Source organism: Synechococcus sp. N32, from assembly GCF_900473895.1.
Lineage (GTDB): Bacteria > Cyanobacteriota > Cyanobacteriia > PCC-6307 > Cyanobiaceae > Parasynechococcus.
Window position 1 is genome coordinate 1 of sequence record NZ_UCND01000008.1, and the last position, 56,492, is coordinate 56,492.

60 protein-coding genes and 1 pseudogene (1 of these 61 running past the window's edge) are annotated in these 56,492 nt (G+C 62.3%); 28 read left to right on the forward strand and 33 right to left on the reverse strand.

What is annotated here, in order from left to right; all coding sequences use genetic code 11:
* From DXY35_RS13280 to cysK, 5 genes and pseudogenes are all read left to right on the forward strand, one after another.
* Positions 1-71: pseudogene (locus DXY35_RS13280) on the forward strand (photosystem II protein D2); the annotation flags it as partial.
* Complete coding sequence (gene psbC / locus DXY35_RS02285) at positions 55-1,443, forward strand: photosystem II reaction center protein CP43 (RefSeq protein ID WP_115081056.1); 1,389 nt, start codon at positions 55-57, stop codon at positions 1,441-1,443. The pseudogene DXY35_RS13280 and the gene psbC, both read left to right, overlap by 17 nt.
* A 109-nt stretch (positions 1,444-1,552) precedes the next feature.
* Positions 1,553-2,695, forward strand: coding sequence for a PLP-dependent aspartate aminotransferase family protein (locus DXY35_RS02290; protein ID WP_115080808.1), 1,143 nt, complete (start codon positions 1,553-1,555; stop codon positions 2,693-2,695).
* Positions 2,692-4,149: a PLP-dependent transferase gene (locus DXY35_RS02295; protein WP_115080811.1), complete on the forward strand. Its 1,458-nt coding sequence runs from the start codon at positions 2,692-2,694 to the stop codon at positions 4,147-4,149. Before DXY35_RS02290 ends, DXY35_RS02295 begins: the two co-directional genes overlap by 4 nt.
* A gap of 93 nt (positions 4,150-4,242) precedes the next feature.
* Positions 4,243-5,229 (forward strand): cysteine synthase A, encoded by a 987-nt coding sequence (gene cysK, locus DXY35_RS02300; protein ID WP_006850945.1) that lies wholly within the window; start codon positions 4,243-4,245, stop codon positions 5,227-5,229.
* Positions 5,230-5,304: 75 nt separating this feature from the next.
* Here cysK and queA read toward each other — a convergent pair whose 3' ends face one another.
* From queA to lipB, 5 genes are all read right to left on the reverse strand, one after another.
* The gene (queA, locus tag DXY35_RS02305) at positions 5,305-6,405 is read right to left on the reverse strand and encodes a tRNA preQ1(34) S-adenosylmethionine ribosyltransferase-isomerase QueA (RefSeq protein WP_115080813.1); all 1,101 of its coding nucleotides are present in this window, start codon (positions 6,403-6,405) and stop codon (positions 5,305-5,307) included.
* Positions 6,406-6,417: 12 nt separating this feature from the next.
* The gene (locus tag DXY35_RS02310) at positions 6,418-7,743 is read right to left on the reverse strand and encodes a dihydrolipoamide acetyltransferase family protein (protein WP_115080814.1); all 1,326 of its coding nucleotides are present in this window, start codon (positions 7,741-7,743) and stop codon (positions 6,418-6,420) included.
* A gap of 56 nt (positions 7,744-7,799) precedes the next feature.
* The gene (locus DXY35_RS02315) at positions 7,800-8,243 is read right to left on the reverse strand and encodes a YlqD family protein (protein WP_114989554.1); all 444 of its coding nucleotides are present in this window, start codon (positions 8,241-8,243) and stop codon (positions 7,800-7,802) included.
* Between the two features lie 92 nt (positions 8,244-8,335).
* Positions 8,336-10,249, reverse strand: coding sequence for an AMP-binding protein (locus tag DXY35_RS02320; RefSeq protein WP_115080816.1), 1,914 nt, complete (start codon positions 10,247-10,249; stop codon positions 8,336-8,338).
* A gap of 28 nt (positions 10,250-10,277) precedes the next feature.
* Complete coding sequence (lipB, locus tag DXY35_RS02325; RefSeq protein ID WP_115080818.1) at positions 10,278-10,976, reverse strand: lipoyl(octanoyl) transferase LipB; 699 nt, start codon at positions 10,974-10,976, stop codon at positions 10,278-10,280.
* Between the two features lie 11 nt (positions 10,977-10,987).
* Between lipB and hpf the strand changes: the two genes are divergently transcribed.
* The 5 genes from hpf to DXY35_RS02350 are packed head-to-tail and all read left to right on the forward strand — an operon-like array spanning position 10,988 to position 15,642.
* Positions 10,988-11,563 carry a ribosome hibernation-promoting factor, HPF/YfiA family gene (gene hpf, locus DXY35_RS02330; protein WP_115080820.1) on the forward strand — a complete coding sequence of 192 codons (576 nt, stop codon included), beginning with the start codon at positions 10,988-10,990 and terminating at the stop codon, positions 11,561-11,563.
* 14 nt (positions 11,564-11,577) lie between these two features.
* Positions 11,578-12,258 carry a deoxyribose-phosphate aldolase gene (gene deoC / locus DXY35_RS02335; RefSeq protein WP_115081057.1) on the forward strand — a complete coding sequence of 227 codons (681 nt, stop codon included), beginning with the start codon at positions 11,578-11,580 and terminating at the stop codon, positions 12,256-12,258.
* The gene (gene recO / locus DXY35_RS02340) at positions 12,259-13,032 is read left to right on the forward strand and encodes a DNA repair protein RecO (RefSeq protein ID WP_115080822.1); all 774 of its coding nucleotides are present in this window, start codon (positions 12,259-12,261) and stop codon (positions 13,030-13,032) included.
* Positions 13,033-13,060: 28 nt separating this feature from the next.
* Entirely contained in the window at positions 13,061-14,440 is a 1,380-nt protein-coding gene (locus DXY35_RS02345; protein ID WP_115080824.1) for an MFS transporter, read from the forward strand.
* 32 nt (positions 14,441-14,472) lie between these two features.
* A complete protein-coding gene (locus DXY35_RS02350; protein ID WP_115080826.1) occupies positions 14,473-15,642 on the forward strand; it encodes a glycosyltransferase family 4 protein in 1,170 nt (389 codons plus the stop codon).
* 9 nt (positions 15,643-15,651) lie between these two features.
* Here the strand turns inward: DXY35_RS02350 and DXY35_RS02355 are convergent, their stop codons facing one another.
* The 4 genes from DXY35_RS02355 to DXY35_RS02370 all read right to left on the reverse strand — a co-directional run bounded on the left by DXY35_RS02355 (position 15,652) and on the right by DXY35_RS02370 (position 17,810).
* On the reverse strand, positions 15,652-16,170 hold the full coding sequence (locus tag DXY35_RS02355) for an isoprenylcysteine carboxylmethyltransferase family protein (RefSeq protein WP_115080828.1): 519 nt from the start codon (positions 16,168-16,170) through the stop codon (positions 15,652-15,654).
* The gene (locus DXY35_RS02360; RefSeq protein WP_244272871.1) at positions 16,171-16,668 is read right to left on the reverse strand and encodes a L,D-transpeptidase; all 498 of its coding nucleotides are present in this window, start codon (positions 16,666-16,668) and stop codon (positions 16,171-16,173) included. It lies immediately after the preceding gene.
* Between the two features lie 176 nt (positions 16,669-16,844).
* Complete coding sequence (locus DXY35_RS02365) at positions 16,845-17,228, reverse strand: hypothetical protein (RefSeq protein ID WP_115080830.1); 384 nt, start codon at positions 17,226-17,228, stop codon at positions 16,845-16,847.
* Between the two features lie 21 nt (positions 17,229-17,249).
* The gene (locus tag DXY35_RS02370; RefSeq protein ID WP_115080831.1) at positions 17,250-17,810 is read right to left on the reverse strand and encodes an acireductone dioxygenase; all 561 of its coding nucleotides are present in this window, start codon (positions 17,808-17,810) and stop codon (positions 17,250-17,252) included.
* A gap of 68 nt (positions 17,811-17,878) precedes the next feature.
* Here DXY35_RS02370 and cobI point away from each other — a divergent pair, with 68 nt between their 5' ends.
* Positions 17,879-18,589, forward strand: a complete 711-nt coding sequence (gene cobI / locus DXY35_RS02375) for a precorrin-2 C(20)-methyltransferase (protein WP_115080833.1) — start codon at positions 17,879-17,881, stop codon at positions 18,587-18,589.
* Here the strand turns inward: cobI and proC are convergent.
* The 6 genes from proC to der form a co-directional block, all read right to left on the reverse strand.
* Positions 18,586-19,362: a pyrroline-5-carboxylate reductase gene (proC, locus tag DXY35_RS02380; protein ID WP_371681726.1), complete on the reverse strand. Its 777-nt coding sequence runs from the start codon at positions 19,360-19,362 to the stop codon at positions 18,586-18,588. The genes cobI and proC overlap by 4 nt on opposite strands.
* A 44-nt stretch (positions 19,363-19,406) precedes the next feature.
* Entirely contained in the window at positions 19,407-19,973 is a 567-nt protein-coding gene (locus DXY35_RS02385; RefSeq protein WP_115080837.1) for a cell division protein SepF, read from the reverse strand.
* A gap of 75 nt (positions 19,974-20,048) precedes the next feature.
* Positions 20,049-20,711, reverse strand: coding sequence for a YggS family pyridoxal phosphate-dependent enzyme (locus tag DXY35_RS02390; RefSeq protein ID WP_115080839.1), 663 nt, complete (start codon positions 20,709-20,711; stop codon positions 20,049-20,051).
* A gap of 4 nt (positions 20,712-20,715) precedes the next feature.
* The gene (locus tag DXY35_RS02395) at positions 20,716-20,982 is read right to left on the reverse strand and encodes a PipX family protein (RefSeq protein WP_025362464.1); all 267 of its coding nucleotides are present in this window, start codon (positions 20,980-20,982) and stop codon (positions 20,716-20,718) included.
* Positions 20,983-20,996: 14 nt separating this feature from the next.
* A complete protein-coding gene (locus DXY35_RS02400) occupies positions 20,997-21,905 on the reverse strand; it encodes an energy-coupling factor transporter transmembrane protein EcfT (RefSeq protein ID WP_115080840.1) in 909 nt (302 codons plus the stop codon).
* A gap of 3 nt (positions 21,906-21,908) precedes the next feature.
* On the reverse strand, positions 21,909-23,276 hold the full coding sequence (der, locus tag DXY35_RS02405) for a ribosome biogenesis GTPase Der (protein ID WP_115080842.1): 1,368 nt from the start codon (positions 23,274-23,276) through the stop codon (positions 21,909-21,911).
* A gap of 129 nt (positions 23,277-23,405) precedes the next feature.
* Here der and DXY35_RS02410 point away from each other — a divergent pair, with 129 nt between their 5' ends.
* Entirely contained in the window at positions 23,406-23,789 is a 384-nt protein-coding gene (locus tag DXY35_RS02410) for a L,D-transpeptidase (RefSeq protein WP_115080844.1), read from the forward strand.
* Between the two features lie 14 nt (positions 23,790-23,803).
* Here DXY35_RS02410 and DXY35_RS02415 read toward each other — a convergent pair whose 3' ends face one another.
* Positions 23,804-24,271: a DUF1823 family protein gene (locus tag DXY35_RS02415; RefSeq protein WP_115080845.1), complete on the reverse strand. Its 468-nt coding sequence runs from the start codon at positions 24,269-24,271 to the stop codon at positions 23,804-23,806.
* Positions 24,272-24,277: 6 nt separating this feature from the next.
* Between DXY35_RS02415 and dusB the strand changes: the two genes are divergently transcribed.
* Genes dusB through DXY35_RS02450 form a run of 7 tightly spaced genes read left to right on the forward strand, consistent with a single transcriptional unit; the run spans position 24,278 to position 35,377 of the window.
* On the forward strand, positions 24,278-25,279 hold the full coding sequence (gene dusB, locus DXY35_RS02420; protein WP_115080847.1) for a tRNA dihydrouridine synthase DusB: 1,002 nt from the start codon (positions 24,278-24,280) through the stop codon (positions 25,277-25,279).
* Between the two features lie 23 nt (positions 25,280-25,302).
* Positions 25,303-28,299 carry a rhamnan synthesis F family protein gene (locus tag DXY35_RS02425; RefSeq protein ID WP_244272873.1) on the forward strand — a complete coding sequence of 999 codons (2,997 nt, stop codon included), beginning with the start codon at positions 25,303-25,305 and terminating at the stop codon, positions 28,297-28,299.
* Positions 28,300-28,307: 8 nt separating this feature from the next.
* Entirely contained in the window at positions 28,308-29,246 is a 939-nt protein-coding gene (gene rfbA / locus DXY35_RS02430; protein WP_115080851.1) for a glucose-1-phosphate thymidylyltransferase RfbA, read from the forward strand.
* A complete protein-coding gene (rfbC, locus tag DXY35_RS02435; protein ID WP_115080853.1) occupies positions 29,236-29,826 on the forward strand; it encodes a dTDP-4-dehydrorhamnose 3,5-epimerase in 591 nt (196 codons plus the stop codon). The genes rfbA and rfbC overlap by 11 nt, the downstream gene beginning before the upstream one ends.
* Positions 29,823-30,707, forward strand: a complete 885-nt coding sequence (rfbD, locus tag DXY35_RS02440) for a dTDP-4-dehydrorhamnose reductase (protein ID WP_115080855.1) — start codon at positions 29,823-29,825, stop codon at positions 30,705-30,707. The genes rfbC and rfbD overlap by 4 nt, the downstream gene beginning before the upstream one ends.
* 56 nt (positions 30,708-30,763) lie before the next feature.
* Positions 30,764-31,891 (forward strand): dTDP-glucose 4,6-dehydratase, encoded by a 1,128-nt coding sequence (rfbB, locus tag DXY35_RS02445; RefSeq protein WP_115080856.1) that lies wholly within the window; start codon positions 30,764-30,766, stop codon positions 31,889-31,891.
* Between the two features lie 9 nt (positions 31,892-31,900).
* Entirely contained in the window at positions 31,901-35,377 is a 3,477-nt protein-coding gene (locus tag DXY35_RS02450) for a rhamnan synthesis F family protein (protein ID WP_115080858.1), read from the forward strand.
* 30 nt (positions 35,378-35,407) lie between these two features.
* Here the strand turns inward: DXY35_RS02450 and DXY35_RS02455 are convergent, their stop codons facing one another.
* The 4 genes from DXY35_RS02455 to DXY35_RS02470 form a co-directional block, all read right to left on the reverse strand.
* On the reverse strand, positions 35,408-36,616 hold the full coding sequence (locus tag DXY35_RS02455) for a sugar ABC transporter (protein WP_244272875.1): 1,209 nt from the start codon (positions 36,614-36,616) through the stop codon (positions 35,408-35,410).
* Positions 36,617-36,664: 48 nt separating this feature from the next.
* Complete coding sequence (locus tag DXY35_RS02460; protein ID WP_244272877.1) at positions 36,665-37,366, reverse strand: sugar ABC transporter; 702 nt, start codon at positions 37,364-37,366, stop codon at positions 36,665-36,667.
* Positions 37,367-37,513: 147 nt separating this feature from the next.
* The gene (locus DXY35_RS02465; protein WP_137006693.1) at positions 37,514-38,302 is read right to left on the reverse strand and encodes a hypothetical protein; all 789 of its coding nucleotides are present in this window, start codon (positions 38,300-38,302) and stop codon (positions 37,514-37,516) included.
* 57 nt (positions 38,303-38,359) lie between these two features.
* The gene (locus DXY35_RS02470; RefSeq protein WP_115080862.1) at positions 38,360-38,875 is read right to left on the reverse strand and encodes a DUF1997 domain-containing protein; all 516 of its coding nucleotides are present in this window, start codon (positions 38,873-38,875) and stop codon (positions 38,360-38,362) included.
* 72 nt (positions 38,876-38,947) lie between these two features.
* Between DXY35_RS02470 and DXY35_RS02475 the strand changes: the two genes are divergently transcribed.
* Positions 38,948-40,381, forward strand: a complete 1,434-nt coding sequence (locus DXY35_RS02475; protein ID WP_115080864.1) for a class II fumarate hydratase — start codon at positions 38,948-38,950, stop codon at positions 40,379-40,381.
* A 2-nt stretch (positions 40,382-40,383) separates the two neighbouring features.
* Here DXY35_RS02475 and DXY35_RS02480 read toward each other — a convergent pair whose 3' ends face one another.
* Complete coding sequence (locus tag DXY35_RS02480; protein WP_371681727.1) at positions 40,384-43,044, reverse strand: DEAD/DEAH box helicase; 2,661 nt, start codon at positions 43,042-43,044, stop codon at positions 40,384-40,386.
* 359 nt (positions 43,045-43,403) lie between these two features.
* Between DXY35_RS02480 and DXY35_RS02485 the strand changes: the two genes are divergently transcribed.
* The gene (locus tag DXY35_RS02485; protein ID WP_115080867.1) at positions 43,404-43,634 is read left to right on the forward strand and encodes a hypothetical protein; all 231 of its coding nucleotides are present in this window, start codon (positions 43,404-43,406) and stop codon (positions 43,632-43,634) included.
* A gap of 22 nt (positions 43,635-43,656) precedes the next feature.
* Here the strand turns inward: DXY35_RS02485 and DXY35_RS02490 are convergent, their stop codons facing one another.
* Entirely contained in the window at positions 43,657-44,577 is a 921-nt protein-coding gene (locus tag DXY35_RS02490) for a bile acid:sodium symporter family protein (protein ID WP_115081063.1), read from the reverse strand.
* Between the two features lie 54 nt (positions 44,578-44,631).
* Between DXY35_RS02490 and DXY35_RS02495 the strand changes: the two genes are divergently transcribed.
* The 5 genes from DXY35_RS02495 to DXY35_RS12575 are packed head-to-tail and all read left to right on the forward strand — an operon-like array spanning position 44,632 to position 48,011.
* Positions 44,632-45,771: an 8-amino-7-oxononanoate synthase gene (locus DXY35_RS02495; protein WP_115080870.1), complete on the forward strand. Its 1,140-nt coding sequence runs from the start codon at positions 44,632-44,634 to the stop codon at positions 45,769-45,771.
* Positions 45,771-46,457, forward strand: a complete 687-nt coding sequence (locus DXY35_RS02500) for a serine aminopeptidase domain-containing protein (RefSeq protein WP_244272879.1) — start codon at positions 45,771-45,773, stop codon at positions 46,455-46,457. Before DXY35_RS02495 ends, DXY35_RS02500 begins: the two co-directional genes overlap by 1 nt.
* Entirely contained in the window at positions 46,439-47,203 is a 765-nt protein-coding gene (locus tag DXY35_RS02505) for a methyltransferase (protein WP_115080873.1), read from the forward strand. The genes DXY35_RS02500 and DXY35_RS02505 overlap by 19 nt, the downstream gene beginning before the upstream one ends.
* The gene (gene bioD, locus DXY35_RS02510; RefSeq protein WP_115081065.1) at positions 47,200-47,859 is read left to right on the forward strand and encodes a dethiobiotin synthase; all 660 of its coding nucleotides are present in this window, start codon (positions 47,200-47,202) and stop codon (positions 47,857-47,859) included. The genes DXY35_RS02505 and bioD overlap by 4 nt, the downstream gene beginning before the upstream one ends.
* Complete coding sequence (locus DXY35_RS12575; RefSeq protein ID WP_170950487.1) at positions 47,856-48,011, forward strand: hypothetical protein; 156 nt, start codon at positions 47,856-47,858, stop codon at positions 48,009-48,011. Before bioD ends, DXY35_RS12575 begins: the two co-directional genes overlap by 4 nt.
* Before the next feature lie 4 nt (positions 48,012-48,015).
* On the opposite strand, the gene DXY35_RS02515 is transcribed toward DXY35_RS12575, so the two are convergent.
* Positions 48,016-48,291 (reverse strand): hypothetical protein, encoded by a 276-nt coding sequence (locus tag DXY35_RS02515; RefSeq protein ID WP_371681723.1) that lies wholly within the window; start codon positions 48,289-48,291, stop codon positions 48,016-48,018.
* 16 nt (positions 48,292-48,307) lie between these two features.
* Here DXY35_RS02515 and bioA point away from each other — a divergent pair, with 16 nt between their 5' ends.
* Positions 48,308-49,606 (forward strand): adenosylmethionine--8-amino-7-oxononanoate transaminase, encoded by a 1,299-nt coding sequence (bioA, locus tag DXY35_RS02520; protein ID WP_115080875.1) that lies wholly within the window; start codon positions 48,308-48,310, stop codon positions 49,604-49,606.
* 11 nt (positions 49,607-49,617) lie between these two features.
* Here the strand turns inward: bioA and DXY35_RS02525 are convergent, their stop codons facing one another.
* Complete coding sequence (locus DXY35_RS02525) at positions 49,618-49,890, reverse strand: DUF3143 domain-containing protein (RefSeq protein ID WP_244272881.1); 273 nt, start codon at positions 49,888-49,890, stop codon at positions 49,618-49,620.
* The gene (locus DXY35_RS02530; RefSeq protein WP_115080877.1) at positions 49,832-50,371 is read right to left on the reverse strand and encodes a J domain-containing protein; all 540 of its coding nucleotides are present in this window, start codon (positions 50,369-50,371) and stop codon (positions 49,832-49,834) included. Before DXY35_RS02530 ends, DXY35_RS02525 begins: the two co-directional genes overlap by 59 nt.
* Before the next feature lie 25 nt (positions 50,372-50,396).
* Here DXY35_RS02530 and rsmG point away from each other — a divergent pair, with 25 nt between their 5' ends.
* Positions 50,397-51,128: a 16S rRNA (guanine(527)-N(7))-methyltransferase RsmG gene (gene rsmG / locus DXY35_RS02535; RefSeq protein WP_115080878.1), complete on the forward strand. Its 732-nt coding sequence runs from the start codon at positions 50,397-50,399 to the stop codon at positions 51,126-51,128.
* Between the two features lie 9 nt (positions 51,129-51,137).
* Here rsmG and DXY35_RS02540 read toward each other — a convergent pair whose 3' ends face one another.
* The 8 genes from DXY35_RS02540 to rlmN form a co-directional block, all read right to left on the reverse strand.
* A complete protein-coding gene (locus DXY35_RS02540; protein ID WP_115080880.1) occupies positions 51,138-52,337 on the reverse strand; it encodes an aldo/keto reductase in 1,200 nt (399 codons plus the stop codon).
* The gene (locus DXY35_RS02545) at positions 52,337-52,687 is read right to left on the reverse strand and encodes a ferredoxin (RefSeq protein WP_244272378.1); all 351 of its coding nucleotides are present in this window, start codon (positions 52,685-52,687) and stop codon (positions 52,337-52,339) included. Before DXY35_RS02545 ends, DXY35_RS02540 begins: the two co-directional genes overlap by 1 nt.
* Before the next feature lie 3 nt (positions 52,688-52,690).
* The gene (locus DXY35_RS02550) at positions 52,691-53,083 is read right to left on the reverse strand and encodes a DUF1257 domain-containing protein (RefSeq protein ID WP_115080882.1); all 393 of its coding nucleotides are present in this window, start codon (positions 53,081-53,083) and stop codon (positions 52,691-52,693) included.
* On the reverse strand, positions 53,083-53,286 hold the full coding sequence (locus tag DXY35_RS02555; RefSeq protein WP_115080884.1) for a DUF2997 domain-containing protein: 204 nt from the start codon (positions 53,284-53,286) through the stop codon (positions 53,083-53,085). The genes DXY35_RS02550 and DXY35_RS02555 overlap by 1 nt, the downstream gene beginning before the upstream one ends.
* Positions 53,287-53,360: 74 nt before the next feature.
* Positions 53,361-54,173, reverse strand: a complete 813-nt coding sequence (locus DXY35_RS02560) for a HEAT repeat domain-containing protein (RefSeq protein ID WP_115080885.1) — start codon at positions 54,171-54,173, stop codon at positions 53,361-53,363.
* Between the two features lie 30 nt (positions 54,174-54,203).
* Positions 54,204-54,329 (reverse strand): hypothetical protein, encoded by a 126-nt coding sequence (locus DXY35_RS13155; protein ID WP_006850786.1) that lies wholly within the window; start codon positions 54,327-54,329, stop codon positions 54,204-54,206.
* A gap of 30 nt (positions 54,330-54,359) precedes the next feature.
* Entirely contained in the window at positions 54,360-56,114 is a 1,755-nt protein-coding gene (locus tag DXY35_RS02565) for a sodium:solute symporter family protein (protein ID WP_115080887.1), read from the reverse strand.
* Positions 56,115-56,168: 54 nt separating this feature from the next.
* A protein-coding gene (gene rlmN / locus DXY35_RS02570; protein ID WP_115080889.1) for a 23S rRNA (adenine(2503)-C(2))-methyltransferase RlmN crosses the window boundary here: on the reverse strand, positions 56,169-56,492 show its end. The gene runs 735 nt beyond the window's last position; the window shows 324 of its 1,059 coding nt (coding positions 736-1,059); the start codon falls outside the window, past its right edge; it ends in the stop codon at positions 56,169-56,171.

Here is a 56,492-nt window from a genome sequence, read left to right on the forward strand (position 1 = left end):
CACCGGCTGACCAGCCGCACGAAAACTTCGTCTTCCCTGAAGAGGTTCTGCCCCGTGGTAACGCTCTCTAATCCCGGTCTTGGCGCCACTGGCGGCAAAGACCTTCCCTCCACCGGGTATGCCTGGTGGTCCGGCAACGCCCGCCTGATCAACCTGTCTGGCCGTCTGCTTGGTGCCCACGTGGCCCACGCTGGTCTGATGGTCTTCTGGGCCGGCGCCATGATGCTGTTCGAGGTGAGCCACTTCACCTTCGACAAGCCCATGTACGAGCAGGGCTTCATCTGCATGCCCCACGTCGCCACCCTTGGCTACGGCGTGGGCCCCGGCGGTGAGGTCACTGATCTTTTCCCCTTCTTCGTGGTCGGTGTTCTGCACCTGATCAGCTCCGCCGTGCTCGGCCTCGGCGGCCTTTATCACGCCCTGCGTGGTCCGGAGATCCTGGAGAACTACTCCTCCTTCTTCTCCCAGGACTGGCGTGACAAGAACCAGATGACCAACATCATTGGTTATCACCTCATCCTTCTGGGCGTCGGCTGCCTGCTGCTGGTCTTCAAGGCCATGTTCTTCGGCGGCGTCTACGACACCTGGGCCCCCGGCGGCGGCGACGTCCGCCTGATCACCAACCCGACCCTCGATCCGGGCGTGATCTTCGGTTACCTGTTCCGCGCTCCCTTCGGTGGCGAAGGCTGGATCATCGGTGTGAACTCCATGGAGGACATCATCGGTGGCCACATCTGGCTGGGTCTGACCCTGATCTTCGGTGGCATCTGGCACGCGATCACCAAGCCCTTCGGCTGGGTGCGTCGCGCCTTCATCTGGAACGGTGAGGCCTACCTGAGCTACAGCCTTGGCGCTCTGAGCTTCATGAGCTTCATCGCTTCGGCCTACATCTGGTTCAACAACACCGCTTATCCCTCCGAGTTCTGGGGCCCCACCAACGCTGAGGCATCCCAGGCTCAGAGCTTCACCTTCCTGGTGCGTGACCAGCGCCTCGGCGCCAACATCGGTTCCGCCATGGGCCCCACCGGCCTTGGTAAGTACCTGATGCGCTCACCTACCGGTGAAATCATCTTCGGCGGTGAAACCATGCGCTTCTGGGACTTCCGTGGTCCCTGGCTGGAGCCCCTGCGTGGCCCCAACGGTCTCAGCCTCGACAAGCTGCAGAACGACATTCAGCCCTGGCAAGTGCGCCGTGCGGCTGAGTACATGACCCACGCTCCCAACGCCTCGATCAACTCTGTGGGCGGCATCATCACCGAGCCCAACTCGGTGAACTACGTGAACCTCCGCCAGTGGCTGGGTGCAACGCAGTTCGTGCTCGCCTTCTTCTTCCTGGTTGGTCACCTCTGGCACGCCGGCCGCGCTCGCGCTGCTGCTGCTGGCTTCGAGAAAGGCATCGACCGCAAGGCTGAGCCTGTGCTCGGCATGCCCGACCTCGACTGATCCACCGGTTCAATCCAAACGATCGTCATCAACCCTCGCCACACGGCGGGGGTTTTTTATAGGGATGGGAGAGGCGATTTCTTAGCCTGTCCGAATCGATGGATCGTCCGTGAACACAGGCCTGAACACCCGGGTGATCCACCACGGCGACAGCTTTGCGGGAGACACCGGCACGGTGATGCCGCCGATCTTCCCCACCAGCACCTTTGCCCATGGCAACGCTGGCGGATTTGATTACACCCGTTCCGGCAACCCCAACTTCCGCATCCTTGATGGGGTGCTCGCTTCGGTTGAAGGTTGCGCCCACGCCACCGTGTTCGCCTCCGGCGTCAGCGCTATCACCGCCGTGGTCTCCCAGCTGAAGCAGGGCGATCTGGTGCTCTGCGAAGAGAACCTCTACGGCTGCACCGTGCGGCTGTTCGAGCAGGTGTTTGCCAAGTTCGGCCTGAAAACCGCGTGGGTGGACTTCACCCAACCGGCCGCACTGGAGCAGATCAAATCCCAGAAGCCGGCGATGGTGTGGCTAGAGAGCCCGACCAACCCTCTGCTCAAGGTGATCGACCTGGAGGCGGTCTGCGCCATCACCCAACCCCTCGGCATCCCCGTGGTGGTGGACAACACCTTCGCCACCGCCCTGGTGCAGCGCCCCCTGGAGCTGGGCGCCACCCTCTCGCTCACCAGCACGACCAAGTACATCAACGGCCACTCCGATGCCCTCGGGGGAGCCGTGTGCACCAACGATCCTGAGTGGCACCAAAAAATGGTGTTCTCCCAGAAGGCCCTGGGCCTGCAGCCCTCCCCCTTTGATTGCTGGCTGATCACGCGGGGCATCAAGACCCTGCCGCTGCGGCTCAAGCAGCAGATGGCCAATGCCGCGGCCCTGGCCGATCAGCTGGCGGGGCACGCCAAGGTGAACTGGGTGCGTTACCCACACCGCAGTGATCACCCTCAGCATCAGGTGGCAACCCGTCAGATGCGTGCCGGTGGCGCCATCGTGACGGCGAGCTTCAACGCCAGCCAGGAGCAGACCTATGCCCTCTGCAAACAACTGCGCTGGTTCACCATGGCCGAAAGCCTGGGCGGCATCGAAAGCCTGATCTGCCATCCCGCCACCATGACCCACGCGGCGGTGTCGGCTGAGGTGAAGGCCAAGCTGGGCATCGACGATGGCCTGGTGCGCTTCTCGGTGGGCTGCGAAGACCTCGCCGATCTGCAGGCCGATCTGGACCAGGCCCTGGAGCTGCTGGCGTGAGTCCTCGCAATCTGCTCAGCGATCCGGCCTGGCAGGGCTCTGATCTCGGCCATCCCCTGCCCGACTCCCCCCATGCGGTGTCTGTGGCGCTGCCGCGCTGGCGCGATGTGGTCGCCTACGAGGAGAAGGATCCGGCCTGCCGAGATGCCCTGCAGACGATCTATCCCCGCTTCGGCCTGCATCCGCTGATCCGAGCACTGGTTCAGCCTTCGGAACTTGCAGGCACCACGGTCTGGCCCTACCCCACCGGAGCGGCAGCCCAGGCAGCCCTGGCCCACTGCCAACGCAAGGCACAGGGGAGCCGCTCGGAGCTGATCACGATTGCTGGGCTGACCTGCCTGCGCAGTGATGCAGCGGCGAGCGCCCATGCCAAAGCGTTCTGGCAGCACACCGGCCTGGGCCTCTCCTCCCGCCAGGCCGCCATCGCCCTGGGGAAAGAGACATCCCCCTGCAGCACATCCGGCGATGCGGCCCGCGAGCTGATTCGAAAGCGCTTGGCTGGCATCCATGGCGTCGACGCCCAGCAGATCAGCCTGCATCCAGCGGGAATGGCCGGCCTGTACGCGGCCCTCAGCGCCATCCAGACGCTGCGGCCCGGGAAGCCCACACTGCAGCTGGGCTTCCCCTATGTGGATGTGCTGAAGCAGCCGCAGGTGGTGTTTCACGGTGGCGAGCTGTTGCAACCGCAGAGCCTCGCCGAGGTGGAAGCGGCCCTGGATCAGCTCCAGCCTGCGGCCGTGATTGTGGAGCTGCCCAGCAATCCGCTGCTGCGCTGCATGGATCTGCCGGGCGTGTCGGCCCTGGCCCGCAGCCGCGGCATTCCAGTGATTGCCGATGACACGATCGGCACCGGCATCAACCTCAATGCCCTGCCCTACGCCGATCTAATCTTCACCTCACTCACCAAGAGCTTCGCCGGCCGTGGTGATGTGATGGCTGGCAGTCTGCTGGTGAGCCCGCAGTCGCCCTGGGCGGCCTCCCTGCTGGCGGCGGTTCCAGCCATCGCCCAGCTCAGCGATGCCGATGCCATCGCCCTGGAGATCGCCAGCCGGGATGTGCTCCAGCGGGTGCCGCAACTCGATGCGAACGCCCTGCTTCTGGCGGAACGGCTCGAAGCGCATCCAGCCGTGCAACGGGTGCTGCATCCGAAGAGCTGCCCCAACTTCCGCGCCTTGATGCGCAGCGGGGCCGGCCACGGCTGCCTGCTCTCGTTGGAACTGAAGGGAGGCCAAGAGCATTCCAAGCAGGTTTACGACGCGCTTCGGATCAGCAAAGGCCCCAGCCTTGGCACCGATTTCAGCCTGGTGTGCCCCTACACCCAGCTGGCCCATTACGACGAACTGAGCTGGGCGGAGCAATGCGGTGTGCCGGCTGATCTGCTCCGGGTGTCCGTCGGTCTGGAAGACCCCAAGGCGCTGTGGATGCGATTTGAGCAAGCGTTTGCTGACCAATAGACCGGTGAGACTCTGAAAAAGCCCTTAACAACCGGGTGAGGAGAGGCTTTCGATCATTAGTTTGTTTTCTTCGGGCCCCTCTACAGCAGCTCCATGTCTCGCATTTACGACGACAACAGCCAGGCCATCGGCAACACTCCGCTGGTCAAGCTGAACAACGTCACCAAAAACTGCAAGGCCACTGTGCTGGCCAAGGTTGAGGGGCGCAACCCCGCCTACAGCGTCAAGTGCCGGATCGGCGCCAACATGATCTGGGACGCAGAAAAAAGCGGAAAGCTCACCAAGGGCAAGGTGATTGTTGAGCCCACCTCCGGCAACACAGGCATCGCTCTGGCCTTCACCGCCGCGGCCCGCGGTTACAAGCTGATCCTGACGATGCCCGAGTCGATGTCGATCGAGCGGCGTCGGGTCATGGCTGTGCTCGGGGCTGAGCTGATCCTCACCGAGGCCGCCAAAGGCATGCCCGGTGCGATCGCCAAGGCCAAGGAAATCGCTGAGAGCGATCCAGCCAAGTACTTCATGCCTGGCCAGTTCGACAATCCCGCCAACCCCGAAATCCACTTCAAGACCACCGGTCCTGAAATCTGGAACGACTGCGATGGCGCCATTGACGTGCTCGTGGCCGGCGTCGGCACCGGTGGCACCATCACCGGCGTCTCCCGCTACATCAAAAATGAAGCGGGCAAGGCGATCGAATCCGTGGCCGTTGAACCGACCAACAGCCCGGTGATCACCCAGACCATGAACGGTGAAGCCGTCAAACCCGGTCCCCACAAAATCCAGGGCATCGGCGCCGGCTTCATTCCCCAGAACCTCGACCTCTCCGTGGTCGACAAGGTGGAGCAGGTGACCAACGAGGAGTCAGTTGCCATGGCCCTGCGCCTGGCCCAGGAGGAAGGCCTGTTGGTGGGCATCTCCTGCGGTGCCGCCGCTGCTGCCGCCATTCGTCTGGCCGAGAAAGATGAGTACGCCGGCAAAACCATCGTGGTGGTGCTGCCCGACCTGGCCGAGCGTTACCTCTCCTCGGTGATGTTTGCTGAAGTGCCGACCGGCATCATCGAGCAACCGGTGGCTGTCTGAGCTGGCTCCATCAGAAGCCTTGGCCCCGTCGTTGACGGGGCTTTTTTTATGGCCTCAACGTGAACCGTTCAGGTCTCAACGTGCTGGTGGGCGGGCCTGGGGCTGCACCGCCGCTGCATCAATCCACATGGCATCGCCATAGGAGAAGAAGCGATAGCTCCTTTCAATCGCTTCGGCGTAGAGCTTCAACAGGGTTTCCCGGCCGATCAGGGCACTCACCAACAGCAGCAGAGAGCTTTTGGGCAGATGGAAGTTGGTGAACAGAGCTTGAATCACCTTGAACTGATAGCCCGGCTGAATCACCAGATCCACCGGCCCGGTGTAGGGCTTGAGAACACCGCCATGGGCTTGAGCGGCCCCCTCCAGGGCACGAACACTCGTGGTGCCCACCGCACACACCCGGCCTCGACAAGCCTGCACCGCCTCCACCACAGCAGGGCTGACATCCACCCATTCACTGTGCAACTCCAAGGCGGTGAGGTCTTCCGTTTCAACGGGGCGAAAGGTGCCGAGGCCCACATGCAGGGTGATCCGGGCCAGATCCACCCCTTTCTTCTGCAAGCCCGCCAGCAGTTCATCACTGAAATGCAACCCCGCCGTCGGGGCGGCCACCGCACCGGGACGGTCGGCGTAACGGGTCTGATAGCGCTGGCTGTCGCTGGGGTCGTGCCGTTCGATGTAAGGCGGTAGAGGCACCTCGCCCACGTCATTGAGCAAACCCTCAATGGTTTCGGCATCCCTGCAATCACTGGGGAACTGCACCACCCGTCCACCACTGGCGGGGTCTTCTGCAAGCACCGTCAGGCTGATCGAGGTGCCATCAATCGTGAGGCTGTCGCCGGGCCGCATGCGATTGGCAGGACGGGCCAGGCAAAGCCAGCGGCCCTCCCCCCGCGGCTCCAGCACCAGCAATTCGGACAGTCCGCCCCCGGAACGCCGCACCGCCAGGCGGGCCTTCAGCACCCGGGTGTCGTTCACCACCAGCAGATCACCAGGCTGCAGCTGCTCGAGCAGATCCCACACCTGGCCGTGAACGGCATCCGTTGATGGCTCCCCCTGGGGGGGAACCATCAACAAGCGAGCGCTGTGGCGGGGCTCGACCGGTGCCTGAGCGATGCGCTCAGGCGGCAGCGGATAGTCGTAGCTGCTGAGTTGCAGGTCCCTGGGGTCAGGCACGCGGGCGACCGATCAGAGCGCCAGGCTTTCTGGACGGTTCTCGATCAGATCGGCGAGGTCCTTCAGGAATGCGGCACCGTCGGCGCCGTAAATCACGCGGTGATCCGCCGTCAGGTTCACCTGCATCTGACGCTTGACGGCGATGGAGCCGTCCTTGTTCGCCACCACCGTGGGGCGTGATGCAGCGACGGCGAGAATGGCCCCGGTGCCTGGGGGAAGGATCGCGTCGAAGCGATCAACACCGAACATGCCGAGGTTGGAGAGGGTGAAGGTGCCCGTGGAATACTCCTCCGGCTGCAGCTGCTTGCTGCGGGAGCGCTTGACCAGATCACCCCACTGACGCGACATCTCGTAGAGATCGGTGCGATCGGCATTGCGCAGCACCGGCGTAATCAAGCCACCGTCTTCCATCGCCACAGCGACAGCCACGTTCACTTCGGCTGGATAGGCCATGCCAGCAGCGGTGGTGGCGGCATTCACCTGGGGGTGACGCGCCAGGGTGACGGCCACAGCCTTGGCCAGCAGCGCCGTCATCGTGACGCCCTTGGGCTTCACCTGTTTGTAGAAGGCATCCAGCTTGTCGGTGGTGATGGTGTAACCAACGCGGAAGCAGGGAACCGCCAGGCTCGCCTCCATGTTTTTGTTCACCGCACCCTGGAGGGTGTTGAAGGCCACGGTCTCGCCGGGCCGACCAAAGCTGTTGCCCGCCGGAGCCGACGGGGCCGCTGCTGCTGCTGCGCCAGCCGAGGAAGCAGCGGGGGCCGTTCCTTCCGCAACCCGGGGCACGGAGATGGGCTGACCGGAGGCTTGCTCCACGTCTTCCGCCTGAATCCGGCCGTGGGGGCCGCTGCCGCGCACGGTGGCCAGGTCCACACCCATCTGGGAGGCCAGCTTCTTGGCCCGGGGGCTGGCCACGATGCGACCGTCGTTCACCACCGGTGCCGACGGTGCAGGGGCAGCAACAGGTGCCGGTGCCGGGGCAGGTGTCGGAGCTGGGGTCTGAACCGCAGCTGGCGTGGGGGCCGGAGCCGGTGCTGGGGCGGGCGCTGCAGCCGGAGCGCTGGGGGCCTTGGCCTGCGCGTCGGCGATCTCAGCTTCGGTTTCGACAATCAAGCCGATGGTTTCGCCCACCGGTGCCGTGCTGCCAGCAGGCATCAGGACCGCTGCGAGGTAGCCGTCCTGGAACGACTCAACGTCCATGTCCGCTTTGTCGGACTCAACGACAAGAACCGACTCGCCCCGAGCAACCTTGTCTCCGGGCTGTTTCAGCCACTCCACGATCTTCCCCTCCGTCATGGTGGAGCTGAGGGCAGGCATGAAGATGTCTGTGGTCGCCAAAACCGTCTCCGGGAGGGCAGATCAGGGGAGTTTACGAGTCAGCAGAGGCAAGCCGATCAGGCTTCCTCAATCGACTGCACAACGCCATCCTTCACAACGATGGCCACCTGCATCTTCTGCACGAGGTTGTCGCCCACCTTCAGCTCACAGCTGCTCTCCAGCTGACCCTGCTCAACGATCTGGTCCATCTCCAGCTCACGCACCTGGGCCTGTTGCTGAAGCAGGTTGCGCTTCTGCTCCTCCAGCTCGGCGCGCTTGGCCGCCACCTGCTGTTGGATCTGCGCCACCTGATCCTGCACGCGGGGGTCAAGGGGGTTGGCGCTCTGACGACGCACCTGGTCCACCACGTCCTGACCTTCCTGTTCAAGCTGAGCCAGCTGTTGGTCAGCGGTGGCGATGCCATTGCTGAGCTCGCGCTCTGCTTCTTCTTTCCAGGTGGGCGTCACGACGGCGCGGACGGTGATCGGACGCTTGATCGTCAGGGAGGTGCCGTCGGACATGGGTTCTTGGGAGACGGCCAAAGCGTGTCAGCCCTTTCACGCGGGGTCAATCACCGGACAACCGACCACCCCCCAAGCCTCGTCAGGCGCGGTCAACGTCCGTAAAGGCCATCGATCAACTGCTGATCGCGGCTGGTGATGCGATCACGGCGCTGCTTCAGGGTCTGGGTCAGGAGTCCGTTCTCAATGCTAAAGGGATCCACAAGCACCACCCCGGCCAGCCGTTCATCACCCCGGGAACCCGACCGCTGCTTGAGCAAGCGGTTGCATTCGCGCATCAACAAACGAAGCAGGGCCGGATCACCGGGTTGGCCGCCCAGATCCTGCGCCACGCTCACGCCGGCTTCAGCCGCCCAGGCCACGATCGCCTCAGCACGGGGAACGATCAGGCCACCGAGCTGGCGTTCGTCCTGACCCACCAGCATCACCTGCTCGATCAGGGGGCTGGCCACCAGCGCCTCTTCCAGGGGGCCGGGCTCAATGTTCTCGCCACTGCTCAACACAATCGTGTCCTTGGCCCGTCCGGTGAGGGCCACCGAACCATCCGGCAGGAGCATGCCGAGATCGCCGGTGTCAAACCATCCCGCGGCATCGAGAACCTTGGCGCTGGCCTCGGGTTTGCCGAGGTAGCCCGCCATCACCTGGGGGCCCCGCACCATCACCCGCCCCCGTTGCCGGAAGCCCAGGGTCTGACCGTTGTCGGGATCGACGATCCGGAATTCGGTCTGGGGCATCGGCAGCCCGGAGCTGCCGCGGATGTTGCGCCAGGGCCTGCGGCAACTCACCACAGGGCTGGTTTCGGTAAGGCCATAGCCCACCAGCAGCTCAATCCCCACTGCTTCAAAAAAGGCATCGATGTGGGGCGCAATGGCACCGCCACCACTGATCGGATAGGCGAGCTGACCGCCACTGAGCTGGCGACGCAGCTTCGGCCAGATCAAGGTTGAGGCCAGGGCATGCAGGGGCCAGCGCAGGGCCGCAGAGCTGCAGGCACGTAGCCGGCCGGCCCCTGACACCGGTTCCAGCAGGAGGTTGCGCGCCGTGCGCACGGCTTTGCGCTGGGCAGCGCTGTTGGCCAATGCCGCCCGCAGCAGGCGCTGCCGGGAGGGGGGGAAGGTCTTGAGCACATCCTCAAATCCAGCCTGAACCGCCTCCCACAGCCGCGGCACGGTGGCCATCGCGATCGGCCGGACCCGCGGCAGATCCTTCTTCAGTTGCTTGATGGTTGTGTAGGTCTGCGTGCAGCCGCAGGAGAGGAAGAAGTAGCTGGCACTGCGCTCGTAGGCATGCCAGATGGGCAACACACTCAGCACCGGAGCACCGGGCTCGGGATAGGCCACACAGGCCAGTGAGCTCATCTGATGCAGCAGGTTGGCGTGGGTCAACGGGACCCCTTTGGGTTGGCCAGTCGTGCCCGAGGTGTAAAGAACAGTGGCCACGGCGTCTCGCCCTCCCGCCGGGCCAACGGGATCAAGGCCGGCCCCTGACGCCAGAAACGCCTCCCAGCCCATGGCGCCCTCGGCAGGTTCCCCTTCCAGCTGAAGCACAAAACGCAGCTGAGCCCGTTGCTCTGGGGGAAGGGCCAGACGACGCCACACATCAGCGTTCTGCACCACCAGGGCCGTCGCCCGGCAATCCGAAAGGATGTAGCGCAGCTCCTCCACCGGGGCCGAGGCACCGCGCACGGCATCAGCGGCACCGGCACGCATCAGGCCCTGATCCGCCACCAGCCAGCGGGGGCTGTTCTCAGCAAAAAGAGCCACCACATCGCCATCGTTCACGCCATGGCGCCGAAAGGCGGCGGCAGCGGTGGCGATGCGCTCCGCCAATTCGCCGAAATTGAAGCGTTCGGGATGCGCCGCATGGGGCGCATCGACGGCGGCAATCAGCCCATGGCGGTCGGCGAGCCAGGGCCACACCGCATCGACCCTCTGCAACTTCTGAACATGGGCATGACGCTGCAAAGCGTCCGTTTCGCGGGTTGTCGGGCTCCAGCTGGCCGTCATCCGAGGCAGGGGTTCAAACAGCTCAGGTTTATCTCGCTTCCTTCTCCCAGACCAGACCGAAACGACGGGCCAGGGCTAACCGCAGCAACGGCTGCACCTCAGCCGACGTCAGCCCTGGCAACCAATCCGCAAGCCGCCCGACCGCACGACCGGTGAGCCCACAGGGGGTGACTCGCTCAAACCCCTGCATCGAGCAATCAACGTTGAGGGCCAGGCCGTGCTGGGTGATCCAGCGGCGACAGCCCACACCGATGGCGGCGACCTTGCGGTTGTCCAACCAGAGGCCGGTCAACCCCGGCAGACGCTGACCCTCCAGGCCCAACTCCGCCAGAACATCCAGAACGACTTGTTCCAACTGGCGCAGATACCAGTGCAAATCGGGCGTGCGGCGCTGAAGGTCCAACACCGGGTAGGCCACCAGTTGGCCGGGCAGGTGATGGGTCACCTCCCCGCCCCGATCGATCCGATAGAGGGGTGCCGGTGGGTCAGCGGGATCGAAATGCAGGTGCTCCTCGCTGGCACCACGGCCGAGGGTGTAGCAGGTCTGGTGCTGCAGGATCCAGACCGCCTCCGGAGCAGATGGATCAGCAAGAAGAGTGCTCTGCCAGCGCTGTTGCGCCGACCAGGCGGCATCGAATCGAACCGGATCACCGGGCTCGAAAAGAAATGCACGCTGGGGGTGGGCCGAATCGTGCGCCGTATCTAATTTGCCGATAACAACCGGCACAGGAGCGAGGCATGAAGTTGCTGATCCATGGTCGCAACCTCGAGATCACGCCGGCGTTGCGGGATTACACCCAAACCAAGTTGGAGCGGGCCACATCGCACTTCGGTGATGCTGTGCGCGAGGCCGACGTCCATCTCTCGGTGGCTCGCAATCCCCGGGTGCCGCAGCAGACCGCCGAGGTGACGGTCTTTGCCAACGGCACGGTGATCCGCGCCCAGGAACGCAGTGAAAACCTGTACGCCAGCATCGATCTGGCCGCAGGAAAACTGGCTCGCCAACTGCGTCGCTGGAAGGAACGCCACAGCGATCACCACCACAGCCACGGCCACAGCGCCAGCACGGATGTGGTCAACGATGCATCCCCCGTTGAATCCTCCCTTCTGCAAGGGCGTGAGGCGGAACTGCCGGATCCGGGAGTGCGGCGCAAATATTTCGCCATGCCGCCCATGGGCCTGGAGGAGGCACGCCGCCAACTGGATCTGATCGACCACGACTTCTACCTGTTCCGGGAGAAGGAGAGCGATCAGCTGCAGGTGATCTACCGCCGCAACCACGGGGGGTATGGGGTGATTCAGGCTCGTGAGTGACCTCCCGGCCCGCCATGGCTGATCCAGCCCAAGAGCTTCCCGACCTCCCCCCCCGGCTTGATCAGGCGATCCTCGACCCCCTGTTGACCCGGGACCAGCTCCAGGCCCTCTGTGATTCCGGAATGCAGGAGGGCGTGCGGGCCATCTGCACCACACCGCGTCAGCTGCCGCTGCTGCGGGAACGCATCGGGACCACCGACGTAGGCCCTCGCCTGGTGGCGGCCATCGGCTTTCCCTTCGGAGCCATTCCCGCTGAGCTCAAGCTGGCGGAAGCGGAGTGGTGTGCCGCCCATGGCGCCCAGGAGCTCGATGTCGTTCCCGATTTCAGCGCCTTGGCGAACGGCGAGTCAGGCGCATTTGCCGAGGAACTTGCCGCCCTCTGCGAACTGGGGCTTCCCGTGCGGGCCGTCCTGGACATGGCCCGTCTGGAGAGCGAACAGCTGGAACTGGCCGTGGAGGCCGCCATTGATGCTGGCGCTGCGGGACTGCAGACCAGCAACGGCTTTGGCCCGGCCTGCCATGCCGATCAGATCCTTGCGTTGAAACAATTGATCCGCAAACGCTGCGCCATCAAGGCAGCCGGGGGCATCCACAGCCTCAGCCACGCAGGAGACCTGCTGTTGGCGGGGGCGGATCTGCTGGGCACCAGCAGCGCTCCGGCTCTTCTGCAGGCCCAGCGCCGCCCCGCGGCCTGAATGGCAGAACGACGCCTCACCGGACTCGCCCTCAAGGTGGGCCCCCTCGGCGAACACGATCGCCTGCTGAGCCTGCTCAGTGATGCGGAAGGCGTCAGTCGCTTCGCCGTTCCCGGAGCACGCCGACCCAAGAGCAGTCTGGCCGCCGCGGCCCCCCTCACCCTGCTGGAGCTGCAGGTGGGAGGACGCAGCGGCCTGGCCCGGGTGCGACAACTGCGGGTGCTGCGCAGTTTTTCCGGCCTCGGGCAACAGCTGGAAACCCTGGCTGCGGCGCAGGCGCTGTGTGATCTGTGCCTTCAACTGGCCGCCCAGGACCCCGTGGACGGGCTGCTGGACACGATGCAGCTGCACCTCGAACGCCTTGAGGAGCACCGAGCCGACCCGGAGCTGGTGCTGGCCGGCACGGTCCAGGCCTGCATCCATCTGCTCACCCTGGGCGGTTATGGACTGCCGTTGCAGACCTGCTGCATCACGGGAAATCCCCTGGACCCTCCGCTGGGGCAGTGGGACTGGCGCTGCAGCCTGCTGCCGCAGGACGGCTTTGCGATTGATGAGCAGCCCGGGGCGGCGATTCAGCTGAATCCCTCCGAACTGGCCCTGCTGCAGCGACTGACCCGGGCCGAACTGCCCCGTCGCCGGGACGGTGCGCTGATGGGCCCCCCAGCCGTGTGGCGCCGGCTGCTGCGGGTGGTTGAGATCTGGAGCCGGACGCATCTGAACCGACCCAGCAAAGCCCTGGCCATGCTGCGAGAGACGCTCCTGGCAGGCGCGTGAGCCATCATGGCCGCGATGCAATTGCCCCTTGAGCGGACCGAGCCTCACCACCCCTGAACCCGCTCTGCCCACCGGCAGCAACCCGGAGGGAAAGCGTGGCTTGGAAGCCGTGCTGCGCCTCAAGGACTTCCGCAAACTCTGGCTGGGCCAGATCTTTTCCCAGCTGGCGGACAAGTTCTACATCGTGCTGATGGTCTTCCTGATCGATCAGCACCTGCTGCTGAAGGGGCAGGGAAGTGGCGTGCTGGCGGAGATGGCCTCGGATTACGGCCTCGACATCAGCACACGCACCCAGGTGATCACCCTGCTGGCTACAGGCATTTTTGTGGCCAACACCATCCCGGCCATGCTGCTGGGAACGGTGGCTGGCGTCTGGGCGGACCGCTGGCCCAAGCGTCGGGTGATGGTGGCCAGCAATGCCATCCGAGCCCTGTTGGTGGTGTTCGCACCGCTCTGTCTGCTACCGGGGCCCGTCTGGCTTGGTCTGCCCTGGGGCTACTGGGGGCTGGTGGGCATGACCTTCCTGGAGTCGATCCTGACCCAGTTTTTCGCCCCCTCGGAACAGGCCACGATTCCTGTGGTGGTGCCGGGAGATCACCTGTTGGCGGCCAACTCCCTCTACCAAGCCACCAGCATGGGGGCAACGATCCTGGGCTTCGCGCTGGGGGAACCGATTCTTCGTGCCCTGCACAGCAGCCTGGCGATCATCGGCATCGATGGCGGCGAGTTTCTGCTGCTTCCGCTCTGTTACGGCCTCGCGGCCCTCAGCCTGTCGCGCCTGAAGCTGCAGGAAGCCCCCAAGCCCCCCTCCAATACGTCGGTGTGGACGGAGATCGGCGAAGGATTGCAGGTGCTGCGCCGGGTGCCTTCAGTGCGTGGCGCCATGATTCATCTGGTGCTGCTCTACAGCCTGTTGGCAGCGCTTTACGTGTTGGCGCTCCAGCTGGCTGCCCTGATCGAGAACCTGGGGCCCTCAGGCTTTGGTGCCCTGCTGGCCATGAGTGGACTGGGCATGGCGATCGGAGCTGTGGTGATCGCCCAGCTGGGCCATCGGTTCAGCCGCCGCCGGCTCACGGCAGCAGGCCTGGGAACCATCACCTGGACCCTGGTGCTGCTCAGCCAGCTACGGGGATCCCTGGCCTTCACCCTGAGCCTCTGCGGAATCCTGGGCATCGGCGCAGCTCTTGTGGCGATCCCCGCGCAGACCACGATTCAGGAAGAAACCCCCGAAACCGAGCGCGGCAGGGTGTTCGGCCTGCAGAACAACCTGATCAACATCGCCCTCAGCCTGCCGCTGGTGCTGGCGGGCACCCTGGTGAGCAGCATTGGTCTTCAACCGGTGCTGTGGCTGCTGGCGGGGTTGGCCCTGGTGGCGGCGTTGATCGAACGACCGTGGCAGCGCTGCTAACTTGCGTTTTCGCCTGAGGAGGCCCAACCCGCTTGGCGCAGATTGCGTGGCTCGGCAAGAAGTCTCCCTTCTGCGGGAATGTGTCCTACGGGATCAGCACCACGGAGGCCCTGCGCAAACGCGGGCATCAGGTGCACTTCATCCATTTCGATAACCCGCGCAGCCCGGAGCGCGACGACACATCGCTGCTGGCCAACGACCCGGACGTCAGCCTGCCTTATCTGGTCAAATCGCAGGTCTACACGATCCCTTCACCCGGGGCGCAGCGGGAGCTGAGGGAATCCCTGGAGCGGCTGCAGCCCGATCTCGTGCACGCCAGCCTCACCCTTTCGCCTCTGGATTTCCGCCTGCCGGAGCTGTGTCAGCAGCTGGGCGTGCCCCTGGTGGCCACCTTTCATCCCCCCTTCGATGCAGGCCTGCGCAACCTGACGGCGGGCACCCAACAGCTCACGTACCAGCTGTATGCACCGGCCCTGGCCCGCTACGACCGGGTGATCGTGTTTTCACAGCTTCAGGCGGACTTTCTCGAGCGCCTGGGCGTTCCCGCCGATCGACTGACGGTGATTCCCAATGGTGTGGACCCCGACCGCTGGTGCCCCACCAGCCCCGGCACCCTTTCGCTGATGCATCAGCAGGTGCGGCAACGGCTGGGGCGAGAACGGATTTTCCTCTACATGGGACGCCTGGCAACGGAGAAGAACGTTGAAGCCCTGCTGCGGGCCTGGCGGCTGGTTTCACCGGAGGGCTGCCGGTTGGTGATCGTCGGCGACGGGCCACTGCGCAACAGCCTGATGAACCAGTTCAACGACGATCGGATTCTCTGGTGGGGCCACGAGCCGGACCTGGACACCCGGGTTGCTCTGCTCCAGTGCGCTGAGGTCTTCATCCTGCCGAGCCTTGTGGAGGGCCTGTCGCTGGCCTTGCTGGAGGCGATGGCCAGCGGAACAGCCTGCGTGGCCACCGATGCCGGTGCCGATGGCGAGGTGCTGGAGCAAGGGGCGGGAATCGTGCTGAGCACCCAGGGCGTCACCACCCAGTTGCGCACACTGCTGCCGGTGCTCAGGGACCAGCCGGTGCTGACCGCGGAACTGGGCCGCAAAGCCCGCCTCCGCGCCTTGGAGCGATACACGATTTCCAGCAACATCGACGCCCTGGAACAGCTCTATGCCGACCTGATGCAAGCCAGCACGGTCGCCGCCTGAGCCAGGCCATCATCGCCAGTCCAAGCCAGGAACCCAGCCCACAATCGCTGGGGTGACTGCGGCGTATTGGCTGTAATCCGGATGCAGAACCCGCAACCCCTGCTCCTCGAAGCGGGCTTTGCCCCGCAGCACAGCCGCCAGGCTGACCAACAGCAACAGATGCAGCGGGCTGCCTGTGGCCAGCACCACTCCTGCGGAACACAGCAACACCGCCCGGTACAAGGGATGCCGGCAGATGGCGTAGGAACCTGTGGCGATCAACTGATTCGCCGGCTTGGGCGCCGGCAGCGGCGAAAGGCTGGCCCCGAGACAGCGAAACGCCTCAAGGGCCCGAAACAGGCCAAAAGCCAACAGCAGCAGGCCCAGCCCGAACAGGGGTTTGGGCCAAATCGCCACACCGAAGCTGGCGGGAGCTGGCCAGACCGGCAGCAGATGGGCCGTGATCAGCAGCAGCTGGGCCAGCAGCCACCACTCACCCCGGCGGTTGTCCAACCAGCCGCCCCAACTGAAGCCCCAATCGGAGAACATTCACTCGCTGACCACCAATGTTCGGACGTTACGGCGCTGCACCAAACCCGCCAGGGTCTGCATGTCGTCCCAGCGAATCAAGCCCACACAGCCGAGCGTGCCGCTGTTGGCGTTGCGGTTGGCACTGGGGTCGAGATGAATGCCCAGATGGCCTCGCCCCGTGGGGAACTGCGGTTCAATCCCAATCCAGATCGGCCCGAGCTCGCGTGGATCAGCGGGACCCAGGGGCTCCACCGGCCCAAGGACATAGCGACCGGCGGGGAGCGGCGCGCGGGTGCCGGAGCGATGGCGATCGGCGTTCTGACGGTGGGCCCGACCGCTGACGGCATCGAAGTGCTGCACGGGCTGACCTGGGGTTTCCAAACGCAGACTCCAGATGGGATCGCCCGTGCGCGGGAGCGATCGCGTGGTGCGGTTCAGCACCAAAACCGACTCGTTGGCGGAGGTGGTGATGGATGGCGACGTGGTGGGGAGCCTGGAGGCAGAGGCCAGATCCATCTCAGCGGCAGAACAGGGCACGACCAACAGCGCCAGCAGCTTCAACGCGAGACACGACCGAACGACCACAGCAGCCAGGCAAACAGGCAGGAACCCTATGGGCGGTTTTTATTCGCCGAGGAAATAAAAGCCAGCGCTCTCACTGTCCCCTTCTGAGACCCAGCTCGAGAAAAGGTTCAGAGCTCGTTTGCGGCCAGCCGCAGCGCTTCAGCCTCCTTGGTTGGATCCAAGGCGCAGCTGTCATCCAGCAGGCGCTGCAGGCGTGGGCTGACGGCGACCACCAGGGGATTGGTCAGCACGCGCCGGCTGATGCCCAACTCCTCGAGCGAAATCGCCAGGGCTTGGCTGGCCTGGCGGCGCGGCAGACGCCCCTTCTCCACCTGACAGTCGCTGCTGGCCTTGGCCATGGCGGCATAGCCGCGAATGCGGCGGGCCAGCACCACCACGGCAACCCGGCGCTGAACCTCGGGTGCCAAAGGAGCATCCTCGGCAGCAACAGGGATGGGTGTTGCCATGGGCAGACCCAGCAACAGCGCAGCAAGGAAGCGGTAGAGACGCATCAAGGTGTCTGGAACGACCCCTCAGTCAAGCCTGGGAAATCGCTGGGCGATGCTGCTGCCGGTGTACTGCGCCACCCATCCCTCGGGGTTGTTGAACCAACGCACAGCACAGAACTGAGGCTGAGAGCCCATGTCAAACCAATGACGGGTCCCAGCAGGGACCCGCATCAGGTCGCCCCGTTCGCACAGCACGCTGAGCACCTCGGAACCGATGTGCAGCACAAACAAGCCGCACCCTTCCACAAAAAAGCGCACTTCGTCTTCGGCATGGGTGTGCTCCTCAAGGAACTTGCGGCGCAAGGGCTCGCGATCGGGGTGATCCGGCGTCATCCGAATCGCGTCGACCGTGGCGTAACCGCCATCGCGTTGAACCCGGGCAATCGCATCGGCATAGGCCTGGAGGATGGTGGCCTGGTCGGCCCCCTCCGGCAGACCCTGCTCCGCCGGCCATTGCTCAAGGCCGATACCCCGGCGGCTGAGCTCCGACTGAATCACGGCCGGATCGTTGCTCTCCAGCGCAGGTATGGGCCCATTCGCAGCATGGGCTGAGCTTTCGTCTGGAAAGATGCTGAGACGACTCATCGTCTGGACCCCGGGCGCATCGACTGCTGACCATCATCGATCCCGCCACGACTGGGGGTCTCACACTGGTGGGGATCGGCCCCGGCGATCCTTCCCTGCTCACCCTGGCCGCCGTTGAAGCCATCCGCCAGGCGGAGGTGGTGGCCTACCCGATCGGACGACCGGGGGCCGACAGCATGGCCGCCAAAATCGCCGCGGCCTGGATCCGCAGCGACCATCAGCGTCTGCCCTTGTTGTTCCCCATGGTGGAAGCCGCCGAACCGCGGCGCACCGCCTGGGGAGCGGCGGCGCAGGAGCTGCAGCAGGCCATCCGTTCCGGCCAGCAGGTGGCACTGCTGTGTGAGGGAGATGCCTCGCTGTTTGCGAGTTGCAGCTACGTGCTGCTGGCCTTGCGTCAGGCGTGGCCCGACTGTCCCATCAGCGTGATTCCCGGCATCACCTCCTGCTCGGCAGCCGCGGCTGCGGGCCTCTGGCCCCTCGCTCTGCAGCAGGACCAACTGCTGTTGCGCCCCTGCCCCGACACACCCGAGGAGCTGGAGCGGGTGCTGGACACCGCCGCGGCAACGGGACAAGTTCTGGCCCTGCTCAAGCTGGGTCGGCGCTGGAGTTGGGTGCAACCCCTGCTGAGGCAGCGAGGCCTGCTGCAACAAGCACTGTTTGCCGAGCGGGTCGGCTGGCCCGACCAGCAGATCTGTTGCGCGGATGCCGTTGCGGCCGAACCTCGCCCCTACTTCTCGCTGCTGCTGATCCGGCAGGGATGGCCGGAGGTGCTGCCCTAGGCCAGCTCTCGGCTGCGTTCCGCAGCAGCGACAACCGCTTCGATCAAGGCGGAGCGCAGGCCGATGCGTTCGAGCGCGCGAACGCCGGCGATGGTGGTTCCCCCCGGGGAGGTGACCATGTCCTTGAGCTGGGCAGGGTGCAGATTGCGACGGTCCAGCAGCTCAGCCGTTCCAGCCAGGGTGCGGTGGCTCAGCCGCAGGGCCAGGTCCCTGGGAAGACCGGCGGCAACAGCCCCATCGGCCATGGCTTCCGCCACCAGGGCCACAAAGGCAGGGCCCGACGAGGTGAGGGCAAGGAACGCATCGAGCTTGGCTTCCGCCAACTCCAGAACTTCGCCCACATCGGCGAACAGCTGCCGCACCTGATCCCGTTGCCCTTGGTCGATCCCCTCCCCCCAGGCCAGAGCTGTCAAACCAGCTCCCACCAGCGCAGGGGTGTTGGGCACCGCCCGCACACAGCGATGACCGGGAAACAAATGCTGCAACCGCGCCAGAGACACCCCCGCCAACACAGAGATCAACAGCGGTTGACCCACAACAGGTCCTGCAGCTGCCGCAACAGCATCGAGTTGCTGCGGCTTCACCGCAAGCAGCTGGATCGGAGCCGTCCAGACCTGCTGAGCGGAAGGATCATCAGCCGCAACCAAACCGATGCCAGCTGGAAGGCCCCCACGTCGTTGCTCAAGGGAGCCGGATCCTCCGACCACTGCCAACAGCTGGTCGGCCGGAATCCGTCCACGCTCCAGGAGAGGAACCACAAGGGCCTGAGCCATGCGACCCAGGCCGATCACACCGAAAGCGGGCTGCACTGCGGGCTTCAGAGAGCGGCTGCCCCCCAGGCGGGCGAGGGTGCGCTGGCGGATTCGTCGAGATCCGCCACATCGGCCTCACGGCTCACCACCGTTGGAGCCGAGGCTTCGTCTTGACCGGTGTTGGTCACGGTGACGCAGCTGGGGGCGAACAGGAAGATGCTCTCGCCGACGCGCTCCTGGTGTCCATCGATCGCGAAGGTGCCACCAGCAACGAAATCAACAGCACGCTGGGCCTGGTCGGGCTCCATCATCGTGAGGTTGAGGATCACCGTCTTGCGCTCCCGCAGCGCCTGAATGGCCCGAGGCATTTCATCGAAGCTGCGGGGTTCCATCACATTCACCTCGGACACAGCATTGCTGATGCCGGGCATACCGATCACGTTGGATCCAGGCAGATCACCACCCAGGTCAAACGGGTTGGAGTCTCCAATGGTGGCCAGTGCACCACCGTCAGCCTGCAGGGCGCGCTGGTCTTGGTCATCTTGCTCGTCGTCGTAGGCGAAATCATCCAATTCGCCATCGAGATAGTCATCGCCAGCGACGACGGCACGGAGACGGGAGATCAGCGACACCTTGGGATTCCTCTCGGTCTGAATGTGGTTCGAAAACCATGTCCCTGGATACCGTTTTCGCTGCGGCGGGGCAAGTCAATTCGCAGCGTCTGTTGACACCAATCTCGGACCGAACAGGGCCGAACCAATCCTGAGCCAGGTGCTGCCCGCTTCAGCAGCCTCTTTCCAGTCCGTGCTCATCCCCATCGAGCACTCCGCCAAGGCCAGCCGATCCGCCAGGGCACGGCAGTCGGAAAACAACGCCTTGCGCTGATCTGCAGCCATCTCGAGCGGCGCCATGGTCATCAGACCCGAGATCCGCAACCCCGGCAGAGCCTGCAGATCAGACCAAATGGCACCGAGTTCATCGGCCGACAAGCCCCCTTTGCTGGGATCGGGCCGCAGTTTCACCTGCAGCAGCACTTCAGGCTGACGGCCCTCCTCAACGGCGATGCGCGACACCCGTTCGGCCAGCGCCAGAGAATCCACCGAGTGAATGACATCGAAGGCCTTCACCACCGGCCGCACCTTGTTGCTTTGCAGGCGACCAATGAAATGCCAGCGCAAGTTCAGATCGATCAGCTCCTCCTGCTTCGGCAGAGCCTCCTGAACACGGCTTTCCCCAAAATCACACTGACCAAGCTCCGCCACGCAACGCACGGACGCGGCTGGATGCCCTTTGCTCACGGCCAGAAGCCTGGATGAAGTGGGGCGGGCTGCCTGGAGCACCTGCCAACGCGCCGCGAAGGAATCGGTCAAGGGTTCAGATGAACGTTTGATCGAACAGCTGACTCCAGGACTCGAGGTCGTCCGATCCATCACGACGGCAACGGCCCAAATGCACCTCAGCGTGGTGACGCGCATCCCCGTAGGGAATCACTTCGAACTGGGCGCCACGGGGCTGCAGGGTGACCAGGAAGAACATGCGCTGGGCATACAACGTGGCGTAGACGTCGCGGCCCTCACCTGCCGGAGCCACCCGATAGAGCATCCCGAAGGTGGGGTGATTCAGATATCGCTCGGACGCCATGCCGTGATCGGAGCTCATAGAGCACCGTACTGACCACGGAGCCCAATCACCAAGACAAGAACGACCGTCGCCAGGCCATTCAGCAGGGGAGCAGCCCGATCAGGCGGCATGCGGAAGTACGACGGACCGAGAATTCGCCCCCCACGGGCGACCAGGGCATCGGCCCCCTGCTCAGCCCTGAGAAGGATGTTGGCCAGCAGTCGCTCACCGACGGCCAGCACCAGGCCGAAACCGGCCTTGAAGCCCAGCTGACGCAGGTTGACGGCACGGCTGGCGAGAGAGCGCAGCAGATTTTGGAGCTCCTCCTGCACCAGAGGCAGAAAGCGAAGTGCCAGCAGCAGTTGAAACCCCAGACGCTCTACAGGACATCCCAGCCACTTCAAGGGAGCCAGGCACCAGCTGAGGGCCCAGACCAGGTCCTCAGGCGGGGTCGTGATCAGCATCAGGTTGACGCTGTGAATCACGGTGAAGATCAAGGTGGACGTTCGCAGCCCCAACAGCGCCGAGGCCCGATCCACCACCAGCGGCCCCAGCTGGAGACCGCCCAACTGCAGGGGGCCGAGGCGCAACAGATCCCAGGAGGGGCCTTCCGTCTCGAGCCCCGGAAGCTCGGCCGGATTGCGCAGCGGGAAGGCCGCAGGGGGATCCACAGCCGGCAAGAACATCGACAGGAGGCCCACCACAACAGCCAAGGTCATCAGCAGCAGCACAGACCTCCACCACAGCGAACGAGCCAGGCCACTGCCAAGGGTGATCAGCACCAGAGCCACCACCAAGCCAACGCGCCAGAGGGGCCCCGCCAGAACAGGAGTAAGCAGAAAGACAAGGGACCAGGCCAGCTTCAGCCGAGGGTCCAAGCGCCGGAGCCAACCCGTGGACCCATCGACGTATTGACCCATCGGGACCTGGCGCAACCAGTCCATGGCTCAGCCTTTACGACTCTGCTGACGGGCCAGGTCGCGTTCGGCATCACGCTGTTGCTTGCCGCGCCAGAACAGACGCAGCGGACTGCCATCGAAACCGAGGCCCTCGCGGATCTGACGCTCCACATAGCGCCGGTAGGTCTCTCCGAACAATTTGGGGTCGTTGACGAACAGGGTGAAGCTGGGCGGCCGGCTGGCCACCTGGGTGCCGTAATACAGCTTTCCTTGGCGTCCACCGCGGGTGGTGGGGGGACTGCGCCAGCTCAGCGCTTCCTTGAGCACCTCGTTCACAACAGAGGTACTAACGCGGCGACGGTGCTGCTCAACCGCCAGGGCGGCCAAGGCAAAGATGCTCTCCACGCGCTGGCCTGTGAGCGCCGAAGTGAACAACATCGGAGCCCAGTCGAGGAAATAGAGCTTGGAGCGCAGCTCCTTTTCCATCGCCGTCATGGTGTGGCTGTCTTTTTCCACCGCGTCCCACTTGTTGACGACCACCACGCAGGCACGGCCGTCCTCTTCAATGCGACCCGCCAGGCGCTGATCCTGCTCGGTCACCCCATCGAGGGCATCGATCACCAGAACACACACATCACTGCGTTCAATAGCCTTGAAACTCCTGTTGATGCCGAAGAATTCCGGGCCGTAGTTGACGCTGCGCCGCCGGCGGATGCCCGCCGTGTCCACCAGGCGCCAGGGACGATTCTCACGAATGATGCTGGTGTCAATCGTGTCGCGGGTGGTGCCGCGGATCGGGCTGACAATCGCCCGCTGCTCTCCGCAGATGGCATTCAGCAGACTGGATTTCCCGACATTCGGCCGTCCGATGATGGCCATCTGAATCGGCTCCTCCTCGTCACCCTCCTGATCCTTCGGGGGGAAAAAGGTGAGCACCTGATCCAGCAGTTCTCCGGTGCCGGCGCCGTGGATGGCCGAGATCGGATGGGGTTCACCCAGGCCAAGGCCCCAGAATTCGCCTGCCATCGCCAGGCCCTGTTCCGGCGACTCGCACTTGTTCACCGCCAACAGCGTGGGACAGCGGTGACTGCGTAGAAATTCAGCGATGGACTCGTCAGCGGCCGTAAGCCCCTGCTGACCGTCCACGATCACCAGAGCCACACTGGCTTCCTCGAGCGCCAGAGACGCCTGCTCCCGGATCTCCGGCAGGAACTCGCTGTCGTCGTCGAACACCAGTCCACCGGTGTCGACGACCTTGAACTCCCGATCGCCCCAGTAGCCGTCCTGGTAGGTGCGATCACGCGTCACGCCAGGCTGATCGTGAACGATGGCTTCCCGGCTGCGGCACAGCCGATTCACCAAGGTCGACTTACCGACATTGGGGCGTCCGATAATTGCGACGACAGGACGCGCCAAGGGTCTGCTCAGGCCAATCTTTCACCCTACAGAGACGCCATAAAGCCCCTGGAGAACCGAAATTATTTCGGAGCGAGACTAATGAGTCTCAGCCGAGACGGCTAGGGCGAGTTCAGTTGTTCCCTCGCCATGCTCGAGCTCGTCGCCAGCCTTGTGGTCGACCTCTCCGACCAACGCCTGACCGTCTACAACAGCGATCAGGAGGTGGTTCGCGTGATTCCGGTCAGCACCGGCAAAGCCTCAACGCCAACACCGATCTTCAACAGCAAGGTTTATACGAAGTACCGATCCACCACGATGTATGGACGCACCTACACCGTTCCCGGGGTGCCGTTCACGATGTGTGTGAGCCCGAACGAGGCCATCTGCCTCCATGCCGCCCCCTGGCAGGAGAGCGCCGGGAAACCCTTCGGCGTGCCCCGCAGCCATGGCTGTGTGCGCATGCCGCTGAACCACGCCCGTTGGCTGTTCCACAACACCCCGAAAGGCACACCCATCACGATTCAGGCCTGAGTTAGGCCACCGGATCACTTCACCGGCAGATCGCCGGGGTGCCCCTGCACCGGATCGGTAGGAGGGGGAAGCTCAGGGCCCAGGGGCCCCTGCTCCAGCAGGGGCTCGCTCCGCTGGGCCAGCCAGGCCAACAGCCAGTTCACGGCGGTGGCCCGTCGGGTTCGGCGGGGGTACAACTCACCGATGCGGTACCCCGCGAAATTGAGCTGTTGTTTGAGCAGCTGTTTGTGTTCCTTGGGAACCGAGCGGGTCAAACGAACCGACGCCGGACGCTCCGCGATCAGCTCGGGAGCCTTAGGGAAAGCATCGGCCCATTCGGGGGGTGTGTCGGGACCGGCGCACCACTGCAGTTCAGCAGGCTGATAGCCCAGACGTTCCCAGATCCTTTCGCAGACAAAGCGATCGCTGCAGCGGTCCTCGAGGATCTGCAACAGCAACGAACGACTGAGCGGCCAGGGCATGTCGGTTGCGTTGTGCAGCATGGACCCATGATTGCTTCACCCCCTCTGCAGCTTCCCGGCAATGGAACCGCGCGTCAGCTGCGCTGCCGCGTGTTGCAGTCGCCGCTGGCAGGGGTGAGCGATCGAATCTTCCGCGGCCTGGTGCGGCGCTGGGCGCCCGACGCGCTGCTGTTCACCGAAATGGTGAACGCCACCAGCCTCGAGATGGGGCATGGGCTCTTGAAGGTGGAGTCGCTCGCCGAGGAATCCGGCCCCATCGGCGTGCAACTGTTCGACCATCGCCCCCAGGCCATGGCTGATGCGGCACGACGGGCTGAAGCCAGTGGTGCCTTCCTGATCGACATCAACATGGGTTGCCCTGTGCGCAAGATCGCCCGCAAGGGGGGTGGTTCCGGCTTGATCCGTGATCCCGAGCTGGCCATCAAGATCGTGGAAGCGGTGGCAGATGCCGTGGCCGTGCCCGTCACGGTGAAGACACGCCTGGGTTGGTGTGGCAGTGATGCCGATCCCGTGCACTGGTGCCAACAGCTGGAACAAGCCGGTGCACAACTGCTCACACTGCATGGACGCACCCGCGAACAGGGCTTCAAGGGCGCTGCGGACTGGAGCGCGATTACTAACGTCCGAAAAGCCCTCACGATCCCCCTGATCGCGAACGGCGACATCAACAGCCCCGATGATGCCCTGCGCTGCCTGGATCAGACCGGCGCAGCGGGAGTGATGGTGGGCCGAGGCACGATGGGAGCTCCATGGCTGGTGGGCCAGATCGACGCCGCCCTGGCCGGTCGTGCGATCCCCGCCACACCCACCCCGTCAGCACGGCTTGCACTGGCCCGCGATCAACTGGACGGTCTGGTGGAGGATCGCGGCGACCATGGTCTGCTGATCGCCCGCAAACACATGGGCTGGACCTGCACGGGCTTCCCCGGTGCCTCGCTACTGAGGCATGCCCTCATGCGAGCCCCCACGCCCGCCCAGGCCAGGGAGCTGCTGACACAGCAGATCGACGCCCTTGCCGCGTCCGCTTGACTGGATGCCCCGACGATCAGGGCGTGGAGCCTGCAAGCGGCCAAGACAACAGCAGGCTTAATGCCCAGGCCTGGCAGCGCTGGAGGTCTGGTCGCGCCGGCGCCGAAGAAATCGAGCATTGGCAGCAACAGCTCCACCAGCAGCTTCCCTGGCTCCCACAAGACCTGCTGGATCCGTCGCTGGTGCCCATCGCTCTGTTGCGCAACCCGAGCCAGTGGTCCCCTGAGGACAGCGGGCTGGATCCCATCGATCTTCTGGCCTGCCACCGGGACCTCACGGACACCAAGCAACTGCTGCGCAGCGGTCGCCTGGGCGAAATCGCCCTGGGACAGCGCAGCCTGTTCATGGATTTACCGCCGGTGCATCTCCAGGCCTACCGGGATGGGTTGAGACCAGCGGCACGTGAAGACTCCCTCAGCGCCCTGGAGCACCTCGGGGGCATCGGCCGTCAACGCTTCCAGCAGGGACAGCCCCTGGGCATGGATCTCGATCGCTACCAGCCCCCCCGACCGGACCCAGCACCAAGCGGGCCCACCCCCTCAGCGGCCTCGATCCTGGTGGTTCTCCACCCAACCACTCAAGAAGCAAAGGCCGAGTCGGCGCGCAACTCACAACCAGAAGGTTGGGGAGAAGGTTGGGGCCAGATCCGACACGCCTCCCTCGAAGATCCCTCTGGATGGATCAGAGCTCCATTCCCAGACGACGAAACCCTCGTCAGCTTCTGCCACGCCAGTGATCAGCTGGATCCCCAGGCAGCCCTGCGCATGGCCCACTGCGCAGCGCAACACCGTGAAGCGGTGTTGCTCACCAGCGATGAAACCCTGCGCTGGAGTGACGACCCAGGCATTCCTGCGGGGAACCGCCAGAACAGAACAGCCATCTCACCGTTTCGACTGCTCTGCCGGGGATGCATCGGCGGCCTGGTGACCCTGCGCTGGTCGACGCTCCAACAGCTGAAGCTGCCGGCATCCACCGGTTCGCTACATGCCCTACTGCTGGATCTGGCGCTGCAGGTTTGCCGCCGCGGCGACGCCGTGGCCCACTGCTCGGAGGTGTTGCTGCAGCGATCCATCCGGGCGAACCCGACCGTGCCCGACGTTGCCTCCCCGGCCGACCGCCACTGTTGGACCCCTGAGCTCAGCACTGAGATCCTGGCGATCAGCCAGCGACACAGCCCCGGCTTTCTCCTGCCGGGCGGGGAGCTCACACCCACTCAATCGCTGGGCGCCTGCCATCAGCTGCAGCTCCGCCCCGACCCCAGGGTTCTGGTGTCGGTTCTGATCCCATTTCGCGACCGGGTGGATCTCACCCAAAGCTGCGTCGCCTCCCTGCGCCTCTGCGCCGGAGCTGTGGCCTACGAGCTGATCCTGATCGACAACGGCAGTGAGGAGGCCGCCACCAAGGCCTGGCTGGACGCACAAGCCCAGCTCGATGACGTGTGCGTGGTGCGGGTGGACGAGCCGTTCAACTATTCGCGGCTCAACAACATCGGCCGCCGCCATGCCCAGGGCAGCCATTTGTTGCTGCTGAACAACGACATCGAATTCCGATCCGCCGAGGTGCTTCAGGCACTGCTGGACCCCTTCGCCTACCGCAGCACCAGCGCCGTGGGGGCCAGGCTGCACTACCCCGATGGGAGCATCCAGCATCAAGGAGTCGCCCTGGTGAAGGGGGAGCGCCGCTGTGTGGTGGAGCCTGGCAAACACCTGCACAGCCCCGCCGTGCTGGCCACCCTCACCCCCCTGCTGGTGCAGGAGGAATTCACCGCCGCCACCGGAGCCTGCCTGATGCTTCGCAGCAGCGATTTCGATCGCATTCAAGGCTTCGATGAAGATCTCGCCGTGGTGTTCAACGACGTGGACCTCTGCCTGCGTCTGAGGCAAAGCGAAGGTTCGGTGGTGGTGACCCCGTTTGTGGAGATCGTTCACCACGAATCAATCAGTCGCGGCAAAGACCGCGAAGGCGCTGCTCTGGCCCGGCATCAACGGGAGTCGGGCCTCCTGCGGGCCAAGCACGCCGAGCTGTTCGCCACCGGTGATCCCCTGACCAGTTCATGCATTCACCCCCACAGCAATCGCTATCAACCCCGGGAGCCCGCGCCGCGCTCGAAAGGCCCGGTGGCCGATGCCGTGCTGATGCACTGGAGGAATCCAAACTTCGAGCCCAGCCATCAACGACCGATCGTTGTGCTGGCGCATTTCTCAGCAGACAACCGATTTCGGGACGATCTCTTCCCCCTGATTGATGCCTACCAGCGCTTCGCCGACGTGATCGTTGTGTCGTCAGCCAGCGGGCTGCGCTGGCATCCACGAACCCTGCATCGGCTGCGCCAACGCTGTGCCGCGCTCGTGATCCGGCGCAACCAGGGGTACGACTTCGGCAGCTGGAAAGCAGCCCTGAAGCTGCATCGGCAAGACATTGAACAGGCGGCGTTCGTGGTGCTCACCAACGACAGCTTCTGGGGACCGATCACGCCCCTCGACGATCTGTTCCAACGCCTGCACGCCAGCACAGCGGATGTGATTGGGCTGACGGACGATCTGATGTACGAACCGCATCTATCGTCCGCCTTCACGGCTTACAAACCGAAGGCATTGCAATGCCCCGCCTTCAATCGCTTCTGGGAGTCCCTGCAGATCTGGCCCCGCAAACGGGACCTGGTCAAACAATGCGAAGTGGGCCTGCCGGTGCAGCTGAGGGCAGCGGAACTGAAGCTCGAAAGCCTCTACACCCACAACGCCAACGGCAACGTTCTGCACTACGACTGGCAGCACTTGATTGAGCAACGGGGATTCCCCTTCCTCAAGGTGAGCCTGCTGCGCGACAACCCCACCAGGCAACCCGTCGACAGCTGGCCCGAGGTGATCGGCCGACGCAACCCTCAGCTGGCGGCCAGCATCGAACGCCAACTGCGGCCGAAACCAGGGTTAAAGCGACTGCTTGATCGGCTGCGCCGTCGACTGAATGGAAGTGATCGCAAGGGGTCTCGTGCTGTAATGGCGCCGACTTCACGCCGGTGAGCCAGTCGATGAGCACCGCATCCAAGCGACGGGGAATCATCCTGGCTGGCGGGAGCGGCACGCGGCTGCATCCGATCACCCAGGCCGTCAGCAAACAGCTGCTGCCGGTTTACGACAAGCCGATGATTTATTACCCGCTCAGCACCCTGATGCTGGCGGGGATCCGCGAGATGCTGATCATCACCACCCCCCACGACAGGGATGCCTTTCAGCGCTTGCTCGGCGACGGCCGCCGCTGGGGCATGACGATCGAGTACGCCGTGCAACCGAGCCCAGACGGTTTGGCCCAGGCGTTTCTGATTGGTGCCGATTTCCTGGCAGGCCACCCCGCCGCCCTGGTGCTTGGAGACAACCTCTTCCACGGGCACGATCTGGTGCCCCAGCTGGTGAACAGCAACGCTCAAGCCCAAGGGGCGACGGTGTTTGCCTACCCCGTCAGTGATCCCGAGCGTTACGGCGTGGCCGAGTTCGATGCCAACGGCCGCGTGCTGAGCCTGGAGGAAAAACCCCAACACCCGAAGAGCCGCTATGCCGTGACGGGTTTGTACTTCTACGACGAGAGCGTCGTGGATCGAGCCCGCCAGGTGAAGCCTTCCGCACGGGGGGAGCTGGAGATCACCGATCTCAATCAGATGTACCTGGACGAAGGGCTGCTGCGGGTGGAACTGATGGGTCGTGGCATGGCCTGGCTCGACACCGGCACCTGCGACTCGCTGAACGATGCCGGCGGTTACATCCGCACCCTCGAACATCGCCAGGGGCTGAAGGTGGGATGCCCCGAAGAGGTGGCCTGGCGCCAGGGCTGGATCACAGCGGAACAACTGAATCAGCTGGCGCAACCCCTTAAGAAGAGCGGCTACGGCTCCTATCTCCTGCAAATGCTCGAGGAGAGCGTGAGCGATCACGCCGCTCTGCAAACCAGCCTCGAGGTGCGCCATGCAGCTTGAACAACTGACAACCCCATCCGGCGCGTTGATGCAGGGCCCCCTGCTGATCACGCCCCAGGCCTTCGGCGATGACCGCGGCTGGTTCTACGAAAGCTGGAACCAACGCAAATTTGATGATGCGGTCGGGGAACCCGTGCTGTTCTCTCAGGACAACCACTCCCGCTCGATCCAGGGTGTGCTGCGGGGTCTGCACTACCAGCTCGCACCGGAACCTCAGGCCAAGCTGGTGCGTGCCACGTTCGGAGCGATTTACGACGTCGCCGTCGACATCCGGCGCAACTCGCCCAGCTACGGCGCCTGGGTCGGGGCCGAACTCAGTGCCGAAAACAAATGCCAGCTTTGGATTCCCGAAGGCTTCGCCCACGGCTTTCTCACCCTCAGCAGTGTTGCGGAGGTGCAGTACAAAGCGCGGGGCTTCTGGAACAAAGCCTGCGAACGGGCCATCGTCTGGAATGATCCCGATCTGGCCATTGCCTGGCCGATCGAACAGCTGCAGGGCGCAGAGGTGAGCCTGTCGGGCAAGGATGCCGAAGCGCCGGGGTTCAAAGCGGCTGGAGCCGCGGGAGACGTTTTCCCATGAAGGTTCTGCTCACCGGAGCTGGTGGTCAGCTGGGGCAAGCTCTGATCGCCTCCGCCCCCCAGGGACTTGAACTGGTGGCCACCAGCCGTCAGGAGTTCGACCTGGCCGACGCTGAAGCCTGCCGTGCTGCCGTGAAACAGCACCAACCCGACTGGGTGCTCAATGCAGGTGCCTACACCGCAGTGGACAAGGCCGAGTCGGAACCGGAGCTGGCCCATGCGGTGAATGCCGGAGCACCCGAAGCCTTTGCTGGAGCCCTGGATCAACAGGGGGGACGCCTGCTTCAGATCAGCACCGACTTCGTCTTCAACGGGACCCAGGGCACGCCATATCAACCCGAGCAGTCTCTAGATCCTCTTGGCGTTTACGGGGCCAGCAAAGCGGCTGGAGAAGCCGCGGTCCAAAGCGTGTTTGGACCCGAAGGACGGGGCCTGATCCTGCGCACCAGCTGGGTAATCGGCCCCGTCGGGAAGAACTTCGCCCTCACCATGCTTCGGCTCCACCGCGAACGGGATCAATTGGGTGTCGTCGCAGACCAGGTGGGCTGTCCCACCAGCACCCTGAACCTGGCTCAAGCCTGTTGGCGAACCCTTGAGATCGCTGGTGAACGCGAGCTGCCAGCGGTGATGCACTGGAGTGATGCCGGTGCTGCCAGTTGGTACGACGTGGCGGTGGCCGTTGGCCAGATCGGGGCTGAATTGGGACTCATCGACACCCCCGCAGAGGTTCAACCGATCACAACAGCGGACTACCCCACCCCTGCGGAACGCCCGGCCTATTCCCTTCTTGACTGCACCGCAACCCGAGCCGCGCTGGAGCTCAACGGCGAACACTGGCAGCAAGCCCTGAAGGCCGTGTTGCAACAAGCCAAAACACCATGAAAGGCAACTGAGTTCAACGCCCCAACCCCAAACAACGTCCACCCACGCTCTCATCAATGGTTTCGTCCATGCCTTCCGCCGCCGACTTGCTGGGAGATCGCCGCAGAGTTCTGGTCACAGGAGGTGCCGGCTTCATTGGCGGCGCCGTCGTGCGAAGGCTGCTGCGGGAGACCACAGTCACCGTCTTCAATCTCGACAAGATGGGCTATGCCAGCGACCTAACCTCGATTGAGGAGGTGCTGAGCGAGCTGGGCGAATCGGCGAACGATCGACACAGGCTTCAGCAGGTGGATCTGACCGATGCCACCGCCGTTGAGGCTGCGGTGCAGGAGGCCGACCCCGATCTGGTGATGCACCTGGCAGCGGAAAGCCATGTGGATCGGTCCATTTCCGGTCCTGGTGTGTTCATCGAGAGCAACGTCACCGGCACCTACAACCTCCTGCAGGCGGTGCGGGGCCACTACGAGGACTTGAGCGGTGAACGCCGGGAGGCCTTCCGGATGCACCACATCAGCACCGACGAAGTGTTTGGTTCACTGGGCGCCGAGGGGCGCTTCTCAGAAACCACGCCCTACGATCCCCGCAGCCCTTACTCCGCCAGCAAGGCGGCCAGTGATCACCTGGTTCAGGCCTGGCACCACACCTTTGGGCTTCCTGTGGTGCTCACCAACTGCTCGAACAACTACGGTCCCTGGCAGTTCCCGGAAAAACTCATTCCCGTGGTCACCTTGAAGGCCGCTGGAGGTGAATCAATTCCTCTCTATGGCGATGGTCTGAATGTGCGGGATTGGTTGTATGTGGAAGACCACGTCGATGCATTGCTTCTGGCAGCCTGCAACGGAACATCGGGCCGCAGTTACTGCGTTGGCGGCCACGGTGAACGCACCAACAAGGAAGTCGTTCGTGCCATTTGCACACAGTTGGATCAGAGCTGCCCCGCATCAACACCCCACTCAGATTTGATTACACCGGTAACCGACCGCCCAGGCCACGATCGCCGCTATGCGATTGATCCGGCCCGTATCACTTCGGAGCTGGGCTGGCGGCCGCGCCACGATGTGCAACAAGGCCTGGCTGAAACCGTGCGCTGGTACCTGTCCCATCAGGACTGGTGTAAGAAAGTGCGTGAGCGGGCGGGATATGACGGCAGCAGGCTGGGAATCGGAACATCGAAATCAAAGTAGACGTCCGGCATGCCTAAACAACGTCATCCACTTTCCGCACTATCAAACAGAACGCGACAGCTGCTGAAGCACTCGGCCGCCGCACTCAGCAGCCGAAGGCTTCTGCCCAAAGTGCTGCGAAAACGCCTGAAACGCCTGGAGCAGCCCGCAGCCACGAGCCCTCCCGATAACAGACGTCAAAAAACGACGCCTGAACTTCAGGCTTATATCAAACAACTTCAGGAACAACAAACCGATAAAAAAATAATTCGCGACTTCCGCGAACTGGCACATTACGCCTACGTTTTTGACATAGAATTCTATAAATCCCAACTCAACCTCAAGGAAGCCGATTCACTTCACAACATCGGCGACATCATCCTTCACTACTGCATCTCAGGAAGCAGAAAAGGAATTGACCCCAGCTGCTTATTTGATACAGACAACTATTTAAGCAAATATCCCGACATCAAAACCAGTGGACTCAACCCTATGGTCCACTTTTTCAAGTTTGGCATCCACGAAAACCGCTACTCAATGGACGACATCCATTTCATGCGGAAGATGGCCGACATCAAAAGGCCAAATCCAAGCACAATTAACAATATCAAAGACGTCCTGAAAACCAAAAAAGTCGGCGTCTTTCTGCACATTTTCTATCCTGAGCTGGCCGAGACGATCGCCACCTACCTCAACAATATTCCGTGCGAGATTGATATTTTCATCTCCACAAAAGAGGAATCAGCCCAGGCACTTAAAAGCATCTTTGAACGCTGCGACAATGCGCATAAAGTTGATGTTCAACATTTCAGCAATATCGGCCGCGACGTCGCTCCATTCCTTGTGGGCTTTGGCGAGCAAATCCTCAAGTACGACCTTGTCCTCAAGCTTCACTCGAAGAAGAGCCCTCACAGCAATGCACTGAGCGGATGGTTTCTTCATTGCCTCGACAACCTGATTGGCAGCGAAGCAGTCACCGCAACAAACCTGAATGCACTGCAGTCGAAGCAGACCGCAATCATTTATCCGGTCGAGAACTATGCATTAAGCCTTGGGATCAAACATGATTCTTGCTGGGGCCATGAAGATGATAATTACAAAAAAGCTGAGCCTTTCCTGACTAAATTTGATCTCAGCCATATCAAGAGAGACAGCACTTTCCGCTTTCCTACTGGCACCATGTTTTGGTGCAAGCCAGGCATCCTGAAGCCGATTCTTGACTGGCATCTAACCTGGGAAGACTTTGACACAGAAGGGGGACAGATCGATGGGACGATTGCCCACAGCATTGAACGACTCATCGGAATCTCAACAACAGAAATATTCAAGCAGAAACTGGAAACAACTTATTGCGGATACTCTCTTTCAAAACAGCATCTAACCGACAAATCTGTCATCGAAGGTAGAAATAAACTGAAAATTGACGGATTCGAGAAGGTTATTCACTTCAAACCAAGGAAACTTGATCCGAATTGGTCACTGAGGAACAACACCAAGCGGGATGCTCTTGACATTCATTGGGTAATCCCCAATTTCACACCTGGGCTGGGCGGTCACATGACAATTTTCCGAGCCATCGATTTTCTAGAGCGAAGTGGTCACCACTGCACGATCTGGATTCATTCCGAGATGAAGGGAGACAAACCAAGTCGTCTGAGCTACCTGCACAAACGTGTCATCGATCAATACTTCCTCCCACTGAAGACAGACCAGGTTTACATGCTGGGAAACAGCCAGGATGATCTTGATCGGGTCAGTGGAGACATCGTTATTGCAACGGATCGGATGAGCACCTACCCAGTGCTTGGGATGAAGAAATTTAAAAAGAGATTTTACTTTGTTCAGGATTACGAACCTTACTTTTTTGCGCGGGGAAGTTCCAGCATTCTCGCTGAACAAACCTACGCATCACAGAATAATTTTGCCTGTATTTGCGCAAGTCCTTGGCTGAAAAAACGCATGGAAAGACTTGGCAATCCAGCCATATCATTTCCGCTTGCAGTTGATCACAGTGTTTACCACCTCCACAAGGATCAACAACGCAGCAATCATGTGATTGCTTTCTACGTCAGACGTAGCACTCCGAGACGCCTTTACGAACTTGGTCTGCTCGCACTCAGGGCCTTGTTTGATCTCGGAGACAATTTTGAGATCATTACCTTCGGCGAGAATGACCTTCCAGATCTCGGAATTCCAGTCAAGGTCAGACACGCTGGAATCCTGGATGCCGAGGCGCTGGCGGACCTTTATAACCAATGCACGATCGGTTTTGTTCTCTCAGGAACCAATTACTCCTTGGTGCCCAATGAAATGATGGCCTGTGGGTTACCCGTTGTTGATATTGATGCCGAACACACACGTCTCTCCTATCAAGCTCAGACAGCGATCTTGGCTGAACCGACCCCAGCTGGCCTGGCCGGTGCACTGAGTCGTTTACTTAATGATCCAGATTTCCGCAACATAACCGCCAAGGCTGGCCTGGCAGCCACTGAAGACCTCGTATGGGATGAGTCCAACAAGCTGATTGAAGCCTTCATGCAGCAATTGCTGCCAGCGGAGAGAGCATCATCGATGCCTGCCAAACCAGCGATCCCATTGATCACAGTGGTCATCCCTGTTTACAACGGTGGCACAATGCTGAAAACCGTTGTTGAGTCCTGTCTCGAGCAGGACATTGACCAGGAATTCGAGGTGTTGTTAATCGACAGTGCCTCGAGCGATGGATGCCTGGACGGACTGCCACAGGACGAGAGACTCCGTGTGCACCGGATTCGCAAGGAAGACTTCGGCCATGGTCGAACCCGCAATCTGGGAGCGGAGCTGGCACGAGGTGAGTATGTCGCTTTCATCACCCAAGATGCAATTCCGGCGAATCGCATGTGGCTAATGAATCTGATTGCTCCACTTCAGAAAGACCCAGCTGTTGCTGGTGTATTCGGTTGCCACATTGCCCACAGCGATCATGGGCAACTCACCGCCCATGACCTTGACCAGCACTTCAATCGTTGGATTTTTCGCAGCCACCGTCAACCGATCGAGCTAGATATTGATCGTCAGACTAGTGATGGCGACGTCAGTAACCATGAACGCTTCTACTCCGACAATAATTCCTGCCTGAGGAAATCAATCTGGCAGTTTCTGCCGCTCCCCGATGTCGTGTACGGCGAGGATCAGTTATGGGCACGCGAAATTCTCAGGCGCGGCTACAAAAAAGCATATGCCCCAACAGCAGTGGTTCGTCATTCGCATGAATACACTTTTCGTGAAACTGCCTTACGTGCCAATACCGAATGGCACTTTTACAAAAAAATGCTCAGGGAAAAATTGCCATCCAGCAAACAGGAAGTTCTCCAAATGGTAGAAATATCCTGCGCCAATGACGTCAAAGCAAAGCAGTTGTACCCAAGCATCAGCGACGAGGACCTAATTCGACGCCGTAAGCTTCACTTTGCACGAGCTTGCGGTTATTACCTAGCAGGCAAAGGGCGAGGAGATATCCACCCCTAGCTACTTGAGGCACTTGCGTGAAGATCCTTCTCAATTCGTCCGCATTGCTTTGAGAAGGAAGCCACCCACACCCCAGGCCACCACAACAACACCGATCGACGCAAGAAATCCTTGCCAACGCCAGTTTTGATCGGGTGAAATAGGCAATTGAGGTTGACTAAGAACAACCACGAATTTTTGCTGTCTTTGACTTTCGCGGCGACTGTTGTCGGCAGCCAATCGAGCCGATTGTAGAGACTGCGATGCAAAGTCGACATCTGCTCGCAATCCAGCCTCTTCAATTGCCAGCGTATTCAAATCCCGACCATTTTCACTAATGGCTCTGTCTCTCTCCGTACGAATCTGAGCTTCAAGTTCACTCACTTGGTCTGCAACAAATGAGACTTCTGGGGCATTTGGATCTCTGTATTGGCGACGCAAGGCTGCCTCCTCAACCTTCAATTCAACCAGTTGTGATTCGAGGCCAGAAATAAATGAACTTGCCGCAGCCTGTTCAGATTCAACATTCAGATTTCCATGTTTTTCCTGGAAAAGCTCAAGACTTTTTGTAGCAGCTTTCAAATTGATTTCAGCTAGTTGAACTTCTTTTTTAGCAAAGTTATTCTGATCTGAGCTGATGGTTTGATTTACTTCATTCACAAAACGGCGAGACTGATCAAGCAGCTCCTTATTGAGTTTAAAAGCTTGATCAGGAGTGAAGCCAGATGTTGTCAGTATGACAGAGCCACTCAAGGGTTGAGGAGCAACATGCAGTTGTTTTTTATAGAATGATAGCTGCGCTGGCCCTGAACTATTGGAGGGCAATCCTGCCAACACATCAGGAAATTTTACGCGATAATCCTGCTCAAGTCTCTGGGGATTCGGAAACAAGCGAGTCTTGACATCAGACGATTCAAGATAGACCTGTAAATATTGTCCATCAACTAGGGAGGTTAGGACCTGTGGAGCAGATGCTGCTCCCGCCAAAACGGAAGCCGACGATGTATTCAGAGGAGTTGCCTGCTGAATTACAAATTCAGACACAGTTGTGTATCGATCTCTTCCTATGGCAAAAAAATAGAGAGCAGATGTTGCCAAAAAAGCAGAGATCAGAACCCTTGGCTTCGCAAGACGCTTGAACCGTTCACGCCAGAGCTCAGCTGGCTGACCTTCAGCAAAAGCGCGCGGGAAAAGAAGCGAAGAAGGCCTTTCCCTGGGGAGAGAAGAGGAGGAGCTCGAAGAAGAGGTGGGCTCAGTCATAGCTAAAAATTAACTCAAGAATTCGACTAGAGCAATGACGCAGAAGAGTTAATCGTCACTGGACTCAAGAAGCCGCGATTCATTCGTTTTATACAATACCAATGAAAAGCCCAATGTAAGCATAGAACAGCAAATTAAATAACCCAATGATATATCGGGTATAGGGTAATCATTATTTAACGAATATCGGAAGAGCTCGACAGAATGAAGAACCGGATTCCAAGTTACAAACGGACGCGTAAAAGGGGGAAGTTCGAAAGTGGCAAAGAATATCCCCGATGTAAAGATAATAACCCGTTGCATAGCCCTTTTGATGATTTTAGTCACCCATTTATTGAGTCCTGCGAGGAAGATTACGCAGAGACCAAACCCTACAGCCATCACGACAGTAAGAAGATAAACCACAATCGCCAACCCAGGACTATCAAACCTGAAACTCCAAGTAAACATCCAAACAAGGCCCAAAATTGCAATAGATAGGGTTAAAAGAGCTCTCAAGTCATTAAGAGACAACGCTAGAAGAATATTCAGAGGTCTAATTCTTGAGTAATAAAGAGGCGCCCTTAACTTCAAACCCTGCAGAGCCTTGATTGCAACATTCCTGAAAAGAAAAGCGAGCACGAATCCAGAAGCTATAAATAAAACAATATTAAAATACATATCGGTCGAGCCTCCAGCAGCAAATCTATTGCTTCCTCTCAGCAAACTAAATCCAACACGCATCACGATGAAGAAGAGCATCAATTGCATGGGATTAATCAGACCTTCCCAATTCCCCAACGAACTTCCCGTCGACTTCCTGTCAAGGTCGTAATCCGCAATCGCAAGCACAATCGAGATTTGGCGCCGTATGGCCCGAGCGAGCCTTCCTAAAAAAGTCATCATTGCCCCCCTTTTTTAAAAATCGTCGTCTTGATCATCAGAAGTTTCTAAATTCGTCAGATTCAATCCAACATCAAATTTATCATCTTCAGAATCCGACACATCGAAACCCTCAAGATTGTCGCGAGCCCACTGCATTGACTCAGACAACTCTCCGGAAAATAAGATTTCGCCGAAGCTTCCCAGAACCAATCCATCGGCACAGAATTCGCGAAGGAAGCGACTATTCGTTGATGTTGCAATGAGACTCTTCCCTTCGATCTGCTTCAACAGAAGCCTCCTGAGAGGCTTTGCCGCTTTAGACATCAAGAATTTTGTTTTGGGAATGAGGTAGAGGTCAAAGGAAAAGAGAACAGACAATGCAAGAAAAAAGAAATCTTTCTGGGTCTTTGTCAGCTCCTTAATGATTAACTGAGGATAGATACTTACTTCCTCGAGCAACGTCCAGACCTCATCGGAAGATATTTGTGATTTCTCCAGGCAATCACCGTAAACATTGGACAGAAAACTAAAAGCATGGGAAACTCTCAATTTGCTATCAAGGCCCGCTTCCCCTCCCACAGGCCAACCGATAACCCCTTCTCCGAAGAACTCGCCAGAAACTGGAGGAACCAAGCCAGCGAGCCCTACGATTAATTGGTATCGCAAGTAAGAATTTGTGGTAATCACAGCGATTCTGTTCCCTGAAGAGAGGCCCCAACTCCAGGGCTGCTTAAAGGAAACATTTGGATTAGACTTATCGCAGCGAAGTGAAAAGTTCTGGAACGTCAGTACAGGATTGGCTGAAGCTTTCGCAATAACCACAACGCCAGAATCTGAAGAGAAACTTCAGTGACAATACCACTGCTAAACCAAGCACGTTCAAGGGTGCTTCTCAACCCAATCTAGAGCTCCTCTCACCAGTCCAGTCCGACAACGCTTTTCCAAACGATCCGTCACCAATCCCAAGGCCAGTCCTGCCGTGCGTTGCACTAGCGGCTGCGGCAGACGTTTCAGTGATCCGCTGATGGACAGTTCCAGGCTGAGATCAGCCTTCGCCATCAAGCATTCCTGTTCTGGTCGAATCGATGCCTGGCACTTGAACTGAATCAGCTCCTGCAAACGACCCAGTCCATGAATGATGCACTGTTCAAACACGATGTTGAGTTGATCGCCATCCCAATTGGAGAGGAACACCACCTCAGGCTGAAGCTGAAAATTCAGCAACTGATATGGCCTGGAGGAGTAAAAGAACCGGTTGTTCGCCAGTCGCTCCACTTTTTTGCGATTCAATAATGCCTTCAGAGGTCGGCCAGGCTGCGACAGATATCCCTGAAGCTGGCTCTGAGACGTATCGGGCAGCGGGAGAGCGATGTCATGGGAACGGTGAACCTGCACCGGACAAGACCCAAACGGTTGAAGCGGAACGATGGCACGACCTATGGCACGACCACCGGACAGTGATCACGGATGATCGATGCAACGCTCGATCGCGCCGTGGACCCGATGACGCAGCCGTTCAGGATTGAAACCGACAGCCTGGGGGGCATTGAGGTGGAATCCAAAGCGCTCTGGGGAGCCCAGACCCAGCGGTCGCTTCAGAACTTCGCCATCAGCGACGAACGGATCCCGCTCGAAATCATCCAGGCCCTGGCCTGGATCAAGCGTTCCTGCGCCACGGTGAACGGCGAGCATGCGCTTCTGAACCCTCAACAGGTGGAGCTGATCTGCACGGCGGCCGATGCCATTGCCGCTGGCCAGCACAACGATCAGTTCCCACTGCGGGTCTGGCAGACCGGAAGCGGGACCCAGACCAACATGAACATCAACGAGGTGATCAGCAATCTGGCGTCTCAGGCTTCAGGCAACGCCCTCGGCAGCCACACCCCAGTGCACCCGAATGACCACGTCAATCGGTCGCAATCCACCAATGATGTGTTTCCCGCAGCGATTCACGTCGCCGCGGCCAAGCACCTGAAGGACGGGCTGCTGCCGGCGCTCGATGCCCTGGTGCAGGCCTTGGATGCCAAAGCCCAGGCCTGGATGCCCATCGTCAAGATTGGCCGCACCCATCTGCAGGATGCGGTGCCCCTGCGTCTGGGCGATGAAGTGGGCGCCTGGCGGGATCAACTCAAACAAGCCCAGGCATGGCTGGAGGACTGTCTGGTCAGCCTCGGCGATCTTCCCCTGGGGGGCACCGCCGTGGGCACGGGGTTGAACACGCCGCCGGGCTTCCGCCATGCCGTTGCGGACGAGCTGAGCCGGGTCGCCGGCGTCAAGGTTCATCCCGCTGACAACCTCTTCGCGGTGATGGCCGGCCATGACGCCCTCGTTCAAGCGATGGGCCAACTTCGCCTGCTGGCGGTGGCCCTGCTCCGGATCGCCAACGACGTACGGCTGCTTGGGTGTGGCCCCCGGGCAGGTCTGGGCGAGTTGCGGCTGCCCGCCAACGAACCCGGCAGCTCGATCATGCCGGGAAAAATCAATCCCACCCAGTGCGAAGCCATGGCCATGGTCTGCACCCAGGTGATCGGTCTCGATGGCGCCGTGGCAGCCGCTGGCGCAGGCGGCCATCTGCAGATGAATGTCTACAAGCCCTTGATCGGCTTCAACCTGCTGCAGTCGATCCGCATGCTCAAGGACGCCATGACCAGCTTCCGCCAGAACCTGGTGGAGGGTTTGGAGCCGGATCGGGAGCAGATTCAGCGGTTCGTGGATCGCTCCTTGATGCTGGTCACCGCCTTGACCCCCAGCATTGGTTACGAGAAGGCCAGTGCCATCGCTCAGCATGCCCACCATCAGGGGTTGACGCTGAAGCAGGCGGCCCTGGAGCTCGGCCACATCAGCGAAGCCGACTTTGATCAGCAGGTGAATCCCGGCGCCATGGCCGCTCCGGACGCCTGAACTCAGGCGGCCCGCTCCGTTGCCGGGTTGAGCGCAGCGGGAGCCGGCACCAGATCCTCGGCCTCGGCCACGGGGAAGCGGTTGATCGCTTTCAGAGCCTGACGGGCATGGCTGCGCAGTTGCTCGCTGATCGCTTCGCAGTACGGCACCTGGGCCAGAAGGTCCACGGTGCGGCGCATGATGCGCACCACATCGCCCTCATCCAGCGAGGTATTGGCGATCAGATCGCTCCAGGACGTTCCCCGCGCCCAGGCATCCACAAGACCCATGAGCTCGGGTTCCCACCAGGCCGGCACCACCACACCGGCGCGTTCCTGGGCCCGCAGCAGCTCGCGACGCAGCCCCGAAAGATCCTGCAGGGCTTCCTCAGCTGCAGCAGGTGGCGGGAAGCCACTCCACAGGTCGGGGCGGTTGACCTCGGTGCTGATCGCCTCGAACACCGCCGCCAGGTCTGGGGGGGAAAGGTCATCGAGATGGCCACTCATCAGCGCCAGCCCCAGCCAGAGTTCGTTGTCGCCCCGCAAAGCCGCAACGGTGCGGCCGATCTCCGTGGGATCCAGCTCATCAAGACATCCGAAGTGCTGCAGGATCTCCATCAAGGCGAGGAAGGTCTCCCAGTGGCGGTTGGCCCGCTGATGCAACAGCTGCTGCCGTTCAGCGATCTCCAACTCCAGATCTTCCATGCGCCGGCGGTGCTTCTTCAGCTGTTTGCGATCTCCCCAGCGATGGGCCGGGTGCTGCTCCTGCTCCTGCTCCAGATCCCGCACCAGCCGGGCCTGGGTCAACACCTCCCCAGCCAGGTCGTATTGCGGGGTGGTCATGTCGTGGCGCCGGGCCATGTGGGCCACGGCTAACGCCAAACCACCACTGGCCTGATCGCCATGGCGCAACTCACCGGAGCGGGACAGCTCCGGGACATCCAGCCCATCCACCTGCAGGCAACTGAGCTCCGCATGGATGCTCACCACGGCCTGACAGGGCAGCAGGATCCAGACGTTTTCATCGGTCAGGCAGAGCAGCAGCGGGAACTGACCGGGCCCCTTCACCTTCTCCACGATCACCGCGGGCGCGACGCGCCCCCGCAGCTGCGGCGATTTGAGGCTGACCAGGGTGCCGGTGCTGGCGAACTGCAGGGCCATCGTCAGCTCATTGGCCAGCGTCTCCTCGGCCTGCTGCTGAAGGATGCGGAGCAAGCGCCGCTCTTCGCGGAGCCGCCCACGCATTTTTTCGTAGTCCTCAAAATCTTCCCAGGGGATATCGCCGGCGACGCCCTCCAGCTGGCTGAGTTGCAACCGCAGCTGGGAGAGGTTCTCCTCGTCCTCCACGAGGTCCAGCCCCGCCAGGTAGCGGCCAAAACTACGCTCCACCAGCTCTCTGGCCTTGGCCAGATCGTGGCGCTGCAGCAGGTTGAGAACCATGCCGTAGCTGGGGGTGAACTGGCTCACCAGGGGGTCGGCGGGACTTGTCGCCAGCTGACCTGCCTCACGCACACCTTCGAACCGGCTTTGCACCGTCACGACGTAGCCCTGGGAGTCGAGGCCCCGCCGGCCGGCCCGGCCGGCCATCTGGAGGAACTCACTGCCCATCAGCGGGCGATGCCCCCGCTCGGTGCGCTTGGAGAGGGCAGCAATCACCGTGCTACGGGCCGGCATGTTGATGCCTGCCGCCAGGGTCTCCGTGGCGAAGACCACCTTCACCAACCCCTGCTGGAAGAGCTCTTCGATCAACTCCTTCCAGGCGGGCAGAACACCGGCGTGGTGGGCAGCGATGCCCCGCAGCAGCGCATCAGCGTGAATTCCATCCCGAACGGCCTCAAGGTTGTCGTGGCTGTAGGCGGTTAGACGTTCCTTGATCCGCGCCTGCTCTTCCTGAGTCACCAGGCACTGCACCCCCAGATCACGCACCGCCTTGTCACAACCGCGGCGACTGAAGATGAAATAGATGGCCGGGAGCATCTGCCGCTCCGCCATCTGAGCCACAACAAAGCTGATCGGTGGTGGCTCGGGTTGCGGCGGCCTCTGGGAACGCCCTTTGCGCTTGTGCCCCTTGGGCGCGCGCCAGACCTTGCAGTTGGGATGAAGACCCGTACCGGCTTCGTTGAGCAGTGGATGCAACCCCTTGGCACTGCAGAAGCTGAACTGCAGCGGCACCGGCCGGTGATCACTCATCACCAACGTGGTCGGACCATGCACCTTCTCGATCCAGTCGGTCAGCTGCCCGGCATTGGCCACGGTCGCGGAGAGCGCCACCAGCTGCACCGTGGGTGGGCAGTGAATGATCGACTCCTCCCAGACCGTGCCGCGCTGGGAATCGTTCATGTAATGGCACTCATCGAGCACCACCGCTTCCACATCAGCCAGGGGATCGTCATGCTCATCCGCCTCGGCGTACAGCATGTTACGGAAGATCTCCGTGGTCATCACCACGATCGAGGCCTCGCGATTCACGCTGAGGTCACCGGTCATCAAACCCACGTTCTCCGCACCGAACTGATCGCGGAAATCGCGCAGTTTCTGATTGGAGAGAGCCTTCAGAGGTGTGGTGTAGAAGACCTTCTGGCCGTGGGCCAGGGCGCGATGAATGGCGTATTCACCGATCAGGGTTTTGCCAGATCCTGTGGGGGCACTAACCACGACCGAATGTCCCTGGTTGAGGGCATCCATGGCCTCCAGCTGGAAATCGTCCAGCGGGAAGGGAAAGATTTCTGAGGGATTCAGTGGGGCACTGCGATCGACATCGGGCTCGGATCGGGGCGTGGCCGGTGTCGATTGGTTCATCGAATGATCTTAAGGAGCCTGGCTGAACTCTCTTTTCAAACAAGCGATAAGCCGCGCCAATGCAATCAATCAGATGTGCCGACCTCCTTTGACGGAACCAAGCCAGATCAGGAAAAATAATGAAGAGAATGCTTCGAGCTCTGGTGAGACCACCGGAGCTTTTTTTGTGCCTGCCTCCGCTGCAGCGAAGGGTGACAGGGGCACTGCGCCAGTGCCATGACGGAGGGGATTGAGCCCCACCTCCTGTGACCAGCACTCAGCTCACCAAGCCGCGGCCGGCTGAAGACACCCTGATCGATGCCCTGAGGGGCTGCCGTGACGTGAAAGAGCTGAAGGCCCTCGAACAACGCCTGGCGTCCACCACCGATGCGCCGCCGTTGTTCACCTGGATCTGCGATCTGCTCGTGGCACGACGCATCTCCCGTGGCCTCGCCGCCCGCCTGCTGTTTGAACTCCACAACGGGGACTCGATCTAGAGCGAACGGCTAAGGCGACCAGCTATGGCGAGCGACGCCTCCACACGGCGGCAAGGGCGCTGCCGATCAGGCAGTGAATCACTGCAGAGATGGCACCCGGCAACGCCGTGAGGGGACTGGCGAACCCGCCACTGCGGGCGAGCACCACGGCCAGTCCTGAGTTCTGCATGCCCACCTCGATGCTGATGGTGCGCTGGGCCTGCACGCTCTGCCCCGCCAACCGGGGAATCAGCCAGCCGAGCAGGAAGCCGCCGCCATGCAGCAGCAGGCAAGCCAGGATCAGCACGGGCCCCTGCTGAAGGAGCACAGCCGTCTGGCTGCCCACGATGCTGGAGACGATCATCACGATGGCCATCACCGCCAGAGGAGGCATCACCGGCTCAATCCGCTGGGCCACACCGGGCAGACCACGCTTGAGCACCACCCCAACGGTGACGGGCAGCAACACCACCTGAAGCACGGCCAGGAACAGGGCCCAACCGTCCACCGGCACGTACTGGCTGGCCAACACCTCCGTGAGACGCGGGGTCAACACCACCGCCGCCAGGGTGCTGATCGTGGTCATGACCACCGACAGCGCCACATCGCCACGGCCGATCAGAGCCACCACATTGCTGGCGGTCCCCCCCGGGCAGCAGCCGACCAGAATCAAGCCCACCGCAAGCGGGGCAGGCAGATGAAGAGCCGCCGCGATCCCAGCGGCAAGGGCCGGCATCACCAGGAACTGGACCAGCACCCCCAGCAGCATGGCGCGAGGGCGTCGACCCACCCTCACGAAATCAGCGGGTGTCAACCCGACGCCCATGCCGAGCATGATCACGCCGAGTCCAAGGGCGATCAGTGGCCCCTTAAACCAGATGAACAGCGGGGGATGCAGCAAGGCCAGCAGAGCTCCCAGCAACGTCCAAAGCGGAAAGAGCAGAGTGAAACGCTCCCAGGTCATGACGATCAGAGGACTGCGGCCATCCTTGTTCAGGGCGGATTCCAGACTGTTGTGATGCGGGACCACGCTTCTCCCATCCCCTCAGCCCGCCGCCGACGCCTGCGGAGCTTGAACTCCGGCCAGGAGCCCTGGCAGCTGCAGGATCCCGCCGGAGCCGGTCAGCTGGTTGATCTAGCGAGCAACGACTACCTCGGGCTCAGCCGTCATCCCGATGTGCTCGCAGCGGCAACAGAGGCCGTGGCCTCCGATGGCGTCGGTGCCGGTGGATCTCGCCTGATCACTGGGACCCGACCACGCCACCTGGAGCTGGAGGCAGCCCTCGCCACCTGGCTGAACCGGGACCGGGTGCTGCTGTTCCCCAGCGGATTTCAAGCCAACATCGCCGCCCTAACGGCCCTGAGTGACAGGCACACCATCGTGTTGGTGGACCGGCTGATCCACCACTCGCTGCTGGCCGGCGTCCGCACCAGTGGGGCGCGGCTGCAACGCTTTGCCCACAACGATCTTGAAGATCTCGACCAGCGGCTGGAGCGGCTCAAGCCGACAACACGGCCACCACTGGTGGTGACGGAAAGCCTGTTCAGCATGGAAGGCACCAGCCCTGATCTGGAGGGCATCGCCGACCTTTGTGCCCACCATGGTGCACAGCTGCTGGTGGACGAAGCCCATGGCCTGGGGGTACTGGGGCCGGGCGGCCGTGGGCTTTGCCATGGACTCCAACGGCCTGTGGCCTTGGTGTGCGGCACCTTCGGCAAGGCCTTCGGCAGCGGAGGTGCGTTTTTGGCTGGGGACCACACGACGATGGAGCGACTGCTGCAAACCAGTGGGGCCTTCCGCTACACCACGGCCCTGGCCCCACCGCTGGTGGCTGGAGCCCAGGCTGCCCTGCGCCTGATCCAAGCCCATCCCAACTGGGGAAGCGAGCTGAGCCAGCGCTCGGGACGCTGGAGGACAGCACTGGCGCATCAGGGCTGGGCGAAACCGGCAGGACACGGCCCCGTTCTCCCGCTGTTGGTCGGGGACGACCAGGACGCGCTCGACCTCCAGCAACAGCTGGAGCAGGCGGGGCTGCTGTCGGTGGCGATCAGGCCGCCCACGGTGCCGGAGGGGACCGCCCGTTTGCGCCTGGTGCTGCGGCGGGACCTGCCGGAGGGCACATTGGAGAAACTGCTCGCAGCCCTCGGCTCTCGATGATGCAGGTCCTGGCGATGCATGGTTGGGCTGGCCAGGCCGGCACCTGGTCCCACTGGCGTCAACGCTTTGAAGACGGGGGAGCGAAATGGTCCAGCGCGGACCAGGGCTACAGCGGCGGTGAGACCGTTGCTCCGGCATGGCCCCCTGGCCCAGGACGCAACCTGTTGATCGCCCACTCCCTGGGGCTGCACCTGCTCCCTGCAGCTGTTCTGGCGCGGGCCGATGCGGTGGTGCTGCTGGGGAGCTTCAGCGCCTTCGTGCCCCACGGGCGCGCAGGGCGCGCGGTGGCGGTGGCTCTGAAGGGGATGCAGGCGGCCCTGGGCACCAACGAGGAACTGACGATGCTGGAGCGCTTCCTCGACAAAGCGGCTTCACCCCATGCCCGCAGCGCCCTGCCCCCAGCCCCCCTGCTGCAGGGTTTGACGAGCCTGGGGCGCCAACGGCTGCAGCAGGATCTGGAGCTTCTGGCGCGCTGCCAGAGCCTGCCAACGGGCTGGCCTGAAGCGGTGCCTGTGCTGGTGGTGCAGGGCGAACAGGACGCTGTGGTGCACGCCGCATCAGCACAGCAGCTGATCGATGACCTCGGAGCGCAGCCGCTGACCCTGCATCGGGATCCGAATTGGGGCCACGCACTGATCACACCAACGGTGCTCTCGGTGGTGCAGCAATGGCTGGGGGCCCTGTGATTCGCCCCGACCAGGTACTGGAGCGCTTCAGTCGCGCAGCACCGACCTATGCAGGCGAGGCGTTGCTGCAACGGGCCATGGCCTGGCGCCTGGCCCAACTGAGCCGTCGCTGCTCCATCCGGCGCGGCCTGTGGGCTGACCTCGGCAGCGGCACCGGTCATCTGGCCGCAGCCCTGGAAGTCGCTCATCCAGGCCAGCAGGTGATCCGCCTCGACGGAAGTGCCGCCATGTTGAACAGCCACCCCCAGGGAACACACACCCTGCGGCATGACCTGAGCCGCGGGTTACCGAACTGGAGTGAGCCTCCGCAACTGCTGGCCTCCAGCTTTGTTTTGCATTGGTTGCCAGATCCAGTCCAGCAGCTTCGGCGTTGGGTGGATGCCCTGCCAAAGGGGGGCTGGCTGGCCCTGGCGGTGCCGGTGGCGGGAAGTTTTCCGCAATGGCAGCACGCCGCCCGGGCAGCGAATCAAACCTGCACGGCCTTGTCCATGCCGGTGCGGGAGCAACTGATGGCAGCCCTGCCGGATGGGGTGGTGCAACGGGACGAGTGCCTGAGCTTCACCCAACGCGCCGCCAATCCACTGCAGCTGCTGCGACCGATGAGCAACATCGGCGCCTCCGTCACCAACGGGGGCCAGCTCTCCCCAGGCCAATGGAAGGCCGTCTTCCGGGCTTGGCCCCAAGCCGATGCATCAGCCGGGTTCGCCCTGACCTGGAGGATGTGGGTCCTGATGGTGAAGCGATGAACGGCAGCGTCAGTCGCCTGGTGGTGTGCGGAACCGACACGGACGTCGGCAAAACCGTGGTGAGCGCGTGGCTCGTGCAGGGGCTTCAGGCCAGCTACTGGAAACCGGTGCAGAGCGGACTGGAGGGCGGCGGTGACCGCGAACGGGTGCGGCAGCTGTTGAACCTCCCGCCGGAACGGATGCTGCCCGAGGCCTATGCCTTCCGAGAGCCGGTCTCCCCCCACTGGGCCGCCGAACTGGACGACACGCCACTCGACCCTGCCCAACTCGCCATTCCCCAGCATCAGGGATCCCTGGTGGTGGAGACAGCTGGAGGATTGATGGTGCCCCTGACCCGCAACTGGCTCCAGATCGATCAACTGGTGAAGTGGCAGTTGCCCATCGTTCTGGTGGCCCGCAGTGGACTGGGCACCCTTAACCACACCCTGCTCAGCCTGGAAGCGTTGAGACGGCGGAATCTCACAGTCTTGGGACTGATCCTCAATGGCCCCCTCCATGCCGACAACCCGGGGACCCTCAAGCAGTTCGGTGACGTCCCCGTTCTGGCGCAGCTCCCGCCCCAGGCCTCGCTCTCAGCAACGGTTCTGGAGCGGCTTTGGCACGAGCAGAATCTCACCACTACATTCCGAGAAGTGTTGAAGCGCTCGTCCCCGTGACTTCACGTCAAACCCTCGCGACCCTGGCTGTTTCAGCACTCTGCGTTGGGATTCTGGTGCTGTTCACCGACATCGAGATGCAGCTGGTGCGCTGGGTGAACTGCAACGCCATCGCCACAGAGACGGAAAAGAACAGCGACGTCTGCCGCTGACCACTCAGCCCAGGGCCTTTGAACCGGTGGGGCAGGTGCCCAAACGCATCGCGGCATGGCGCACGGCCACCCGCAGCGGCCAGCCATGACTGAGTTCAGCCTGGATCACCTCCAGCTGGGACGACGACCAACCCCGCAGTTCGAGATCGCTGCGAATCGATTGCCAGTCGCCCTCAGGGACAACGAGACGTCGCTTGGCCGACGGCTCAGGCCGCGTGGTGGGAACAAAACGCTTGGATTGACGACGGGTGCGTGGGGCAGCCATCCGGGGCATCTCCAACAGCTCCAGATTCAATATGGCAAAAGCTGCCGCTGCTGCCATGGGGTCGATCCGCCATCCGAATCTGTGGCCCCCCTTCACCCAGATGGCCAGCGCAGCCAACTCCCAACGGGTGGTATCTGGAGACGGTGCCCTACTGATCCGTGAGCACGGCGAGCCCCTGATCGATGCCATCAGCAGCTGGTGGGTCACCCTTCACGGCCATGCCCATCCGGTGTTGGCCAAGGCCATCGCCGATCAGGCCGCCCGCCTCGAGCAGGTGATTTTTGCCGACTTCACCCATGAGCCGGCGGAACAGCTGGCCGTACGCCTGAGCGGCCTCTGCGGCCTCCAACGGCTGTTCTTCTCCGACAACGGCTCCACGGCGGTGGAAGTGGCGCTCAAGATCGCCTGCCAGTGGTGGGCCAACCGGGGCCAACCGCGCTATCAGATCGTCGCCTTCGATGGGGCGTACCACGGTGACACCTTCGGAGCGATGGCCGTCGGCGAACGCAACCTGTTCAGCGCCCCCTTCGAAGACAAGCTCTTTCCCGTCGCCCGGGTTCCCTGGCCGGCCACCTGGTGGGACGACGATGCCGTGGAGGCCAAGGAATCGGCGGCACTCGAGGTGCTCGAGCGCATGCTGGAGACACCCACGGCGGCGGTGATCCTCGAGCCTCTGCTGCAGGGGGCCGGCGGCATGGCCATGGTGCGGCCCGAGTTTCTGCGACAGGTGGAGGCACGCACCCGCCAGGCTGGAGCACTGCTGATCGCCGATGAAGTGCTCACCGGCTTCGGACGCTGCGGCGACTGGTTCGCCAGCCGGCGGGCGGGCATACGGCCGGATCTGATGGCCCTGTCCAAAGGCTTGACGGGTGGATGTCTGCCGATGGGCGTGACCATGGCCAGCGAAGCGGTGTTCGAAGCCTTTGTCGGTGACGACCCCTGCCTGACCCTCTGGCACGGCCACAGCTTCACCGCCAATCCGCTGGGCTGCGCCGCGGCCAACGCCAGCCTCGACCTGCTGGAGCGCAACCCTGCCGCCTTTCAACAGTTCGAACAACGGCATCGTCCGCACCTCGAACGGTTGGCGCGCCATCGGAAGGTGCAACATCCCCGGCTGACGGGGACGGTGGCCGGCTTCGACCTCGTTGTGGAGGGGAGCTCGGGCTACCTCAACCCGGCGGGGCCGAAGCTGAAACGGCTGGCGATGGAGAACGGCGTCTTCCTCCGCCCCCTGGGCCAGGTGGTCTATCTGCTGCCACCGCTCTGCATCAGCGATGCCCAACTGGAACGCTGCTATTCGGTGCTGGAACAGGCCCTCGATCAGCTCTGAAGCTGGTGTGCTCAGGGCCCCGCCTGAATCGCCGCCTCGACATCGGCCCTGGAGAGGCCATAGGGAAGCGAACACTGCACCATCGCCTCCAGGGAACCCGGGTGCCAGATCACTTTGAGGTCCTCCCGTTCCAGCAGCAACAGTGCTCGCCATTCAGAACGTTCGAGCATCCACTGGCAGGGGTTGTCGTCCATGCGGACGGCACCAAGCTGCTGGAGCCAAACCTCAAGCGCCGGGAGAGAGTGCTGATTCAGCGGGGTGCTCTCCGGGGGCAGGGCGGCCATCAGGTTGCGAACGCACGGATGTGTTCTGAGTCTGCTCATCCGCCAGCCAACTCGGCGACACCTGCCAGTCGCGGCCCTGGGCAAGGGCCACCCCTAACCCCAGCACCAAGCTGAGCAACAGCGCGATGCTCAACAGCACCAGCGAGAACCATTCCCCACCGGAGAGGGGCCTGCGCTGACCAATGCCCTGCCAGGCATCCAGGCGGGACTCACGCTGCAGTGGCGGGGGCGATGACGGCTCCTGGGCGCCAAGACTGGGGGTTGCCTGGCTCTGGCGCAGCAGAACGTCGTAGGACTCCTTGAGCTGCTGAAACGCAATGCTGGCCTGCTCGGGCGGCAGTTGCGTGGTGTCGGGATGCAGGGCCTTGGACTGACGTCGAAAGGCCTGGCGCAAGGTTTCAGCGTCAACCCCGGGACGCACGCCAAGCCGTTCGTGATGGCTGAGGCGGGCTTCGGACACAGGGGACAGCCGGTCCTTCATCCTAAGAAGAGTTGTTGCTGCAGCCATGGCCGCCACCGCGCCTGAACCGGCGTTCTGGGACGCCCTGGGATGGCAGCCATCGCAGGCGCAGCGCGACCAGCTGGTGGAGCTTCAGGGCCTGCTGCAGAGCTGGAATGAGCGGGTCAACCTGACGCGCCTGGTGAACGGCGACGATTTCTGGATTGGTCAGGTGTTCGACAGCCTCTGGCCGCTGGCGGCGGAACTCCAGTCCGCAGACGAGCCGCAGCACTGGATTGATGTGGGAACCGGGGGAGGCTTCCCCGGCCTCGCCATCGCCATTGCCCTTCCCCAGGCACAGGTGACCCTGCTGGATTCCGTCGGACGCAAGACCGCCGCCGTGGAGGCCATGGCAGGAAGCCTGGGCCTTGCCGATCGGGTGCGGGTCCGCACCGAGCGGATCGAAACCACCGGGCGCGATCGCCACTTCCGCGGCAGCTTCGATCGCGCCGTGGCCCGGGCTGTGGCGGCCGCTCCCGTGGTGGCCGAATACCTGGTGCCCTTGCTGAAGAGCGACGGCCAGGCCCTGCTATATCGGGGCCAGTGGACGGACAGCGATGCCGTGCCGTTCAACAGGGCCCTGCGCCTGCTGAACGGCCATCTGATCGAGGTGCAGCACCGGCAACTGCCCGGTGATCGCGGCACGCGGCACCTGCTGCGGGTGCAACCGAACGGCCCCTGCCCCCGCAGCTACCCAAGGGCCGTGGGAACACCCAGCCGGGATCCTCTGGGGAGCTAAGAGGAACGCTCAGACGCTCGACAAGCGCATCTGGGATTCGCCCTTGAGCCGCTGCTTGAGGCTGCGCAGAATCTCTGGGATGCGCTCACGCCACGGGCTCTCCTGCAGGACGCTCTGCAGCTCTTCGGCAGTGACCTCCGCATCAAAGCCATCGGCATTGGCCCCGGCAAACCAGTGACCACCGGAGCCCAGCAACCCATAGCGGGCCTTGGCATAACTCTCGAGTTCCCAGGCCTCCAGCAGGTTGTACAGCCAAAGCAACACCGGCAGGTTGATGTCCCCAGGCGTCGCATGCCAAGGCGGCAGCCCGACGGACCAGGTGGCCATCCAGTCACGACCCAATGCTTCATCGGCCGCCTGCCGAAGCCGCTGATCCACCGGGGCAATCAAAGACGCTGCCTCCGGCAGCAGGCGCAACGCCTCCAGGTGAAGCTCGAGATCCTCCGGCCGAGCTGCTCCCACGCTGATGGTGTGAACCCGCGGATCCTGGAGACAGAACAGGTCGTTGAAGACGATGGGATGCAGCGGTGCACACAGCTCCAACAGCCGTTGGGATGGCGTGTGCAGATGGCCGCCCTTGTCAGTGGGACTGATGATGAACACCCCCATGTCCTGACGGCGGGCCGCATCCAAGGCAGGGCCGTTGTCCTGGCGGATGTAATACCAGTGCAGATTCACGTAATCGAAGGCACCGGAGTCGCAGGCCTGTGCGATCAAGGCGGTGGGGCCATGGGTGGAGAAACCCACGTGACCAATACGGCCCTCCGCCTGCCAGCGGCGCACCACGTCCATGCAGCCCCCGGGTTGAAGGGTCTGCTCAAGATGCTCCGGCAGGTTGATGCCATGGATGGCCAGTAAATCAAGGCGATCACAGCCCAACCGCTCAAAACTGAGCTCCAGTTCTGCCTCGAAGGCGTCGGCATCGGGCCGGGGAGGCACCTTGCTCTGCAGCAGACGGGAGGGATCGGGTGTGCGCGGCAGGGCCCAGCCCAGCTGACGTTCGGAGCTGCCGTAGTGCCGCGCCGTTTCCACATGGTGAAAGCCCAGATCCACCGCGCGCTTCAGGGTCGCCTCGAGCTGGGTCTGCGATGCAGACGTGATCTCATCAGCAGGAAGGTCGGTCCAGCTCTGCTGAAAGCGCATTCCCCCGAGAGACAACAGGGGGATCTCAAGCTCCGTGCGGCCGAATCGGCGGGTGGGAAGCGCCATCAACCCTGGGGACGCGGTTGCAGATTCTGGCGAATCAGGTTTTGCCGCAACGTTTCCAACGATTCAAAGGGAACCCAGTGAATGCAATCCACAGGACAGGTGTCGATGGCCTCCTGAATGCATTCGGTGGAGTCACCGTCCTGTCGGATGGCCCTTGAGCGTCCCAGATGCGGCTCAACAACAAAGGTGTTCGCAGCCACGTGAGCGCAGTAGCGACAGCCGATGCAGACGGCTTCATCCACCCAGACAGCCTGATCACGCATGTCGCCCCCGAGCAGGGGTTCCCTCCCGGTGGCCTGCTCCTGCGGGCGAGCGGGGGCGGAAAAGGCGTGAGACGAAGGATCAGCCAGGATTCAGGCGTCCCAGCGGGTCACCACGAGTTCGATCGAACCATCCTCGGTTTGGGTCTGCTCGGCAACCTGAAATCCCTCCTTGGTGGTGGCAGCCAGAACCATGTTCAGGGCGTAGCGCTGGGTGAGCTTGGAGAGAAAACGTTCCACAGGAATCTGCTGCTTCCACAGATCAAGGTCGGTGACCAGCTCATAGGACTCCGATGCGCTGTTCCAGCGGAAGCCGATGTCACCACCGTCCTGCACCGCGATGGCCAGATCAGCGGTGACGGTCTGGCCGCGGTAGCCGCGCACGGGACGTTCACCCTGATCAGGGGCATAGCCCATGTCTTCCAGGGCTTTCACCAGAGGCTCCAGCTGACGCAGTTCGGTTTTGACGGTGCTGAAATGCGACATCAGTTCAAATGAGCGGGAAGAGACTGGGACTGGACCTCAGGCTGCAGAAACGCTTCGGATGTGGACTCCTGACGTTCAACCGTTCCAAGAGCAGCTTCAACTTCTTCAGTGAGCTGCTGGCACGCTTCACCAGCGACACCCTCGACCCGTTCTTCCACACGGCCGTCAGGCCGAATGGTGAAACGAATGGACTTCTGGGGCATCGAGGAAGCGTGATGTGCGCAGCAATCTAGTGGGGGTCACCCCTGAATGTTGCCTTTCTCGTTACACAGCCCAGTTACAGGATGAAACCGTCGTTGATCAACGCTTGCAGGCGTTCCAGCACCAGCGGATCCTCCAGCTGCTCGAGAGCGGTTCTAGCCTCATCGCGCACGGAGATCTCTCCGTCATGGAGCAGGGCACTCACCAAAGCCTCAACGATCTCGGCTTGCCGCGGCTGCACCAGCTGATCCATCAAACGGCCCAAAGCCCAGATGCAGTTGCTGCGCACCACCGCTTCACTGTCGATGCGCAAACTCACAAGCAGTTGCCCCGCCGCGGGGTCGGCCTTGACCGGGGAACGGCTGCCGGCCTCCGCCAGGGAACCTGGACACCAGAGGCGCACCGCTGCGACATCCGTCTGCAGCGCCCGGATCAAAGGATTGAGCACCGGAGCATCGGGGAAATTGCCCAGGCTCCAGGCCGCAGCCTTGCGGACGTAGGCATTGGCATCGAGCTGCAGCAGCTGCAACAGAGGCTCAACAGCCGGCGGCGATGGATTGCGGCCCAAGGCGTAAACGGCACTCATCCGCTCCACAGGACAAGAGTTCTGGAGCAAGGGCAGCAGCAGGGCAATCGACCGGGGATCACGGTGTTCACAGAACACCTGCAGGCCCTGAAGCCGCTCTCCATGGTTGCCACGCAACCAGATCAAACCCTGGTCACAGGCCCGGGCAATCTTCAGAGAGGAATCCTGCTCGGCGTCATCGAGCTGGATCGCATCAAGCGGATCAACGTCGTCTTCCGCCGCCAGCTCACGCGCCAGCAGATCAGGATCCACAGACAGGCTGGACAGCCCCTGGTCCTTCTGTTGGCTGCGGTCGTCAGTCATGCGGGGATGCTACGGGAGCCATTCCAGGGCTCAACCCATGGGAGCTGGAGCCAGCATGTCACCGGGAAGCCAGATGCGGGCACTCACAGCGAACAACGCCAGGACAAACAGAAGAACAATCAGAGCCGGCAGAAGGGTGGAACGAAAAAACGACACCGGAACACGCCAATCAAGGCGCCATTCTGCTCAAGAGGGCAGGGCAGCGACACGCCGCCGCAGCTGCCAGATCGAGAGGATCAGCACCGACAGACCGATCCAGCCACTCCACTGTTGATGCAACAGGAAGCCTCCGGTGCCGAGCAGGCCGCCAAACAACACACCACAGGCCAGCACGAAGCGACGCAGCATGGCGGGCAACGACTCCATCGGCATGACGCCGAAGCGCTGGCGCAGGCGTGACCAACCGGGGCCCGGAGGACGCACCGTCCGCACAAACCGCTCCAAAACAGCGTCCGATTCCGGCGGTGTGCAAAGCATCACCGCCAACCAGACCACAGCGGAAAGGCCGGTGATCACCGCAATGCGAACCCCGTAATCCTCAATCCGAACCAGGGGCACCACCGAGGTGAACACCCCAACGAAAAAGCCGCAAAGCATCGCCGACAGCTCCGCGGCGGCATTCACGCGCCACCAGAACCAGCGCAGCACCAGAACCACACCGGGGCCTGACCCGATCGCGATCACCAGCCGAAACACCGTGCCGATGCTGTCGCTGATCAAAGCGGTGATCACCCCAAGAACGAGCAGCAAAACCGTGGTGAGTTGTCCCACCAGCAACAGCTCCCGCGAACCGGCAGAGGGGCGAACAAAGCGCTGATAGAGGTCGTGGGTGAGGTAGCTGGCTCCCCAGTTCACCGAAGTGCTCACGGTGCTCATGAACGCCGCCACCAGAGAGATCACCACCAGGCCGAGCGCCACCGGGGGCAGCAGTTGCACGGCCAGGGCGGGATAGCCGAGCTCAAGATCAGCACCGGCCGGCAACAGCACCAGGGCCGCCAACGCGACCACGATCCAGAGCCAGCTGCGCACCAGGTAATTCACCACCAGAAACACCCAACCCGCCAGCCGCGCCTGCTGCTCATCGCGGGTGGCCAGCATGCGCTGGATGAACTCGCCACCCCCATCACTGCGGCGGAAACTCCACCACTGCACAGCGATGTAGGCCGTGAACATCGGGATGCTGATGCCACTGCCCTGCAACCAGTGGAAGCCCGCGTCATCCCAGGTCCAGGGCACCAGGGACAGCAGCTCCGGCCGCTGCAGTGCCTGCAGTTGTTCCAACAGCGCTGTCATCCCTCCTGCGGCATGGAGGGCAGCCGCGGCCACGGCCAGGGCACCCGCCAATGCCAGCACGAGCTGGACCAGATCGGTGACCACGACGGCCCAGAGCCCACCGGCCACGGTGTAACTCATCACAAGCAGGGCCACGACCATCAAGAGCCAGACCGTGTCCGTCAGTCCCAGTGCTGCGGGTTGACCCGACACCAGCCCCAGCGCTTCCACCACCTTGCGGAGGGCGAGGAAGGCATAGCCGATGCCGATGCAGTTCACCGGCACAGCCAGCAGGAAAGCCTTGATGCCTCGCAACCAAGCCGCCGCCGCTCCGCCGTAGCGCAGTTCGGTGAAGGCGGCGTCGGTGAGCACACCGCTGCGGCGCCAGAGGGGTGCGAAGACAACGGCCATGGCCACATGGGCCAAACCAAAGCTCCACCACTCCCAGTTGCCCGCCAGGCCGCGGGCACCCACCAAGCCGGCGACGTAAAGCGGCGTATCGATGGAGAAGGTGGTGGCCGCCATCGAGGCGCCAGCCAACCAGCCGTTCAGACGACGTCCAGCCACGAAATAATCCGCCTCGCCGCTGTTGCGGCGGGCCAGCCACAACCCCAACACCAGGGTGAGAACGAGGTAAGCAGCGAGAAGCAGCCAATCGATCGCTGTCATGCGCAGACCCTGTACCTCAGCAGTCTGCTGAGGTACAGGGCATCAGCCCACCCTTCAGCTCCCGGATGAATTGGGGGCCATCTGCTGACGCCGGAGCTGACCGCAGGCCGCATTTTGATCGAGCCCCCGGCTGGCCCTGAGGCTCACGGCAACACCGCGCCGCTCCAACACACGACGAAACGCCTCGATCCGCTGCGGCGTTGGTCGTTTGAACTCTTCCTCCTCAATCGGGTTGTAGGCGATCAGGTTCACGTGGCTCTGGAAACCACCAACGCGATCCGCAAGCTCTGCGGCGTGCTCGGGCTGATCGTTGAGTTCACCGAGCAAGATGTACTCAAAACTAACCCGCCGACCGGTCACATCCAGATAGTGACGGCA

Coding starts and splice junctions, on each gene's coding strand:
- DXY35_RS02525 (WP_244272881.1), bottom strand. CDS start 49,890: ATGGCCGCCCTGCCCCCGGAGAGCACCCCGCTGAATCAGCACTCTCTC.
- rfbB (WP_115080856.1), top strand. CDS start 30,764: ATGGTTTCGTCCATGCCTTCCGCCGCCGACTTGCTGGGAGATCGCCGC.
- rsmG (WP_115080878.1), top strand. CDS start 50,397: ATGGCCGCCACCGCGCCTGAACCGGCGTTCTGGGACGCCCTGGGATGG.
- DXY35_RS02530 (WP_115080877.1), bottom strand. CDS start 50,371: ATGAAGGACCGGCTGTCCCCTGTGTCCGAAGCCCGCCTCAGCCATCAC.
- rfbD (WP_115080855.1), top strand. CDS start 29,823: ATGAAGGTTCTGCTCACCGGAGCTGGTGGTCAGCTGGGGCAAGCTCTG.
- cysK (WP_006850945.1), top strand. CDS start 4,243: ATGTCTCGCATTTACGACGACAACAGCCAGGCCATCGGCAACACTCCG.
- DXY35_RS02475 (WP_115080864.1), top strand. CDS start 38,948: ATGATCGATGCAACGCTCGATCGCGCCGTGGACCCGATGACGCAGCCG.
- DXY35_RS02540 (WP_115080880.1), bottom strand. CDS start 52,337: ATGGCGCTTCCCACCCGCCGATTCGGCCGCACGGAGCTTGAGATCCCC.
- rfbA (WP_115080851.1), top strand. CDS start 28,308: ATGAGCACCGCATCCAAGCGACGGGGAATCATCCTGGCTGGCGGGAGC.
- DXY35_RS02480 (WP_371681727.1), bottom strand. CDS start 43,044: ATGGATGCCCTCAACCAGGGACATTCGGTCGTGGTTAGTGCCCCCACA.
- DXY35_RS02360 (WP_244272871.1), bottom strand. CDS start 16,668: ATGGATCTGGCCTCTGCCTCCAGGCTCCCCACCACGTCGCCATCCATC.
- recO (WP_115080822.1), top strand. CDS start 12,259: ATGGCAGAACGACGCCTCACCGGACTCGCCCTCAAGGTGGGCCCCCTC.
- DXY35_RS02500 (WP_244272879.1), top strand. CDS start 45,771: ATGCAGGTCCTGGCGATGCATGGTTGGGCTGGCCAGGCCGGCACCTGG.
- DXY35_RS02450 (WP_115080858.1), top strand. CDS start 31,901: ATGCCTAAACAACGTCATCCACTTTCCGCACTATCAAACAGAACGCGA.
- DXY35_RS02490 (WP_115081063.1), bottom strand. CDS start 44,577: ATGACCTGGGAGCGTTTCACTCTGCTCTTTCCGCTTTGGACGTTGCTG.
- DXY35_RS02550 (WP_115080882.1), bottom strand. CDS start 53,083: ATGTCGCATTTCAGCACCGTCAAAACCGAACTGCGTCAGCTGGAGCCT.
- DXY35_RS02370 (WP_115080831.1), bottom strand. CDS start 17,810: ATGAGTCGTCTCAGCATCTTTCCAGACGAAAGCTCAGCCCATGCTGCG.
- dusB (WP_115080847.1), top strand. CDS start 24,278: ATGATTGCTTCACCCCCTCTGCAGCTTCCCGGCAATGGAACCGCGCGT.
- hpf (WP_115080820.1), top strand. CDS start 10,988: ATGAAGTTGCTGATCCATGGTCGCAACCTCGAGATCACGCCGGCGTTG.
- DXY35_RS02355 (WP_115080828.1), bottom strand. CDS start 16,170: ATGTTCTCCGATTGGGGCTTCAGTTGGGGCGGCTGGTTGGACAACCGC.
- DXY35_RS02565 (WP_115080887.1), bottom strand. CDS start 56,114: ATGACAGCGATCGATTGGCTGCTTCTCGCTGCTTACCTCGTTCTCACC.
- DXY35_RS02395 (WP_025362464.1), bottom strand. CDS start 20,982: ATGGCGTCCGAGCGATATCTGAATCACCCCACCTTCGGGATGCTCTAT.
- deoC (WP_115081057.1), top strand. CDS start 11,578: ATGGCTGATCCAGCCCAAGAGCTTCCCGACCTCCCCCCCCGGCTTGAT.
- DXY35_RS02410 (WP_115080844.1), top strand. CDS start 23,406: ATGCTCGAGCTCGTCGCCAGCCTTGTGGTCGACCTCTCCGACCAACGC.
- DXY35_RS02460 (WP_244272877.1), bottom strand. CDS start 37,366: ATGCAATTGATGCTCTTCTTCATCGTGATGCGTGTTGGATTTAGTTTG.
- bioD (WP_115081065.1), top strand. CDS start 47,200: ATGAACGGCAGCGTCAGTCGCCTGGTGGTGTGCGGAACCGACACGGAC.
- DXY35_RS02495 (WP_115080870.1), top strand. CDS start 44,632: ATGCGGGACCACGCTTCTCCCATCCCCTCAGCCCGCCGCCGACGCCTG.
- DXY35_RS02315 (WP_114989554.1), bottom strand. CDS start 8,243: ATGTCCGACGGCACCTCCCTGACGATCAAGCGTCCGATCACCGTCCGC.
- DXY35_RS02320 (WP_115080816.1), bottom strand. CDS start 10,249: ATGACGGCCAGCTGGAGCCCGACAACCCGCGAAACGGACGCTTTGCAG.
- DXY35_RS02555 (WP_115080884.1), bottom strand. CDS start 53,286: ATGCCCCAGAAGTCCATTCGTTTCACCATTCGGCCTGACGGCCGTGTG.
- DXY35_RS02560 (WP_115080885.1), bottom strand. CDS start 54,173: ATGACTGACGACCGCAGCCAACAGAAGGACCAGGGGCTGTCCAGCCTG.
- DXY35_RS02415 (WP_115080845.1), bottom strand. CDS start 24,271: ATGCTGCACAACGCAACCGACATGCCCTGGCCGCTCAGTCGTTCGTTG.
- proC (WP_371681726.1), bottom strand. CDS start 19,362: ATGGCTCAGGCCCTTGTGGTTCCTCTCCTGGAGCGTGGACGGATTCCG.
- DXY35_RS02505 (WP_115080873.1), top strand. CDS start 46,439: ATGGCTGGGGGCCCTGTGATTCGCCCCGACCAGGTACTGGAGCGCTTC.
- rfbC (WP_115080853.1), top strand. CDS start 29,236: ATGCAGCTTGAACAACTGACAACCCCATCCGGCGCGTTGATGCAGGGC.
- DXY35_RS02455 (WP_244272875.1), bottom strand. CDS start 36,616: ATGACTGAGCCCACCTCTTCTTCGAGCTCCTCCTCTTCTCTCCCCAGG.
- DXY35_RS02400 (WP_115080840.1), bottom strand. CDS start 21,905: ATGGACTGGTTGCGCCAGGTCCCGATGGGTCAATACGTCGATGGGTCC.
- bioA (WP_115080875.1), top strand. CDS start 48,308: ATGGCAAAAGCTGCCGCTGCTGCCATGGGGTCGATCCGCCATCCGAAT.
- DXY35_RS02365 (WP_115080830.1), bottom strand. CDS start 17,228: ATGCGTCTCTACCGCTTCCTTGCTGCGCTGTTGCTGGGTCTGCCCATG.